Source organism: Nocardia sp. NPDC058640 (assembly GCF_042716995.1).
Classification (GTDB): domain Bacteria; phylum Actinomycetota; class Actinomycetes; order Mycobacteriales; family Mycobacteriaceae; genus Nocardia.
In genome coordinates, this window is record NZ_JBHXRG010000038.1 from 1 (window position 1) to 47,254 (window position 47,254).

General features: G+C 62.3%; 49 protein-coding genes and 1 tRNA gene. 42 read left to right on the plus strand and 8 right to left on the minus strand.

Translation table 11 applies throughout. The features are described from left to right. The first annotated feature begins 187 nt into the window (after window positions 1-187). The 38 genes from ACFWU5_RS26130 to ACFWU5_RS26315 all read left to right on the plus strand — a co-directional run bounded on the left by ACFWU5_RS26130 (window position 188) and on the right by ACFWU5_RS26315 (window position 36,424). Window positions 188-697 carry a DUF6301 family protein gene (locus ACFWU5_RS26130; RefSeq protein ID WP_379247490.1) on the plus strand — a complete coding sequence of 170 codons (510 nt, stop codon included), beginning with the start codon at window positions 188-190 and terminating at the stop codon, window positions 695-697. A 907-nt stretch (window positions 698-1,604) separates the two neighbouring features. Then, window positions 1,605-4,136, plus strand: a complete 2,532-nt coding sequence (locus ACFWU5_RS26135; protein WP_379247492.1) for a hypothetical protein — start codon at window positions 1,605-1,607, stop codon at window positions 4,134-4,136. 34 nt (window positions 4,137-4,170) lie between these two features. Further along, the gene (locus ACFWU5_RS26140; protein ID WP_379269426.1) at window positions 4,171-5,049 is read left to right on the plus strand and encodes a phage tail protein; all 879 of its coding nucleotides are present in this window, start codon (window positions 4,171-4,173) and stop codon (window positions 5,047-5,049) included. Continuing rightward, window positions 5,046-6,710: a phage tail protein gene (locus ACFWU5_RS26145; protein WP_379247496.1), complete on the plus strand. Its 1,665-nt coding sequence runs from the start codon at window positions 5,046-5,048 to the stop codon at window positions 6,708-6,710. The genes ACFWU5_RS26140 and ACFWU5_RS26145 overlap by 4 nt, the downstream gene beginning before the upstream one ends. Before the next feature lie 26 nt (window positions 6,711-6,736). Beyond that, the gene (locus ACFWU5_RS26150; protein WP_379247498.1) at window positions 6,737-7,162 is read left to right on the plus strand and encodes a DUF2744 domain-containing protein; all 426 of its coding nucleotides are present in this window, start codon (window positions 6,737-6,739) and stop codon (window positions 7,160-7,162) included. An 89-nt stretch (window positions 7,163-7,251) separates the two neighbouring features. After that, the gene (locus ACFWU5_RS26155) at window positions 7,252-8,724 is read left to right on the plus strand and encodes a hypothetical protein (RefSeq protein ID WP_379269428.1); all 1,473 of its coding nucleotides are present in this window, start codon (window positions 7,252-7,254) and stop codon (window positions 8,722-8,724) included. Continuing rightward, a complete protein-coding gene (locus ACFWU5_RS26160) occupies window positions 8,721-10,364 on the plus strand; it encodes a hypothetical protein (RefSeq protein ID WP_379269429.1) in 1,644 nt (547 codons plus the stop codon). The genes ACFWU5_RS26155 and ACFWU5_RS26160 overlap by 4 nt, the downstream gene beginning before the upstream one ends. Then, window positions 10,361-10,555 carry a hypothetical protein gene (locus ACFWU5_RS26165; RefSeq protein WP_379269431.1) on the plus strand — a complete coding sequence of 65 codons (195 nt, stop codon included), beginning with the start codon at window positions 10,361-10,363 and terminating at the stop codon, window positions 10,553-10,555. Before ACFWU5_RS26160 ends, ACFWU5_RS26165 begins: the two co-directional genes overlap by 4 nt. Window positions 10,556-10,565: 10 nt before the next feature. Continuing rightward, window positions 10,566-10,895 carry a hypothetical protein gene (locus ACFWU5_RS26170; protein ID WP_379247312.1) on the plus strand — a complete coding sequence of 110 codons (330 nt, stop codon included), beginning with the start codon at window positions 10,566-10,568 and terminating at the stop codon, window positions 10,893-10,895. Window positions 10,896-10,933: 38 nt separating this feature from the next. Continuing rightward, complete coding sequence (locus ACFWU5_RS26175) at window positions 10,934-11,296, plus strand: hypothetical protein (protein WP_379269433.1); 363 nt, start codon at window positions 10,934-10,936, stop codon at window positions 11,294-11,296. Window positions 11,297-11,417: 121 nt separating this feature from the next. Beyond that, window positions 11,418-12,506, plus strand: coding sequence for a hypothetical protein (locus ACFWU5_RS26180; protein WP_379269435.1), 1,089 nt, complete (start codon window positions 11,418-11,420; stop codon window positions 12,504-12,506). A 96-nt stretch (window positions 12,507-12,602) separates the two neighbouring features. After that, a complete protein-coding gene (locus ACFWU5_RS26185) occupies window positions 12,603-13,868 on the plus strand; it encodes a glycosyl hydrolase family 28-related protein (RefSeq protein ID WP_379269436.1) in 1,266 nt (421 codons plus the stop codon). Between the two features lie 88 nt (window positions 13,869-13,956). Then, entirely contained in the window at window positions 13,957-14,568 is a 612-nt protein-coding gene (locus tag ACFWU5_RS26190; RefSeq protein WP_379247320.1) for a hypothetical protein, read from the plus strand. Window positions 14,569-14,684: 116 nt separating this feature from the next. Further along, window positions 14,685-16,937: a hypothetical protein gene (locus ACFWU5_RS26195; RefSeq protein ID WP_379269438.1), complete on the plus strand. Its 2,253-nt coding sequence runs from the start codon at window positions 14,685-14,687 to the stop codon at window positions 16,935-16,937. A gap of 45 nt (window positions 16,938-16,982) precedes the next feature. Further along, window positions 16,983-17,234 (plus strand): hypothetical protein, encoded by a 252-nt coding sequence (locus tag ACFWU5_RS26200; protein WP_379269440.1) that lies wholly within the window; start codon window positions 16,983-16,985, stop codon window positions 17,232-17,234. A 320-nt stretch (window positions 17,235-17,554) separates the two neighbouring features. After that, window positions 17,555-17,953, plus strand: coding sequence for a hypothetical protein (locus tag ACFWU5_RS26205; RefSeq protein ID WP_379269441.1), 399 nt, complete (start codon window positions 17,555-17,557; stop codon window positions 17,951-17,953). A gap of 189 nt (window positions 17,954-18,142) precedes the next feature. Next, complete coding sequence (locus tag ACFWU5_RS26210; RefSeq protein WP_379247334.1) at window positions 18,143-18,580, plus strand: hypothetical protein; 438 nt, start codon at window positions 18,143-18,145, stop codon at window positions 18,578-18,580. 70 nt (window positions 18,581-18,650) lie between these two features. Continuing rightward, a complete protein-coding gene (locus ACFWU5_RS26215; RefSeq protein WP_379247336.1) occupies window positions 18,651-19,238 on the plus strand; it encodes a hypothetical protein in 588 nt (195 codons plus the stop codon). Between the two features lie 115 nt (window positions 19,239-19,353). Further along, on the plus strand, window positions 19,354-19,644 hold the full coding sequence (locus ACFWU5_RS26220; protein ID WP_379247338.1) for a hypothetical protein: 291 nt from the start codon (window positions 19,354-19,356) through the stop codon (window positions 19,642-19,644). Between the two features lie 74 nt (window positions 19,645-19,718). Next, complete coding sequence (locus tag ACFWU5_RS26225; protein WP_379269443.1) at window positions 19,719-20,021, plus strand: DUF5361 domain-containing protein; 303 nt, start codon at window positions 19,719-19,721, stop codon at window positions 20,019-20,021. A 95-nt stretch (window positions 20,022-20,116) separates the two neighbouring features. Continuing rightward, window positions 20,117-22,276, plus strand: coding sequence for a hypothetical protein (locus ACFWU5_RS26230; RefSeq protein WP_379269444.1), 2,160 nt, complete (start codon window positions 20,117-20,119; stop codon window positions 22,274-22,276). A gap of 8 nt (window positions 22,277-22,284) precedes the next feature. After that, window positions 22,285-23,169 carry a phage tail protein gene (locus ACFWU5_RS26235; RefSeq protein ID WP_379269446.1) on the plus strand — a complete coding sequence of 295 codons (885 nt, stop codon included), beginning with the start codon at window positions 22,285-22,287 and terminating at the stop codon, window positions 23,167-23,169. Between the two features lie 627 nt (window positions 23,170-23,796). Continuing rightward, on the plus strand, window positions 23,797-25,749 hold the full coding sequence (locus ACFWU5_RS26240; RefSeq protein WP_379269448.1) for a hypothetical protein: 1,953 nt from the start codon (window positions 23,797-23,799) through the stop codon (window positions 25,747-25,749). Window positions 25,750-25,768: 19 nt separating this feature from the next. Beyond that, window positions 25,769-26,269 (plus strand): hypothetical protein, encoded by a 501-nt coding sequence (locus ACFWU5_RS26245; RefSeq protein WP_379269450.1) that lies wholly within the window; start codon window positions 25,769-25,771, stop codon window positions 26,267-26,269. A gap of 165 nt (window positions 26,270-26,434) precedes the next feature. After that, the gene (locus tag ACFWU5_RS26250; protein ID WP_379269451.1) at window positions 26,435-26,746 is read left to right on the plus strand and encodes a DddA-like double-stranded DNA deaminase toxin; all 312 of its coding nucleotides are present in this window, start codon (window positions 26,435-26,437) and stop codon (window positions 26,744-26,746) included. 16 nt (window positions 26,747-26,762) lie between these two features. Next, window positions 26,763-27,248, plus strand: coding sequence for an Imm1 family immunity protein (locus ACFWU5_RS26255; protein ID WP_379269453.1), 486 nt, complete (start codon window positions 26,763-26,765; stop codon window positions 27,246-27,248). A gap of 84 nt (window positions 27,249-27,332) precedes the next feature. Then, window positions 27,333-27,746, plus strand: a complete 414-nt coding sequence (locus ACFWU5_RS26260; RefSeq protein WP_379269455.1) for a hypothetical protein — start codon at window positions 27,333-27,335, stop codon at window positions 27,744-27,746. Between the two features lie 57 nt (window positions 27,747-27,803). Next, window positions 27,804-28,133, plus strand: a complete 330-nt coding sequence (locus ACFWU5_RS26265) for a hypothetical protein (protein ID WP_379269457.1) — start codon at window positions 27,804-27,806, stop codon at window positions 28,131-28,133. A gap of 81 nt (window positions 28,134-28,214) precedes the next feature. Beyond that, entirely contained in the window at window positions 28,215-28,628 is a 414-nt protein-coding gene (locus tag ACFWU5_RS26270) for a hypothetical protein (RefSeq protein WP_379269458.1), read from the plus strand. 97 nt (window positions 28,629-28,725) lie between these two features. Further along, complete coding sequence (locus ACFWU5_RS26275) at window positions 28,726-30,279, plus strand: phage tail protein (protein ID WP_379269460.1); 1,554 nt, start codon at window positions 28,726-28,728, stop codon at window positions 30,277-30,279. 28 nt (window positions 30,280-30,307) lie between these two features. Then, a complete protein-coding gene (locus ACFWU5_RS26280) occupies window positions 30,308-31,363 on the plus strand; it encodes a hypothetical protein (protein ID WP_379247354.1) in 1,056 nt (351 codons plus the stop codon). 6 nt (window positions 31,364-31,369) lie between these two features. Then, on the plus strand, window positions 31,370-32,443 hold the full coding sequence (locus ACFWU5_RS26285; protein WP_379269461.1) for a hypothetical protein: 1,074 nt from the start codon (window positions 31,370-31,372) through the stop codon (window positions 32,441-32,443). After that, window positions 32,440-33,474, plus strand: coding sequence for a hypothetical protein (locus ACFWU5_RS26290; protein ID WP_379269463.1), 1,035 nt, complete (start codon window positions 32,440-32,442; stop codon window positions 33,472-33,474). The genes ACFWU5_RS26285 and ACFWU5_RS26290 overlap by 4 nt, the downstream gene beginning before the upstream one ends. Window positions 33,475-33,515: 41 nt before the next feature. Then, entirely contained in the window at window positions 33,516-34,799 is a 1,284-nt protein-coding gene (locus tag ACFWU5_RS26295; RefSeq protein WP_379247360.1) for a hypothetical protein, read from the plus strand. Between the two features lie 29 nt (window positions 34,800-34,828). Continuing rightward, entirely contained in the window at window positions 34,829-35,032 is a 204-nt protein-coding gene (locus ACFWU5_RS26300) for a hypothetical protein (protein WP_379269465.1), read from the plus strand. Next, window positions 35,032-35,472: a hypothetical protein gene (locus tag ACFWU5_RS26305; RefSeq protein WP_379247362.1), complete on the plus strand. Its 441-nt coding sequence runs from the start codon at window positions 35,032-35,034 to the stop codon at window positions 35,470-35,472. Before ACFWU5_RS26300 ends, ACFWU5_RS26305 begins: the two co-directional genes overlap by 1 nt. 146 nt (window positions 35,473-35,618) lie before the next feature. After that, the gene (locus tag ACFWU5_RS26310) at window positions 35,619-36,062 is read left to right on the plus strand and encodes a helix-turn-helix domain-containing protein (protein WP_379247364.1); all 444 of its coding nucleotides are present in this window, start codon (window positions 35,619-35,621) and stop codon (window positions 36,060-36,062) included. After that, the gene (locus ACFWU5_RS26315) at window positions 36,059-36,424 is read left to right on the plus strand and encodes a DUF86 domain-containing protein (protein ID WP_379247366.1); all 366 of its coding nucleotides are present in this window, start codon (window positions 36,059-36,061) and stop codon (window positions 36,422-36,424) included. Before ACFWU5_RS26310 ends, ACFWU5_RS26315 begins: the two co-directional genes overlap by 4 nt. Window positions 36,425-36,504: 80 nt before the next feature. Here ACFWU5_RS26315 and ACFWU5_RS26320 read toward each other — a convergent pair whose 3' ends face one another. Then, window positions 36,505-37,308 carry a hypothetical protein gene (locus tag ACFWU5_RS26320; protein ID WP_379247368.1) on the minus strand — a complete coding sequence of 268 codons (804 nt, stop codon included), beginning with the start codon at window positions 37,306-37,308 and terminating at the stop codon, window positions 36,505-36,507. Window positions 37,309-37,738: 430 nt separating this feature from the next. Between ACFWU5_RS26320 and ACFWU5_RS26325 the strand changes: the two genes are divergently transcribed. Then, window positions 37,739-38,164: a hypothetical protein gene (locus ACFWU5_RS26325; protein WP_379269467.1), complete on the plus strand. Its 426-nt coding sequence runs from the start codon at window positions 37,739-37,741 to the stop codon at window positions 38,162-38,164. Here the strand turns inward: ACFWU5_RS26325 and ACFWU5_RS26330 are convergent. Beyond that, entirely contained in the window at window positions 38,146-38,742 is a 597-nt protein-coding gene (locus ACFWU5_RS26330; protein WP_379269469.1) for a cysteine hydrolase family protein, read from the minus strand. The two genes, ACFWU5_RS26325 and ACFWU5_RS26330, sit on opposite strands and share 19 nt — an antisense overlap. Window positions 38,743-38,815: 73 nt before the next feature. Between ACFWU5_RS26330 and ACFWU5_RS26335 the strand changes: the two genes are divergently transcribed. Further along, complete coding sequence (locus ACFWU5_RS26335) at window positions 38,816-39,799, plus strand: GlxA family transcriptional regulator (protein ID WP_379269471.1); 984 nt, start codon at window positions 38,816-38,818, stop codon at window positions 39,797-39,799. Between the two features lie 7 nt (window positions 39,800-39,806). On the opposite strand, the gene ACFWU5_RS26340 is transcribed toward ACFWU5_RS26335, so the two are convergent. Both ACFWU5_RS26340 and ACFWU5_RS26345 read right to left on the minus strand, forming a co-directional pair. Beyond that, complete coding sequence (locus tag ACFWU5_RS26340) at window positions 39,807-40,520, minus strand: helix-turn-helix domain-containing protein (RefSeq protein ID WP_379269473.1); 714 nt, start codon at window positions 40,518-40,520, stop codon at window positions 39,807-39,809. A gap of 294 nt (window positions 40,521-40,814) precedes the next feature. Further along, on the minus strand, window positions 40,815-42,650 hold the full coding sequence (locus tag ACFWU5_RS26345; RefSeq protein ID WP_379269481.1) for an acyl-CoA dehydrogenase: 1,836 nt from the start codon (window positions 42,648-42,650) through the stop codon (window positions 40,815-40,817). Window positions 42,651-42,860: 210 nt separating this feature from the next. Here ACFWU5_RS26345 and ACFWU5_RS26350 point away from each other — a divergent pair, with 210 nt between their 5' ends. Then, a complete protein-coding gene (locus ACFWU5_RS26350; RefSeq protein ID WP_379269475.1) occupies window positions 42,861-43,463 on the plus strand; it encodes an alpha/beta family hydrolase in 603 nt (200 codons plus the stop codon). Window positions 43,464-43,519: 56 nt separating this feature from the next. Here ACFWU5_RS26350 and ACFWU5_RS26355 read toward each other — a convergent pair whose 3' ends face one another. The 3 genes from ACFWU5_RS26355 to ACFWU5_RS26365 form a co-directional block, all read right to left on the minus strand. Beyond that, the gene (locus ACFWU5_RS26355) at window positions 43,520-44,191 is read right to left on the minus strand and encodes a class I SAM-dependent methyltransferase (protein ID WP_379269477.1); all 672 of its coding nucleotides are present in this window, start codon (window positions 44,189-44,191) and stop codon (window positions 43,520-43,522) included. Window positions 44,192-44,352: 161 nt separating this feature from the next. Further along, window positions 44,353-45,459, minus strand: a complete 1,107-nt coding sequence (locus tag ACFWU5_RS26360; protein WP_379247384.1) for a DUF4185 domain-containing protein — start codon at window positions 45,457-45,459, stop codon at window positions 44,353-44,355. A gap of 166 nt (window positions 45,460-45,625) precedes the next feature. After that, the gene (locus ACFWU5_RS26365; RefSeq protein ID WP_379269479.1) at window positions 45,626-46,375 is read right to left on the minus strand and encodes a crotonase/enoyl-CoA hydratase family protein; all 750 of its coding nucleotides are present in this window, start codon (window positions 46,373-46,375) and stop codon (window positions 45,626-45,628) included. A gap of 113 nt (window positions 46,376-46,488) precedes the next feature. Here ACFWU5_RS26365 and ACFWU5_RS26370 point away from each other — a divergent pair, with 113 nt between their 5' ends. After that, the gene (locus tag ACFWU5_RS26370; RefSeq protein ID WP_379247388.1) at window positions 46,489-46,800 is read left to right on the plus strand and encodes a hypothetical protein; all 312 of its coding nucleotides are present in this window, start codon (window positions 46,489-46,491) and stop codon (window positions 46,798-46,800) included. Between the two features lie 195 nt (window positions 46,801-46,995). Here the strand turns inward: ACFWU5_RS26370 and ACFWU5_RS26375 are convergent. Further along, window positions 46,996-47,066, minus strand: a tRNA-Gly gene (locus ACFWU5_RS26375). Window positions 47,067-47,254: the final 188 nt, after the last annotated feature.

A 47,254-nucleotide genomic window follows, 5' to 3' on the forward strand; every position in this document is an offset into this window, starting at 1 on the left:
GCGTTGCGGTACTTCGCGTTGAACGGGACCGACCACCGCAGCCACGCTGAGCAGGACGCTGCGATCGGTGACTACATCCGCTGGCGTAACCAGCATGCCGGACCTATCCGGGACTTCGCGGTCGGCTCGAAGATCCGGCGCCCGGATTACCTACCCAACGTTGCTTGACGCGGCACTAGGAGATGTAATGATGTACGTCGATATTGCTGGTGCAGTTCGCGCGGCGAAGCTGTTTGCCGAATTTAATTGGACTTGGACCATGTCAGATATTCCGAAGCTGTGTTCACTGGCTGGATGGTTGATTTCTGACGCAGATGAGGGTGGGGCAATTATAGCCACCGATCTAGATGTCAGGCGCCCCGAAGCCATCGCCTTCGAAGCGCAGCAGTCTTTTGCATACTGGGGTCGTCCTGAGCAGGAAGTGCAAGGCATCTCCGTGCGCGTTGGCGATCGACCAGCTGCCGAGGCTCCAAATGACCTTCTTACGCGGCAACACTACACGAGTCTGCACACCGAACTGTCTACTGCGTTGGGGGGCCTAGACGAGGGCCGTGCTGGCACGAACCCTCCGTTCACAATATGGCATGGTCGGAACGTTATTATCGAGCTCGCGATGGCTCCAGGACTGATAAAACTAGATGCCACCAATCCAACTTATCGCTGGATGGTTGATCAGGAATCAGATTCCGCAGACTGACCGTACCATTCAGCAAGAGGTGCATTCGTACCCGACCCCTCCTTCCGTGACCTCCTTCGAAAACAAAACTTACAGCTCGGCTGAGAAATATATTGAAACTTGGCGGAGGAAGGAATTGTGCGCGTTGGTATTGAAAGGTGCGGTACGAGCGATCCTTGCTATTGCTGGCTTCGACTGGAGTCGGACATCGGCCGAGGCTGCGAAATTCTGCGCAAGTGCAGGGTGGATGATTCCCGGAAGTGACGAAATCGGAGCGGCAATCGCCACTGACCTAGAGATGCACCGTCGGTACGGATGGATAGTCGACCGCGAGTCTGGATTCAACGGATAATCGCCGTGGGTCAACGCCCATTGAGTCGAACGTTCATGACTAAACCTAATGCTCGCCATCTGTCGGGGAACCGTGGCCGACCTGTGGAATCTGCCAAAAAGCGCAGCGCGTAGGCAGGCCAGCGCAGGTTTCCTCGAAGCTCGCGACATCGTGTCTATCCATTAGGAACATCGCCGACAACGAACGGTCCCTGCTACCGGCCGGTCGCCTTGGCTATGGTGCTGCGCGGCGGCTGGCGCCAGCGCATCCATCGCTAAGCGGCATTTTATTGTAACGACCATTCGCAGGTCTACTGCCGTAAAGCTCGACCGCTCGATACAGATCCTCGTATTAGTCAGGGGCTCTGCTCGACTGTTATGTCGACTTCTCGCGTCGCTGCGCGACGGTGCTGAGGAGATCCTTGCCTAACCATAGGCTCAGATTTCATCTTTATGAAATACATGGCCGCCTGCGTTGGTGCCGGTCCATGCGCAGACTGACGGTCAATTTACCGTGTAGGAAATAGAGAAACCTTCCCGCGGCATTCGAGTGTGCGGAAAATTGTTCTATTTCGGATATCGAATCAGGAAGTGAAATGTGGCGAAAAAGATAGTTCAAGAGGTTCGTCAACCTGGACATTCGAGCGGTCTATATGTTATTTATGAAGATGGCACAGCTCAAGATTTCCACGGTAGATTTATTAGGAATCCTAATCGCCCGGTCGCTGACGACTCGGTTGTAGACCCTGTGCACATCACCCAGTGGGATGATAGCGACGTCGCCCTATCGGTGGCAGGGCTCAACGAGCTGAAAAGAACTCGGCGTATTCGGAATTTGGCCATCGAGGGGCCGGCGGGTAGCCGCGACATTATGAAGCGCCGGAACGAGCTGGCAAGGAGGCTTGGCGCAAACATTGATGAGCTAGGCCGCACGAAGGTTTCGGGTCCCGATGGACGTAGCACGACCAAGCTCGAAAGGGAGTTACTTCGACTCGAAACCGAACTGGATGCGTCTGCGGCCGATGTTCGCAGATTAAGGCAGTTGTCGTCTCAGGCTAGTGATTCTATTTCTCGCGTTAATCGCTGGTCGGAAGAGATGGGAATGGTTTCCGCCCGCGATATATCAGAGGGTCGCGGTGAATCACTTTTACTGGGCGGTCGTGATGAAAGATTCAACGATCAGCCGATGCGCGGAGTCCCGTGGAAACCGACGGGTAGTGATGCTCTTGACCTAGTATCGGTCTCAGGCGATGGTAAGCGGCTGATCGTTTACGAGGCCAAAGGTGGCAGTTCGGCGCTGGGAACGCGATCCATCCCGGATCCGAATGATCCGACTAGGAAGATTCGGGTTCAGCAAGGCTCTCGACTATACCTTGAATACCAACTGAAGAACGATGTTCGGTTGCAGGAGAGGCTGAAAGATCCCAAATATGCGGAACTGGCCGCGTCGCTCGCCAATGGTACCGCTGAGATTGAGTACCATGTCGTTCACGCTAAAGCCTCGGGCACGGTTAGGACGCATAGATTTGATATCGGAGGTCCTACCGGGCTGACCGTTCCAGCGGAATCTACGCCGATGCACAAGAAGTCACCAGGAAAGAAGTCGCGTCTTCCGCGGAGTGCTCTTGCGCGCGCTGGCATGTTCGTGCCGCCAGCTGTCGCAACTGGCATCGGTGCATCCTTATCAGGCGCGCTGGGCGGCACGGTTGCATCTGCGGCGCCGGTGGACGGAATTTTGTCCGGTGCTCTCCGTGCAAATTCCTCAGCAAATATTGAATTCGCTGATGGAATGAACAAGTTGGATGCTTCGGGCGAAGCCGCTGTCGGTTTGCAAGACTCCGAGCTGCTTGCGGGGGCTGGCTCGCCGATCGAGCGATTCGCATCGCTTCTCGAGCCCTACTCATCGATATTCGAGGCTGCTGCTGTCGCTATCCAGATCTGGGCCATCGGCCAGCTTGCGCTCAACTTGCTACTTTCGGGAAACCCGCTGGGTGCACTGGTTACAGCGATTGGGTTGGCCGTCACCGGCGTGATTCTGATCGTCGAGAACTGGGATCTGATAAAGAAGGCATTGAGCGACTTCTATCAACTCATACTGATTCCCGCGGGGAAATGGATTTCGGAGAAATTCGCGGACCTTATAGCGCCGATGTTCGAAATGTGCGCGAATGGTATCGGGGCATTCCTTGATGGAATATCAAAATCGCTGTCAGGTTTGATCGACAGTATTGAGGATATGATCAAGGGTTTCCTTCGGAGAGTCGCCGATTTTGTCGATAATTTCCCGTTCTTCGGAGATGGTGTCGCTGATCAAATTCGTCGATTCACCGACCCGGAGCGTCGGGCGGATGGCGGGTTGTTGCTGGGCCCTGGCGTGGGTCGTAGCGAACTCTCCCTGAGCAGTTCGGAACTGGCGGGCAGACATCCGGTGATCGGTGATAATCCCCCCACCGCCCCGCGGTTCGCCGATGGTGGTGCAGTCGGAGTGTCATCGTTGCGGCAGGCTGTCGAGCTAGCGGCTGGCGGACCAGTTTCTTGGGGCGGGACGTACGAGCCGACCCGACCGGGCTCGCAGTTCGGTGTCGAGTCCGGGACAGCGAACGCATCTGGCGGTCGAGGCTCACGCAGTCGTCGATCCGCCGGCACCAGGAACTCATTCGCCTATCCAGCTGTCACCGAGCCGTGGATGTCGGTAGGAAGTTCAGGCGGATCGACCGTAGCGACAAGGCTTGGTCGGTTCGCTGCGGGTGGTTTCGTTGGTCTCGATCGTACTGCCGCTGAGGGTCATTCGAGCGGCGTGTCCGGCAGTCATGTGCGGCCGATGTTCGTGACCGACAACTTGCTCGCTACCGGCGGATATGCGGGCAACGCCGGCGGGTCAGTTTCCGGATTCGCCGATACCAACCCATCGATGCTCGAGCTGATCAGTCAAGACGCGGGAGTTGTATCGAATCTTGTTGGGCAGCAATCAAATCCTACGTCCGCACTCGAGGGTTCCGGTCGGCGTCGGCGCCGGTCCACCGATCGCTCGCTGGCGATTCATATCTCTTCGCCGGATGTGGATGGCGAATTCCTCAAGGACCAAGCCGACTCCGCGCGCGGGGCATTGACCTACGCCGGTCGGTGGTAATGGCATCGAACGTTAGAACTGAGGTGAATCTGTAATGGCACAAGCCGCGACTATTGAAGTCGAGGGCGTCGATGGCTCGCTATGGACGCTGGCCGGCCCCGGTCAGGGACGCGAGGGCGTCGAGCTCGGCACCACCCCGACTGGGCTCTACGACGCACCTGTCACCACGATTTGGAACTCCACGGCGTTCCAGATCGGCGCGACCTACGGTGGCGCGAACTGGCAGAAGCGAGATGTCGTCTTCGGAGTGAACGTCTCCGCGACCGACTCGTCGAATTGGGAGTCGGTGGACTCGGCCTGGCGGAAAGCCTGGGCGTACGACCGTGATTCCAAGCTGATCATCACGACCGAGTACGGTGCGCGCACGCTGCACCTGCGGATGTCTCAGCAGCCGGAGTTCAAGCCGCTGCGCGACCCACATCTCAAGCACTGGGCGCAGGTCACCATGACTTGCACGGCGGGTATTCCGTGGTGGGTTGAAGAAGACACGACAGCGACCGCGGTCTCGACCGTCGACACCCGAGGTGAGGGTGCGTCGGAAACGTTGTGGTTGCCGATCTCCAATCCCACCGATCAGCCGATGTGGCTGCAGTGGGTCGGTAGCGCGCCAGCACAGTGGACACTGCCTGATTTCTCCTGGCGGGAGGACTCTTTCGCCGCGAGGGTTATTACCTTGCCGTCGCTTGTCGCGGGCCAGGACATCACGGTGGACACAGACCCGATCGAAGAGATGATCGTCGCCGCGGACAACAGTTCGGTCTGGGCGCGCATGAACGGTCGGATGTTCCTGCATTCGGTTCCACCGTGGACTCCTGAGACGTTGCTGCCGGTCACCGTGCGCGGTGCGGCACCGGGTGCACAGATTCAGGTCAGGTGCCCTCGTAACTGGTCGCGGCCTTGGGGGCTGCAGTGACCGACATCGAAGCTATCCACCGTGCGGGCCGGGCAGTTCGGGATACGCGCAGGACCCTGCGCCTGGAGCCGCCGTTGATCAGGCTGTGGGACGGCGACTGGAATCTGCGTGGCATCTGTCGATCGGAGGTGTCGGCCGACTTCAAGTGGCTACTCAACGAATCCGGCACCGGTCAACTGGTATTGCCGGCAGAGCACTACCTGGCCAAATGGGTCATGGATGCGCGCGGCCGGACCACGCAGAACGTGCACATCACCGTGGACAAGGACGGCGCGCGTTGGAGCGGGCGTATGAAGACGGCGACCCTGCAGAAGACCGCGGCCGGACTGAAGACCGTGGTCATTCAGTTCATGCACGACTACGAGGAACTGAAGTACATCCAGGTGTGGAGTAATCCGCTGCTGCCTGCGATTTTTCAGTTCCCGAAGGTCTTCATGCTGGCCGGACCATCGGCATGGTGTTTGAAGCTGTCGCTGTTCCTCAACATCCTCCGCAAAGAGGCAAGTCTGTGGGCGCTACCGGATGATCCACTCGATCCGTCGGAGTGGTTCAACCTCGATCAATCGACATGGTCGATGGTGGTGGCACCCAACGACTTCTTCTCCGATTCGTCTATCTGGACGATCATTTCGTCCAGGTGGAAGACCTGGCACGACATGGCGTCGACGACTCTCGACGACGCGCACCTGATGGTCACCTGCCGGCGCTACCTCGAAGGCGATCCGCCGCCGTGGCCGGGAGCAGTCCTGCGGCACGGGTGTCTGGTGTTCGACATCGTTGACAAGTCCGGGTACTACTCCGGCACCTCCGAGGGCGGCTCGGTGCTCGACGGCCTGGTGCACACGGTGCAGGAATTCGTCAACGACATGGCCGAGCAGCAACCCAATATCCTGCCTGATCCGAACGCGCCAGAGGAGTACAAGCGCCACGATTGGCTCGGTACGTTGCCGTCGAATCCGTGGGTTGTGTACCGGGAGAACGAGTACACCGGAATCGAGACATCGGAGTTCACGATCTCGCCGGCCACTGCTGTGCAGATCAACTGCGGCGGCAACAGCATGCCGGGTGTGAACGAGGCGATCTCGGCGATGGTGCAGATGGTCGGGAACCTGACATCGACTGTGACAGTGAGCATTCCGATCATCGGTGGCGCCGGCGTAAGTCTGCCTCCGATGGGCGGCCCTCTGGATACTTTCCTCAAGCCGCTTTACAGCGACACGATCCTTGCCTGGATGTCGTTCAAGTCGCCGTTGAGGCCGCCCCGAATGGGGTGGTCACACTACTTCGAGCACTTCGAGTCCGGCGCTGACAAGGCGTACACGCTGTCGTCATTGCTGGCGATTCGCGCCGGGCTTTGGGCAACCCGGTCATTCACCGCACACAAGATCACAGTGTCCGACGGCGCTCCCTATCTGATCGGGGAGAGCGGTCGTGGGCACTTCTTCCTCGGCGACCGCATCGGCGCGACCGTCGAGGGGATGCCGGTAGGCGAGATCTTCGTCGAGCAGGTGACCGCATTGGACCTGACTTGGTCCCGAGGGGTCACTCCGTCATGGCGCATCACCGTCGGCTCGGACAAGGCGCTGGAGGATCCGGCGGTCAAGGCCCTGCGCCACGTTCAAACCATCATGGGCGACTTGCAGATGCTCGGCGTCATGTAGTTCGTTATCGAGATCCGGAGAAAAACATGGCACTTCCCGCGCAGGAAGACTGCAATCAAGACGATCCCGAGGACGCTTTCGTATGGGCGTTCGTCGGTCTGCCCGGTCCCCGCAACGGTCCGATGCTGGTTCCGCAGCAGGTCCTGGGAAAGTGGTCAAAACACTTGTGGGACTTGGGATTCCGGCACCACCCAGCAGAGCAGCAGCTCGAGTACCATCCGGCGACGCCAGGTACTGAACATTGGATTTCCCAGGCGGGGAACTGGGTTCCGATCGGCACGCCGCGTCCGCCGGAGATCGCTGTGGGTTCGGTAGCCGATCTCAGTATCGACGAGCGACGCGAACTGGTTCGGCAGCTACAGCAGTCCGGTGAGTTGGCGCACCTGGTTGATGCGCGTTCGCTGGAACCCGATGTGGCTCGAGACGGCACGTTTGATGGGCCGATGCCGTGACGAGTCCTGATCGGGCGATCCCGCCGGGTGGATTGACCGGGCCAGGGGGTAAAACAGTTGGCACTATTTCCCAGGTCACCCAGGATTCGATGAAGTCAGTAGTGGCCGGCGACATCGTCAAATCCTTCAGTGGCGTCTCCGTCAATCTGGGTGCTGCTGTCGACGCCGGTGTAAAACGGTTCGCTGCTGACCTGTGTGATGCGGTGACCGGTGCGACCGGTGGGCTGATCAACCTCGGCGGTTGGGCGCGGGATCTGCGCGCGGAAGCCGATCAGGCACTGCGGGATTCGACCCAGGCGCAACAGACCGCCCAGGGCGCGCAGGTGACCGCAGACGGTCAGACCACGATCATCAAAGCGACGAACTCGCGTGTGCAGGTCGTGATCGATGGGCTTCCGGTCAAGCCCTACTGGGAAACGATGAACCTCACCGAAGAGACTTCGTTTCCGCGCAATTTCCTGCAGCGCGCGGCGTGGGAACTTTCGGCGAGCGGCGGTGGCGTGGGCGCCAACTACGTGCCCAGTTACACGCCGGCGGCGAACTCGTTGGAGGGAGCGTTCATTCGCTGCCTGTACAGCGGCGGGCGGAAGGTGGTCAGCTACATTCCGGACGCTGTTTCCTCCCCGTGCGAGCTGTATGTCGTCGTCGGTCGGATGCTGGACAACGGTGACATCAAGATCGAGTGGGTGTCGCCGAACCAGACGCCTCTCATCACCGGCGCTCGCGGAGAGCAGTCTGTCGAGATGCCGACCGACCTGATGTTCGAGCAGGGTGAGACGACATTCGTCGGAATTCATCAGCGCGGCGGCGGAAATCGCAGGCCGCTGCTCGGGATCGAGGCGGTCGACATCCCGCGGCCGGCCACGGTGTGGCCGCCCCAGGTGAACGCGCAGTTCGGCACCTCGTCGCTGCTGTCGGCGGGAGTTACCCTCGCCGCGGGAACGCTATCGTTCGCGTCTCGGCGGACGCCCTACATCTCGATCGGAAAGTCCTCTGTCACAGGCGATCCGATCAAGTTGTCGTTCTTCGAGGACTTCGAAAACGGGATGCCGACCGCGCTGGTTCGGATGTCGGCGCGGATTGCCACCACCGCCGACGGCATCTTTCAGGTCGATGGCCTGGACGACGGTCTGCGTCGGTATCTCTACGGGCAAAGACTCAACTATGACGACCAGATGGTGACCGGGCGAATTCGATACCCTTCGGATTTCAGTGGTCGACTATTCCTGCGTTCCGATGCTGCCAACAGCAGCTATATGTCCTTGTCGGTGACCAGTTCGGCGCTCGTGATCGGTCGGTGGACCAACGGCTCCAACAACACGACACTGGCGGCGCTGTCGCACTCGGTCGGCGACAACGCCGAACTTCGCTTCAAAGCGGTCGGCAATGTCTACACCGCCGAACGCAAGATCGGCGGGGTGTGGACCGCGGTGCTGGTACATACCGATACGGCGAACACGCTGCCGTCGGGACCCGCTTACCGCTATACCGGCCTCGGCACCGAGCGGCAGTCGTGGACAGACGGCGGTGGCTGGGGCGACTGGCAGGCGGAGGACTTGTGACCAGCCCCGACAACAGGTTCCCGGACGGCGCGTATTCCGGAGCCGCGGGTTCGCGCAGCATCGCCAGGCTCGGCGGGCAGACGCAGCAGTCGATGCAGACAGCGATGCGCGCACAGGTGATGCGCGCTTACGCCGATATTCCGTACAACTTCGCCAAGGCGGTACAGGCGGGGTTGCACGAGCTGGCAGCCGCACTCTGTGACGCGATCACCGGCTTCACCGGCGGGCTGATCAACCTCGGCGATTGGGCCCGCGCGTCCCGCGCGCGGGCTCAGGAGGCTAGGGAGCAGGCGACTACCGCGCGTGATTCGGCAGATGTTGCCGAGGAAGCTGTGGTTCAGACCGGCGAAGTAGTCCAGGCGACGAATTCGCAGGTTCAGGTGATCATCGACGGCCTGCCGGTGAAGCCGTATTGGGACTCGATGAACCTCACCGAGGAAGCGTCGTTTCCGCGTTGCATGCTGCACAGACGGGTGTGGGATCACGCCGATGTCGCCAAACCCGGATACGTCCCGTACAGCTACACATACGTCGCCTACTACGACGTCAATGGCTACCCGGTCTATGCCGATCACACGGTATGGGCCCGCTACGAGCCGTCCTACACGCCGCCGACCAACGCCCTCGACGGTGCGTTCATCCGGTGCCGGTACAGCGGCGGTCGCAAGGTCGTCACGTTCATCGTGGACGAGGTGAGCAATCCGTGTGAGCTGTATGTGGTGGTCGGCCGGATGGTGCCGAACGGGGACATCCGGATCGAATGGGTTTCGCCGAATCAGACGCCGAGCATTGCCAACTCACGGTTCGAGCGTTCTGTCGAACTGCCGAACGAGGTGGTTTTCGACGTGGGTGAGACCGCCTTCATCGGAATTCACCAACGGGGAGGCGGTAATCCGCGCCCCCTGCTCGGCACCAATTCCACTGACCTGCCGCGTGCACCCAGTGCCTGGCCGCCCCGGCCGAGTGCTCGGTTCGCGACGTCGGCAGCGCTGGTGGCCGGCTCGACGTTGGCGGCGGGGTCGATGAGCTTCAATTCGAACTCGGTGCCGTACGTAGCGCTGAGCAAGAGTCTGATAGCCGGACCGCCGTCGAAGCTGGTCTATTACGAGAACTTCGACTCGGGTTCGCTACCAGTGGCTTTGGGACGGGTATCGAGTCTGCCGGCGACCGTATCCGGCGGGGTATTCGTGGTGTCCGGTGGTTCCGACGGCATCCGCCGTTACCTCTACGGCCAGACACTCAATTACGACGACGTGATGGTGACCGGCCGGATTATCAGTCCTTCGGTACGTCATGCCTGGCTGATGCTGCGATCGACGCCGGACAACAAGCGCTTCGTATCGCTGAATGTCACCCAGTCCATCATCTCGATCTGCAAATACGACAACGGCGTCTGGACGGCACTGTCCAGCGTCGAGATCGCGATCGTGAGCGGTGACGTGGTGCGACTTCGTGCCACGAACAACCTGTTCACCGCGCAACGGAAAACCGCTTCGGGGTGGGACGACGTGCTCACCTACACCGACACCACGGGCACCCTCCCCACCGGCCCCGGCACTCGCTACACGGGCCTCGGCAACGAACGCGCCGACTGGGTGAACGGCGGCGGCTGGGACTACTGGAAAGCAGAGGATCTATGACATCCACCGTGACGGTCGACGGCCAGGAACTGGCTCTCACCGTGGAGAACAACATGCTCGTCGTGTCGATCGTCGCCGACGGCATCGCGAGCAGGCGCGGCAGCATCTTCATCGGCGCGCTGGAGCCCGAGGCCGGTCCGGTCTATATCGAACCGGATCCCGTTGCACCACAACCGGAACCATCGTCCTGAATGGAAACCCATGTCTGAACAGAAGCAATTCGGCTACGACCCGACGAACCTCACCCTCGTGCTCTCCAAGGGTGCGGACTTCGTGCACACCGTGGCGCTGGAACCAGGCGCGGTCTTCCCGGCCGATACCAAAGTCCGGATCGTGCTGGTGAATGCCTCGGAAACAATCCTCGACACCTGGCAGGCGGTGGTCAGTGCGAGTCAGGCGAAGTTCGTCGTCGGTTCCGAGCTGGCCGACGCCATCGCCGCGGGCGCGAAATACCGCCTGTACGTGTCGTATCCGACCACGCCTACCACTGAATATCTCTGGTTCTACGGAGCCGTTCGCCGCAAGCAGTAATCGACTCACCTTTCACCATCTCTCCAGGAGGAATCCCCATGGCTATCGCCGTTGCTACCACTCGCCAGGCTCTCGCGGACGCTTACAAGAACGTCGCGGGATCGAACACCGTCTTCATCAGCGTGCACTTCGCCGACCCCGGCACCACCGGCGCGAACGAGGCGTCCCTTGGTTCGCCCGCCTACGCCCGCAAGCAGTCGACCTGGACTTCCGGAACCGGTGGTGTGGTCACTGGTTCGCAGGTCACCATCGATCTGCCCGCGGGCTCCTACACCTACGTCGGCCTGTGGAAGACCCTCGCCGGCGGCGCCGCGGACTTCATCGACAAGGTCGCGATCAGCGCGACCACCCTGGGCGCCCAGGGCCAGCTGCTGATCACCCCCACTTTCACCCAGAGCTGACGGAGGGCGCCGCATGGCTACGCAACAATCGACGGTGCGGGCCACATTGCCGGCGCCGTCCACAGCTGCGGCGAAACCGCCGGACGCTTCGGTTACTACCTCGAGGTCGCCAGTGGTACCGGTGGTCGTTCTGCGCGCGGATGTGCCGATCATCAAGCCGTACACCGTCGCCGGAAACACCGGACACGGAGCCGTCACAGCGCGACTGGACAAGGTGCGAGCGCAGATTTCTGCGCAGCCGACCGCCAACGGCCAGGCCACCGCGGCAACCTCTCCGCGTGCCGGGGCGTTCACCGCCGCGGGCGCGTTGGGGCGGCTGGTCGCGAAGGTCGTGGTCAAGTCGGGGAAGGTGCTGCTCGACGCGGGCCTCACCGCGATCGGCGACTCGACTGCCGCGCTGAACACCCACCTGCCACGGGCCTTCGTTTCCGAAGGAACCGCGAGCGCCGACCTGGTTGCCATCAGCAGCGCTGAAGCGCTGTTCGGTGGCGAAGGGAGGTTCTCCGGCCTGAAACCGATGGATCTCTCCTTCGCCGGGAACGGAAGCCTCACGGCAGACGCTTCGGCGGTCGGCCCGGTTGTCGCCTTCGGCGGCGGGGCGGGCGAGGGCACGCTCTCGGTGCGAACCGGACAACCGGTCGCGCTCGGCGGTGGGGGCTTGCTCGCAGTGGCGCAGGGTGCGCCTGCGAACATTGCCGGCTCCGGCGGGCTCGTCGCGGTGAGTAGTGCCAAGGCTGGTGTCGACATGGCACAGGTCGGCATCGGGCAACTGTCGACGGTCACGGTTGCGAGCTTCGCTCCCTCCGGGATGATCAAGTCCCCGGCGTGGGCGCAGCTCACCGACGCGTGGTCCAACGTGACCGGTTGGACCGCCAATACCGGTACCTATCCCGGGTCGACGGTCAACACGGATGGAATCGTTGCTCAACAGTCGAAAGCCGCTGCGACACTCGCCGCGTCGATCGTCTTCACCGCTGCTGCCGCGGTCAACGTCAATGTCACGTTGCGGCTGACGGTCAACGGGGTAGTTGTCGCGACGGGGACGGCCACGCAAGTGCCTGCCAGTGCGTCGGCGACGGTGAACGTCTCGGTGGTCCGCGCTGTTGCGGCCAACGATGTCGTCCGGGTGCAGGCGATGAGCAGTCAGTTCTTGGCCATGTACAACCCGACAGCGCAGGCGAATCCGGCGTCGTACGTACGCATCACCTAACCGATCAACGGATCGCGGGCATGCGGGCTTTCGGCTGTAGTCATGCCGAAAGCCCGTATGTGCGAACCTGATTCGAACTCCGCAAAGGATTCAGCCATGCTCGACGATGACATCGTCAATGTAAAGAACTACGGCGCTGTCGGCGACGGCATCCACGACGACACCGCTGCGGTGAAGTCCGCGATGGCCGCAGTCCTCGCATCGGCCACCAACACCATCACCACCAACCGCGTCCTCACCAAGTCGCTGTACTTCCCGCCCGGCACGTATGTGCTGACTGAGCCCGACGCGCTGCTCGGCACGCCGGCGCTTGCCGCGGGCGCGCAATGGGGCAGCAACCTTGTCCACGGGTTGGAAATCTTCGGTGCGGGTGAGCGTTCGTCGCTCATCGTGTTCTCCTCCGACGCCACCGCTTCGACCGACCCACGGGCCAACAACTTGATCACGGCGGCAAACCGGCTGCGGTCGGCGAAGATTCACGATCTCGGGTTCCATTCGACCAACCCGAATCAGTCGCTGGCGTACCTGTGGTGCAGCGCCGCCAACGATGGCACCTACCCCGCCTATGGTTCGGGCGCGCAGAATCGCATCGAGTGGCGCAATTTGCGCATCACGGGGAACTGGTTGCGCGGGTGGGGTTTCGACGGCGATACCAATGCCAATCTGAACTCCGAGCAGCTGTTCGATTGGGTCTACGTCGAGGGTGTCAACTGGGGCGACGCCGGAGTCCGCTCCGGGTTTGCCCCCTACCCGGCGCAGCAGGCACAGTTCCTCAACTATGCCTTCCGTGACTGCGAGTTCGAGTGGAACTCCGGCACGATGCTCGACTTCGCCATGGGCGGCAGCATCAACATTCACGGCGGTTCGTGGATCCTGTGTGACACTACCCAGACCACGACCTCGACCATGATCAAGCTGGGCAAGAACAACATCGCCGACGGCTCATGGCGCTTCCTCGCACAGGGAGTGCGCTTCGAAGTCCGCTCCCAGCATCACCGAGTCATCGATTGCGGTTGGGTCACCGGCAACGTGACGTTCGAAAGCTGCAGCGACACGGCGCTGGCCTACCAGGTGGTCAGCAACAAAAACACGGCGAACTCCTTCCCCGCGTTCGGCAATGCCTCGCCGCGCACGCACTCCTACGACTGGACCACCTGGGGCACCGGCCCGATCGTCCGCTACCTCGACTGCCAGCTGATGGGATACCACCAGGTGACCACCAACGCGGCGATGGGCCCCGTCGGCAAGATCATCTACGACGGCTGCTCGCTGGCCACCGAGCCACAGGCCACCTTCCTCCGGTCCACGCAGGCCACCGCGCCGAGCCTGTTCCAGAACAACGGACTCGTCGCGGCTACGTGAGGCCGCAGTACTGAGTTCCACATCCATCCACAAGCCCGGCCACTCGGCCCGGGCTTTTTTCATGCCCAAGCTCGGGAGGCTTCACCACATGTCCGGCAAGGAAATCATCGGCTCGGTCGACTTCGGCACCAACGAAACGTCGCCTCCGGAATACGTCCAGACCGAGTCCGGACAGCTGGTCACTCCCGAGTTTCTGGCCTTCATCCAGCAGGCCATGTCCGGCAAGCTCGCCGAACCCGACCATGACGACGAACTAGACCCGCAGGTTCGCGCACTGGCAGAAGAACTTTCGGTCATCCACCTGCCCGAGTGGACCAGCCCGGTCGGTCGCAAGCTGGCCGAACCGACGATCACCTCGATCAAGCAGGCGACCCGCGTTGCCGACTACCTCATCAAGCGAGGTGTGCGTGTGCACCCCGAACTCGAGGAGATCCGGTGGGTCCCGACGCCCGCCGGCGCGCCGGGTGCTTTCGATACCGGTGCTCACATCACCCCTGACGCCGAAGGCAATTGGCCTACGCCTGATGCGGAGGAGTTCTACGACTTCGACGAGATCTCGGTGAAGCAGGTCGAGGGGAGTGCGTGGTATGCGACGCATCCTCGTGGGGTTGCTTGTGAGGGGAAGACGAAGTCGGAGGCGTATGCGGCGATGGTCGCTGAGCTGCGGCGTCGGATCGATGAGGCGGAGCCTTCCCGGTGAATGGGCCAGTGCCGGACCCGACGGGTGATGGTCGGTGGTTGCAAGGTCTGACTCCGCTATGGGACCAGTCGAGTGCGGCACCGGGCCGGGCTTCGCGGGAGTTCACCTTCACTGGGATGACGCCTGCATCGGCGGCACGCGCCTATGGCCGGGCGATGGCACAACGAGACCTTGTCTCGTCGGCCGACATCCCTGGTCTGGGAGCGCAATTCGTCAACGATCAAGGGCCGTCCAGCGAACTCCCGAGTCCGACGGTTCGGGTTGCGGATCCGATCGCCGATCCAGGAATCAACTATGGCGGCGAACACAACTATTCCGGTGGTATGCCGCCGCCGAAACCCCCCGCTCAGAACCGCCCGGCTCCTGCGGAAGAAACACCGAAGCCGGACACCCCGGCACTTCCGACAGTGCAGCCGCAGGACGTACCGAGTCCGTCGGTACCTCCGCGTCAAATTGACCCGGAGATGCTGGAAATGCTGCCTGGGCTCGCTTCGGGATTCAATTCTGACGGCACCGTAAAGACATCAGAAGAGGCTGCGGCCGATCAGCAAACGCGCGAGGTAATCAACCAGTTCCCGGGCGTTCAATCTCCGGTCGATACGAACTCGACGACGCCCAAATTAGAACACGTCCCGGTTCTACAGCAGGCGCCTAGCGGCACGGATCTGACGGTAGCTGACCTGGTTGACCGAGCGGCGCAGGGTGACCTAATAGACGGTAGTCAGTACAAATTTCCCAGTGGCGCAGGCTTCGTAGTACAAACGAGCTGGCCGCTCGATGGGAAGACAACTCAGCATAACGAACAGTGGGCCCTTTCAGACGGAACACGGTTCGACGTTCCGAGCTGGACGATAAGGAATGAGGGGCCGCATCCTGAGTTCGGAGGTACAGGTTGGAGTGCGGAAATCGGTCCAAATCGAAACCTGACGCGGATTTCTATCGTCGACGGACCGATAAGCACAATCGGGTATGACCTGAGTGGACTCAATCGAACAATCGTGCTCAGCGACGGTTCATCGTACATTGTCGATGCGAACGGCAATCGATTCGATCATGATGGCAACCGTTTGATCGAAATCAGTGGCCACCTAATCCCGTTCGATGCAAACGGCAATGTAGTGGTTCCAGACGAGGACGCGGGCCGTGTGAATCCGCCGGAGGCATCCCGGGGCAATGATGGCAATTGGTGGGTGCTACCACAGAGCAATGGTGGAAGATCAATGCGGCTGACCGAACTCGAGGTTCCCCTCGGTGCGCCAGGAAAGCGGTACTTCCGGACGGACGATAATCGCATAGTTATTGTTGACAACAGGGGCCAGCACTGGGCTTATGGCGGGCCGGCAAGTCGGAGCGTTCTCGATGCTATTTTGGATGCAGCATCGACGTTGCCAATTTCCATCACTGCCTTCGATGCACCCGTGGTAGTCCGAGGATTGCCGAAGTCGACTCCACGTATCGATTCAGTCGTCGATGCAGTACCGCCTGTACCTCCTGCACCGCGTGCTGTTCCCTCTGCCGCCACTTCGTTTCCGGAGCTGCCCCAAACGGCAACTGTATTTCGTGGCCGCAATATTGAGCTCCATGGTGTAGCTCTCCCTAGCGTCACTCGCCCCGTCCTGGCAGAGGCTGTTCCGCCCATTTCCGTGCCAACAGCAGTGCCGAAGATGGTGCAAACCCGGAGCGAGGCAGTGGCGGCGTATGCATCCGGTCCCATCTATCCGGGACGAGGCGGGGAAACACTACTCCCCGCTTCCCGAAGATTCACGCCAAGTTCCGTTCAGTCGTACTTCAGAGAGTTGGAAACAGCCGGCCCAGGTGCGCATGCCGCTCCTCGTCATTACGGCAAATCTGAGGCAGTCCTCCTGGATCGACTTGGTGTAGCAAAGCTTGTCGATGACCCGGTTGACCCAACACGAAAGATTCCGAAGATCAACAAAGCGGGCTTTGTAGTTACGGAGAGGAATATAGACCCAGCTCGCCCTCGGCCAATTGCCTTGAATGATAAGCGCATCTACGACGACATGTACCTTGTCGATGCGAAGGGTACACCTAAGAAACACAATTCGGGCAATTTTGCTACTACATTTAAAAGCAAAACGGCGTTCGTTATCGCAGCAGACTGGGCGGAAATGCTACGCCGCGGGGATCCTAGCGGAAGTAACAAGATCACCTTTGGTATATCAGATGCCTTAGGCGTCAACGGACACTTGCTCATGCGGGGCCTATACCTTGATCCGCTCAAGCCCACACGGGCTTTGCCTGTAGATTTCAAAGACGGTACGATTGTAGCCATATTCAGGGTCGATCTGAATGGAAAGCCATACCTGTATACCATGTATCCGAGCCCGGCGCCGGGCCGCCATCCGTAGGAGTGGAAATTGATCGGATCTGAACTTCGATACCTAATTTCATTATTGAGTGATGAAGTATACGGGGATTGGGCTGCCGTGGCTCGGGACCAGATGGATTATTCGGTATTTCGCGAACGCAACCCCGGTTTCGAGGACCGTGTCTATAGTCAATATCTGGAGGTTCTCAAGTCCAGAATGTTGACGTGTGACGACATGTTCGGCCTTGCTGGTGTCGACTTCGGAAGTGATGATGAGATGTATCTCTTCTTGGAAGAGGCATTCAGCGAAATGTTTGCAACCAAGCCGTCATCGTGACTTTTTGTTCTCGCAAGTCTATCCGTCTTGCGTGAGAGGATGAGTAGAGTGACATTGCCGGTAATGCCTGGGTTGAAATACTTGAAATTATCCGAGGTACGTTTGTTTCATTGGAATTCTCGATCATCGGATGCCGTTCCTCGAGCACGGAAGGGACGGCTGGCGAATGAAACAAGGTTTTGACTCTGATTTCAGGGTGTTTGTTACGGCGGCCGAGAGCGAACTGTCGTCAAGTGTAGATGCAGAGCCCGTCCTGTTCGAGGGGGTGCACATCATGCGGTTGAACGAGCTTGTTGAGGTCAGGTTCATTCCAGAACTTCATGGTGACCTACCAGTCGACGGGGGAGGGGGTCCCTGAGCCGTTTCGATTTCCAATTGCATCAGTAGACGATGCGCGGCTGTTCAGTCTGCGTTCTTGCGATATCTCTGTTACGACACATAAAGGTGCTTCGCCAGATATCTACCGAGTGCCGCTCTATTCTGAGATGCTGCTGGATTGCGACGCGCCTTCGTTCGGTTTGACATGGGTGGTCGCTCGTAAAGAGTGGCTAGAAATGATGTCCGAGGTCGAGAGTATTGAAAAGTCGACGTCTTATTTCGAACCAGTGCGGATCTCGGCTTTGGCCGAAACGCGCGTTGCCCAGTTCCTGATGGACACGATTCTTCCATCGCCACTGCTACCCGATCACGTGCGAGAAACTGTCGGGATGTCGAACTAAGTGTGCATGCGTCTGTGAGTGGAAGATGGAGTCGGTTTTGACTATGGCACATGATGGCCTTAACGGGCCTGGATGATTATTAAAGGCGCTGGCATGGCGCTATAAGGAGATGATCCCGATCGGCTGACCGGTCGGGATTTTTGATGCCCGTATCTTGGTATCGATCAATATATGCTTCAAGGACTTGACATGAATGAAAGAATCCTGTTTCCTGATATCGAACAAACTTTGGTCGATTATCTGACAACGCAACTCGCCGCGGTATCCGATACCGCGACTGTGGTCAGCCGGGTCCCCGACCCGCGCCCGACCCGAATGGTGCGAGTAACCAGAAACGACCGAAAAGCCCGAGTTGATGTCGAGGATCGAGAGGGGCGCAGAAGCGCTCAGCTGATTCTCGATCGTCCTCGTGTTGTTCTCGAATGCACCGATGACGCCGGCGCGGCGGCAGCCCTTGCCGCGATCGTGCGTTCGATCCTGAGTGCGGCCGCTCCCGGATACCTGGGCACCGTGTGGTGCGACCAGGTCGAGGACGCCGGCATCGAGAACGACACCGACCCGGTGACAGCCGCCCCGCGGTACACAATTGTCGCCGACCTGATTGTGCGAGGCACCGTCCTCGCCTGACTCCGACCGGAGTCGAACTGAAGTACCCATCCCGAGGGCCTGCGCAACAATCCCAAGGGAGAAAACAACAATGGCTCTGCCTTCCAGCAACTTTATCGGCGCCGGTACCCCCAACCTGGCCGTTTCCGGCGGTGTCCTGGTGGCCCCGCTCAACACCGTTCTGCCGACCACCGCGGCCGGCGTCATCGCCCCCGCGTTCAAGGCCCTGGGCTACGTCTCCGAAGACGGCATCGAGTCGCTCGGTGAGCGCAAGGTCGAGACGGTCAAGGACTGGAACGCCGACATCATCGCCCAGCTGCAGACCGAGCACTCGGTCCGCTTCGGCCTGACCCTGTACGCGGTGTGGGACCAGGACGTGCTCGCCGAGATCTTCGGTGAGAACAACGTGACCGCCACCGCGGCAACCTCCACCTCGGGCAAGCTGATCAACGTCCGGGAAACCGGCGTGGTTCTGCCGCGTCGCTCGTGGGTCTTCGACATGAAGACCGAGGACAAGAAGCTCCGCATCGTGCTGCCGAACGCCAAGATCTCCTCGATCACCGAGAAGAAGTTCGTGTCCAACGAACTGGCCGGCTTCACGATCAATGTCGAGGCATTCAAGGACGATTCCGGCATCAAGGCGTACCGCTACCTCGATGACGGTCTCAAGACTGCCTGATTAAAAGCCCCCAATGGCGGCGGGTAAATCACCTATGCGCAGGCCCGCCCGCCGCCGTTGGGCCCTTCCTATTTCGCAAGATTCACACCAGAAACAACGAAAGGGTCTGCTACCCATGACTTCTCCAGCTGCTCCCATCAAGATCGCCCAGCCTGCGGTCGTGAAGAACGACTTCACCTACACCGTCGACGGCGCCGACATCGTGCTGCCGTCGCTGTCCTACCTCAAGCCCGGTCTGGTTCGCCGGATCCGTCGCCTCGGCGATGTCGACGCGATGTACACCCTGCTCGAGTTGAGCCTGACCCCCGAGGCACTGGCCGCGCTCGACGAGATGGATCCCGACGCCTACCACCAGCTGCTCGAGGCGTGGCGCGCGCACTCGGGGCTGAGCCTGGGGGAATCCTAAGCCTCGATGCTCTTCTCGAAGAGTATTGCGAGGCAATCGAATACGACCTGATCGTCCTGGGGCTGCGGTTGCGGATGCTCGGCACCGACGCGCTCGATTGGGCCGACCTGCGAGCGATCGTGAAGCACCTGCCGCTCGAGTCGGCGTTGCTTCGGGTGATGCACCCGGAGGGCAGTCGATGGCAAACCGCCGAGCACCTGCTGGCGGATGCCGCCGACAGCCTGCGGTGGTTGGCGTGGGCGCGGACCGACGACGGCAGGCGCGGGCGCAATATGCCCGAGCCGATCGCTCGCCCCGGCCGCAAGTCCAATCGTGAACGAGTCGGCACGGCAACGGAACTCGGTCAGATGAACGACTTCCTCGGCTGGAACGACTAGGTGGCTGCAGTCCCGGAGCGGTCGAACGCAGAAAGTGGATACCAATTGTGAAGAAGAAACGCCCAACGGCGATGACATTGCCGGACGTTCTTGCGATGACCACCAGCGGCCAACCGGCTCCGGGAAAGCGGATCAGACTGCCCAGCGGGGCGGTTTGGGAAGGCGGCTCCGGCGGCGGGACCGCGACGATCACCCTGCCGGAGGAAGGACCGGTCACCCTCGGTGAGGATGGCCGGATTCCGCCGAACAGCCTGATCGGGGCAGGGTTGCTCGGTGTGCTGTCCGATGTGCTCGGCACCCAGCCCGGCGCGGTCGCCGAGAAGGTTGCCGGGCAGGCGATGGATCTGCTGCGCCCGGACTCGGATGCGGCCGACACCAAGACCCGACTGATCAAATTCTCCTCGAAGACGACGCTGCTCAATCCGGCGAAGTCTGAGACCGGATTCAACAATGTAATTGAAAATCCCAGTGCGCCAACCGGTTACGCAGACGGCGGCGCGGTCCGCGGACCTGGCACCGGTCGTAGCGATTCGATCTTGGCGCGACTGTCCAACGGCGAGTTCGTGGTCAACGCCGCAGCGACGGCCGGCGCGCTGCCGCTGCTGGAAGCGATCAACGGCGGTTGGGTTCCCTCGCCGGGCTATCTTGCGGGCATGCTGCCCGGTTTAGCCGGTGGCGGCCTCGTCGGCGACACCGGGATGGGCGATCCGCAGAAATGGCGCGACCTGCTCGGGACCGGGCTGATCGCGGACGTGATCGGCGGCATCGGCGGAGCGGCTATCAACGCCGCGGGTACCGCGGGTGCTGCGCTCGGTGGTGCGTTGGCACCGGTGCTGGGCGCGGGCGGGCTGTTCGGCCGTCGCACACCCGAACCCATGAAGGTCGACCTGGGCGCCAACTCGCCGTTCACCGGCGAAGGACCGCCGATCTCGGCTGCGCTCAACGTGGAGCCGCAGGGGCTGATGGGCGCGATGCCCGCGTTCGCCCAGGAGTCGACTTCGTCGGCGCGGGGTTCTACGGCACCGTTGTCGGCGCTGTCCGAGGCGTTGTCGGCGGGGATCGTTTCCTCGGCGACCGAGGCCGGTGGTCGGGTCGGTGCGGCGTTGGGTGCGGCTATCGCGCCTGCGCTCGGCCCGGCTGGGCAGCTGGCGCCGGAGATCGGTGAGCAGCTCGGGCAGACGATCGGGTCTCGGTTCGGTGGTGGGTTCGCGGCGTCTATGTCGTTGAAGTCCGCTATCGGTGCGATGCCGACAGAAGGATCGGGTCTGTCGTCGGATGGTGCTGGTGGTGTGGTTGCGCCGGGCGGTGCCGCGCCGATGACGACGATGACGCCGACGGGCTTCGGCGGTGGTGGCGACGGTGGTTCGAACAGCGTTGTCGTCACCGGTGGGTCCGGCGGCGGTAGCAGCAGCATCACGTATATGCCCAATGGCACTGGTGGATATTCCGCCATCGGGCCGTCTACGACGCCGCGAACGCCAAGTCTCAGTGAGGGCTACAACGGGACCAGTCTGGTTGACCCCACGCATTGGACGACGTACGGCGGGGCCGACTACATCGATCGGGGATGGCTCGTCGGCAGTGAGCTGGCGAAGAATTTCGGCGAATCACTCGGTCTGAGCGACACAACGGGCCTGCGCGATGTCGGCTCCACCCTCGGGGCCCTGGCTGGATCCCTTGGTATTCCAGCCATCTCGGACGCGCTTTCCGTCGATGGCGAGCTAGCCAAGCAGCTCGGGATCGGCTCAGAGACAAGCTTTTTCGCACCGTATGAGCAGCAGAAGGCCTTCGACAACAACGAAGCCTCGAACCTGCAGGCGGCTATCCAAGGCTTCACGTCCGGGACCGCGTCAGGTGGTCTGGTCAAGGGCATCACCGGGGCTGCGAAAGGCCTGGCGCAAGACGCGGCGGGCCAGGTCGGCAGCTTTCTCGGCGCCAGTTTGGGCACCGCGATCGCGGGCCCGGCCGGTGCCGCGATCGGCGGCATGCTCGGATCCGTCGCCGGTTCGACGGTGGCAGGCAAAGCGGTCGATCTGGTCGCCAAACCCGTCGAGTGGTTGGCAAGCACCGCAAAGGAACTCGTCGGCACCGGCTTCGGTCTCACCGACCTGGCCGACGGCCCCGGCGGACACACCGCCCGCGGCGACATCTTCAACTTCAACGGCATGGACCCCAAGAGCGTGCAGATGTCCATCGCCCGAGTTCAACGCCGCCAAACGTTTGTGGCACAACGAGGAGGAGGACTCGGTCGATGATCCACCACATGCTCAACACGCAGGACACCAAGATCGTGGTGTGGGACAACAACGGTCGGGTCTGGCACCTGGCAGGTCCGAACGCCGGCCGCGAAGGCGTGAGGCTTTCGGCGCAAACAGGTTTCATGTTCGCGCCGGTTCAGCTGCTCACCACCGAAGGTGCCCGCCAGGACGGGGCCACCTTCGCGCGGTCGGTCCGTTGGAAGAAGGAGTGGGACTTCCTCGCCATCATCTCCACCGCGAGCGGCGCCCAGGAGTCCAACCCGGTCCGCGAATTCCTCGCCGTGCACGACGCGTGGTTCCGCGGCTGGTCCACCGACAAGCCCGTGACTGTCGGGTATTTCACCCGGCACCAGGGGTGGCGGTTCCAGCAGTTCCAACTCGACACCGCCCCTGAACCTTCGGGCGATATCGATCCGGCGCGCAACGGTTTCGCGATGTACAAGATGTCGGCTACCGCGATGGATCCGCTCGAGCGTCATTTCGACGAAACCATGGTGTGGACCAACGCTTCCGGTGCGGGCGAAGGCATTCTGCGCCTGCGCAATGCCGCGGATCAGCCGGCCTGGCCGCGGTACACGATGAACGGCCCTGGTCGTTGGTCGATCCTCGATCCGGTCGAGGGGTTGGACCAGCCTCGATTGGTCCAAACGCCCCGCTTGATCGCGGGTCAGACCCTGCGTATCGACACACACCCACGCCACCGCACGGCCCGCGTCTACACCGAGGGCAGTGCGACCAGCGTGAACGTCTGGGGCCAGCTCGCCGGCCGCCGCTGGCTCGCCTCGCTCGACCCGTGGACCAGCACCGACATCGTCGTGAAGATCGAAGACGGGACCACCGATTCGAGCATCATCGGTGCCCTCACCCCGAGGTCGTCGCGACCGTTCTGATCCCGCGTACCAACTGAACATCGATCGAGAGAGAGCCCAATCCCCTTCTGGGGGTTGGGCTCTCTCGATTTCTAAGGAGGTATCGCGATGGTGGTACCAGAGCCTTTCGTGGCGTATGACCACACTCAGTTTTCTGAATGGTTGGCGTCTTTGACCCCGTTGGGGGCTGAGTCCAGGTCGCGTCCCGCGCGAGAACCGCAGGTGCACAACCTGAATGGGCTGACTGTTGCTTCGGCTGTGCGGGCTTATGAGCGGATGCTCGGGGTTCGTGCGATGGATAGCGCTGCTCAGGAACAGATTCCGTCGGCTCAAGAGATCTCGATCTCTGATCGGGTGCGGGAAGATCCTCCGCCGGCCTCACAGGCACCTACCCAGAAGCCGGGGGCGCCGACTCCAGAACCTGTGATCCTTCCGCAGGGGTCACCTCAACCGCAGGGCGCGCCTGGTGCGCCGAGTACCGCACCGTCGACTCCCCAACCGCAAACTGCGCCAGCACCAGTGCCCGTGGTCCCGACCGACAAACCGCCGACTATTCCGCTACAAGACTTCGGTCTGCTGCCCGGTGGGAAACCCCGCCCGGAAACGTCCTACCGGCCAACATCTGAGCAGGGCTCGAGCCTGTCGGTCGTGTCCGACCTCATCCTGCCGCAGGGATCCGATATGCGTCAGGTGTCCCAGGACACCAACGGCGTGACGATCACCGCTACCCAGATCGACATCCCTGGTCACCCGACCATTGTGGGGACCTCAGTCCAAGGCACGCCTATCGAACTCGAAGTAGCCGGCATTTGCGCACTTCCGGTACAGGTCCCCGAGACGTCCCCGCTCCCCGGCTCGATCACCACACCCGACACGATCTTCCGGACCGGCCGCGGTTACGGCAGCGAGCAGTTGCGAGCTGATCTGGACACGATCGCCGCCGCGGAATCGGGGCTGACCAGCGCCGAAGCCGGTCTCGCGGCTGCCGCCGCCAGGGCCCGCCTGAACTCGGCGATGTATACCCCGACCGAACAGTTCAACGATCTGCGATGGGCGAACCGGGAACCGCGCACCGAGTCGGAGGCACGTGACCGGTTCGACGCACGGACCCGCCTGAACGAAGCGGGAATTCCCTGGTCGGATCCGCGGATCCAGGAATGGATCGACAACGGACTCGACGTCGCTATGGCGACTGACCCGACGATGCCGGTCAGGTATCAGCCTCCGCCGTTGTTCAGTCCCTACGAGATCCGCCAGCAGCAGATCGAAGCGAGCCGGGTCGACATCACCGGCAACGACCTCAGACAAGGGGCCAACGAGTTCCTGGCCGCGATTACCTACGGGCCCGCTCTGGTGTTGTGGGAGGCGGCACACGACCGCGGCGATCACAGTGGAGCCGATATTGCTTGGGCCGCTGCCGAACTCGGACTGAATATCGTTGGCATCGTTCCAGGCGTTGGTGCTTTGACGGGCCTCGCAGCCAAAGCGACGGTTCGTCGACTTGCGCCCGAATTCTGGGGCGTGCTGAGCACGACAGACGATGTGGTCGACGCCGTCAGAGCTGGTCAAGCGCTCCAAGATGTCCGTGTTACGAACTCTGCGCTGGACTACCGACAGAAATTTATGCTCGACCGCGGGTCTACACCGACTCCAGGTGCCAACGCTATCGATAATGCTCCCCCACCACTGCCGAATCACGCGGCAGTTCCCGGACCCGTGAGTGTGCCCGGACTGCATACGACAGTTCACGGCATCCCCGCGGCTGCGGCGAGCCGGCCAGTTCATCTTGCTGATGAGTTCACGCCAACGCCTGCGGCGGTCAATGGTGCCGAGTTGCCGCTGAATCAGATCCTCGCCAATGAGGGCATGATCGCCCAGGCGGCGAAAGACCTCGTCGCCGACATCGAGCAGTTCGTCATGCTCGAAGCAAGAATGCCAGTGACGGCCATGGCGGGTGCCCCAGGGCGTGGTTCTGCTGCGGCCGGCGATCGAGCAATGGCGAGGCCGACCGGACCGCAGGCAACCCACCGTGATCCGCGTGGCAGTGCCCGTGGGCCTGACGTCGGAAGGCAGTCCGGAAGTGCCAACTCGGTTCCGCCTCAAGGCCCGAACAGCTCAACAGGGCCCACGACTCCCCCTGTCGGCGGTGGGAACAGGCAGTCTCCTCCGCCATGGGTTCGAAGGAACATGGAGGAGGGAAACGAATTCAATCGCCGCCGTGAACCGCACTATACGTCCCAGGGCGGCGCAAACGAGGTTCATGTAGGTGTTCGGACTCCAAAGGGGCAATATTTGAGATTGGATTCCTATATACATGGCCGGGAAATAGTGTCGCGGAAGTTCACCCAACTGTCAGAAATTCAACCGGATACTGCCATCAAGTATCTTCGTGAATTGACCACAAAGTATGGCCCGGGAACCAGGATTGCCAACACCCCATCGAACGCTAGCCAACTCCCTTCCTATGTGATTGGCAAGGGGCTATCGGGGAAAATGATCCTTGAGGTTCCAGTTCAGTCGGCGCCGGTCTCTCCGATAGTCAAGGCTGAGGCGTTGAGGCTGAGGATTGCGATTAGGGACGAGAATGGTAATGTCCTGTAATGATCACAGGAGGAGTGATATGACGTATGTAGATCCTAGATACGGTTGGATGTGGGATTTTCAATCGAATATGCCCATCGACGAATTGTCAGAGGTGGAGGCGCAAGCAAGAGATGGTCGAGGCCAACTATATTGTGTCGAATTGGGAGCCGAAGATTTGGTCGAATCGAGGCGCGTTCTCGAAGTGAATTGGGAGCAAGGTTATCTCGGAGTTTGGTTCTTCGATAGTGTTGGGCGTCAGTCTACCAAGTATGCCTTCGATAGGGTTTCGGTTACTAAGCTTTTTCTGTCTGAGGTTGTAGTCTATTCCTATTCGGATGATAAGTATGCGGAACCTCCCGAATCGGAGTCCTCTACGTCCATCTACTTCACGCAAGATGGGCGGTTGACTGAAGTAACGTCATCGAAGGAAGGGGCCTATAGCGAGGTCGTCGAGTTTGACAACATCAATGTCGAATCCAACTACGAAACTTTGCCGACTTTTGGCGACTGGCGCTCTGTGGTGCGCTACGACCGATAGGCAATCGGAAATCGATAGAGGTATATACCCCTGGATGTATAGGAAGTAGAGCTTTGAGTCGATTTGCGGAGGTTATCGTCATTGCCCGTGATGGGTGGTCGGCTATGGAGCCATTGACGCAACCAGATCCTGATCGGGAGTGGCATCAGTGTTTTACTGCGGCCGATGATTCTGTTTTCGAGGGGACGCTTTCGGGCACAGGCCCCATCAGACGCTGTCAATAGGGTTATTCGAGCTTCGCTGATCGGTCAAAGGCTCGGAAATGCGAATTTGGCTTGGAGGGCCGATGTAGAGATGAAGGTCGCCGCGATTATGAAGTCCGGCAACATTACGGACGGTACACTGGTTATCAACCATCCGGTCGGCCCCTGTCCTGGTTGTGCGATGTCACTTCCTTATCTGCTATCGCCCGGCAGTACATTGCGAGTTGTGTGGCCAAACGGGTCGGCGGTGTATCGTGGCATCGAATGGACATAGAAATGGAGGGCGCATCTTGAGCTTGATTACTGCATACTCATTGCCTGAACACCGCGATAATCCCGTTGTTGTTGGCTCGGCTGATGACTTGGTGGCTGCTGTCAGTGAGCTTGTCGATGCTGATAATGAATACTGTAGTTATATGTCGGTCTTTGTGACCAACCCAGCAGGAGCTCATACATCCTATCTCGGAATTGGGGTTGACGCCGCTCGCAACTGTGGAAGCATCCTGTTTCAGGGAGAAGGTGGGGAGTATTATACCCAAGGTGCTGATGAAGGCAGTTCCGAAGAGTTGGTGAGGTATCTAGATTTCGGAAATGAGCGCGTTTTTCCCCGCAATTCTCAGATTGATATCAATCAACTGAAGCAGGCATTGGTCGATTTCTATGACGGTAATTTCAGCAGGTCTTCTAGCCTGAAATGGCAGGTCTGGTCGGGCCCTGAGATAGACGTGGGCGACGTAAGTGATTTGCCTCCGAACTTGACGGACCCATGGAGCTAGTCCGATCTGAAAGGTTAGGCCCGTGAGTCGATTCGCGGAGGTTATAGAAACTAGCGCTCATCGTGCTGAGAGTCGAGGAAATAGATGTCTGACGACGGGCTGTTCGTTGTTGATGGGGATTGGGTCCGAGACGTTGGCCCGATCGGGCGCGGTCTAACCGCGATCGCCGCGTGGCTATATCAGGACATTCAGGGCGGGCTCGATAGCTTGATCCAAGTTACCGACGCAATCGCAAGGTCGTCGCGGCTCTCAGATGTAGACTTCGACCTTACTGGAAATGCATGGTTCTTTTCTGTTGATGTGAATGGCGTTTCAGTCGAGAATAACTATATTGAGGATCTAGAGTCTGGTCTTGTTTCACATGATGAAGCTTTAGATGTGGTTCGTCAATATTGGGAGGCGTTGATCAACGTTGGCATCGAGGCCGATCTTCGGGAGGCGCTGGTTAGGTATGAGCAGCAGCACGGGCGGAAGCCGGAGATCGCTTGGATTTTCTAATAGAAGTTGGGTTTGTCGACTCATGGCTGAGCCTCGATGGAGCCTACAAGTCTGTGAATGTTCTGTTCAGTCGATGATGATCCAGAATGGCGATTTTTGATGGGTGAAGTTCTCGCTAGTATGATCCGGGTCGCGGCGGCGTGTCGATCCAAAGGGATTTCCCTGGTCGATGCGGCAGAAGTAATGTTGGAACATTTCCCTGAAGGCGGCGCTAATTTGCTTGTTGCCTTGCGAACGGAATACGAGCCGCCAATCATCGACCTTTCGATAATTGGCGGATGGATCCACGGCAATTTGACCAAAGAAGAAGTGGTTACAGCCATAGAGCGAGCAAGCGTTTCGGGCTTACGGCCTTCTTCCTGGGAATTTGGCGGAGATTTGGGCTAGGCTTCCCCATGTAGCAGATGGAAGGACGAGAAATTGAGTCGGTTCGCTGAGGTTATTGTACTTGCTCGTGATGGATGGTCCGTGATGGAGCCATTGACTGTTCCGGACCCTGATCGGGAATGGCACCAGTGCTTTACACCGGTGAATGACTCCGTTTTTGAAGGTACGTTACAAGGCGTGGCCGACTGCTACATGTGGGTTGCACAATTCAGGCGGTTCAACTGGTGGGGACTGCTCGGCCATCTCGAGGGCCTCGACTGGCCGGATCCATTCTCGGTCCAGGTCCTGATCCGCGACGAGGAGGATGATTGTTTCGGGCTGTGGATGCTGTTAGGTGGTCGGATGACCGAGATACCTTTGGCCGGTACCGAAAGAATCCCGAGTGATCGGCTGATAACGGGGGGTGTGCTGATCAGGCCGCAGAAGCATACCGAGCCTTGGGTAGGCGAGTCGGGCGAGTTCTCCTCGGGCGATGCCGCTTCCCCTCCTGTCTGAGCGGCCCGTCAGGGGTTCGGTCGAGACCCACTCGAAACCTCAACTCGAACGAGTTGGGGTTTTTTTGTACCCAAAAACAAGTGAAAGGTGGTGGAGGATGGGTGTTTGGGACCCGCATGCGGAATCGCGGCGGATGGATGAGATGTTTCGGGTCGAGCAGGAAGATGCTCGAGATCAAGAGGTTCTGGTTCGGTACTGGGACAAGGACATGCAGGAGGTGGGGGAGGAGCGGAGTTACCTGTCGTTGCAGGTGAGTTTTCCGCGGAACTCGGCCGGCGGGTTGAAGATGATCTGTCCGCGCGACATGGTGCACTTCGACCACCTGTTCGGCAATCATGCGGACACGACACTGCCGATTACTGTGAACACCAAGGGTTTTCGGTGGGACGGGTACATCACGAAGGCCTCGATCATCCGGGACGACAACGGTGTCGAGACGGTGGATATCGAGGCGATTCACGCCTGGAACCATGTGTCGACGATCTGCTGCTGGGCGAGTCCGTTCGCGCCGGTGCTGGCACAGTTCCCGCGCCACCATATCCTGTTCGGTCCGGTTCGGACTCTCGTCACCACGTACCTGACGATGAATCTGATGCGGCTGCAGGGGAATACGACGTTCCCGATCGCGGTCGTGCCGGTCGATCCGCGCACCGACACCAGTCGGTGGAGTGCGGCTTCGGCGCGATTCGATATGGCGGACAAGCTGTTTCAACCCATGCTCGAGGACTCGGGCGTGATGTTGACCGCGCGGTTCTTCCTGCCAGGGGAGGACGAGCAACCGGCACCCGAATGGTTCTACCTCGACAGGCCGACCGTGGTGTTGGAGACGGTGGACAAGTCGGGCGTCACTGGGCCGACCGGGTCGCTGCTGGACGGGATTCTGTCGTGGTTCGAGGAATTCGCTGACGACGGCACCACGCCGGTCAGGTACCCGAACTTCGATTCGACCTCGGAATACGAGGCGGTCTACGGGACGCCGGGCAAGTTCGGCACCATGCGCAACCTGCCGTGGGTGTGGTACTTCGAGGGCGAGTACTCCGGTATCGGTGCCTCGGAGATCGCGCTGCACAAACCGACCGCGACCGACATCATCGTCGGCGGTCGTTCGCCGGGCTGGGTGAACGCCGGCATCGAGCTGGCGATCAAGGGGTTGCTGTCGCTGATCGGCATGGATTGGCTGTACCGCGGCCAGCTCGATGACGTGTTCCTCGCCTGGATGGTCTATCGGGACATGGGGCGCGTCGACAAGGCCGGCCCCTATGCGTTCCGCGAGGCATTCATCACCGGCAGCGACAAGGCATTCACGCTCGACGGGTTCGTCGCCGCTCGGCAGGGCCTGCACCTTTCCCGTGGTTACACCAGCCACAAGGTGACCATTCAGGACAACGCGCCCTATCTGATCGGCCGCGACTTCGGCCTGGGCGACCAGATCGGTTTCGCCATGGACCAGAAGGTGTTCACCGACTTCGTCACCGAGCTGACCTTCACCGACGACCGCGAAACCCCGGCGACGTGGCAGATCACCGTGGGCGACGGGTCCGACGAAGAGGACTCGGTCGTCAAGGCGTGGCAGCGGTTGGGCCGGGTGGCCTCGGCGATCAAGGACCTGTCCACCGACGTGGGTGCCGACTTGGACCTGCTCATTTTCTGAGCGGCCCGCCAATCGAAAGGAGAGATTTATGGCAGACATCAGTTTCGCCGCGCGGCTGCGCGCGGATCGTCAGACCGATATCGACGGATTGCCGTTGCTGACCGCGCGGGTCGAGCTGGCACCAGAGGTGGCGGAGTTGCCGCTGCCCGGTGGCCCGGCCGGAATCGCGGGTGCGCGTGGACGTCCGCGGACGTCGTTTCGCAAGATGGGCGTGCTGGCCGGCAGCGCCGCGCGACCGACAGGTCTCGGTCCGGAGGATCGGGGCAAGTGGTGGCACCGGCTCGACGACAACGGCATGGACGTGTGGACCGAAGCGGGGTGGGTGCACTCGGTCGACGCCGTGGGACCGGTAGGTCCGGCGGCCGAGGCCAACAGCATCACGGTCACCGCCACCGTCAATGAACCTGCGTTGATCGAACCGGCGCTGGAGATTATCGGACGTGCCGCTGACCAGCAGCTTCGGGCCACGGTGCCCGCGGGTCTGCGTGGCCAGGCAGGTCCGCCCGGTGACTCCGGGACCATCACCGAAGCCGCCGACTACGAGACCACCAACGGGCCGAGCCACGGCGGTGTTTTCGCCTACGACCGTGCCAGCCGTCGATTCCGTTCGACGCCTGCGCCGCTGGGCTCGGGGCCGTGGGGGTGGTACCACGAGGACTTCCTCGGCGAACACGTCGCCGCGGTCAGCCGGGTCGACGGTGGCACCTTCACCATCCCCGCGCAGCCGTTCCGGTGGCGACCGGTCGTGTACGGCCATATGGCCGCGTACTCGAAAACGGTCAGTCAGTCCGCCGAGCTGACGGTTCGGCTCGGAAGCGCGCAGGGTCCGATCGTCGCGACCGGCACCGCCTTCGGGATCAGCGCGCCGGGCGCCTGGATGTACGTGGCGCTGTTCCCGTGCCTGCGCGACGGCGCCACCGCCAAGGCTCTCTCGCCGAGCTCCGACTTCGCGACGGTTCCGGCTGGTCAGCCGGGACACCTCGTGGTGTCGGTCGAGCGGATCGGGACCGGCCCCGACTCCGACCAGATCGGGTTCTCCCCGGTAGGGGCTTCGCTCGTCGCCTTCGCCGAGCCCACGGAATGAGATGAAATGAACTCGGTAGGAAACTATTTCGACGCGACACTGATTCGCGGACTGGACGAGGGACTCGGCACGCCCGGACTCGTGCAGGCTCTGCACGGCACACCACGCGACGGCAGCCTGGAACTGACGACCGGCGCGACCGGGCTGCAGGGTCCCGAGGGTGAGCCCGCACGACCGTTTCGCTGGGAAGGCGATATCGCCGACCATGCCGCCCTGAGTGCACTGACCGCGAAATTGGGCATCGCTCACGCCGGTAAGGCCTGGCGTGTGGTGTCGTCCGGCGCGCTGGCGTACTGGAACGGCACCGGCATGGACACCTTCGCCGATGCCTTCGGCGCGCTGGGGCCCGACGGTGCGTCGTGCTCGTTCACGATCGGCAGCGTCACCACCGGTCCGGCGAATTCCGACCTCCAGGTGACAGTCAGCGGCACGGCGCCGAACCTTGTATTGGACATCGTCGTGCCCCGAGGCGTCAAAGGACTCGAGGGGCCGGTCGGCCGCCCAGGTCCCATTCGTCAGGCCGCGGATTACGCCGACGGTTCGCACCCCGACAGGGCAGTGCCCGTCTGGAACGCGACAACCAACAAATGGTCGGGACGACCCTATCCAGGCCTGCGGGGACCGTGGACCATTCGCGAGGATCGAGCGTGGGACGGCGGTCCGGGGTTCGCGCCGTCACAGTTCTCGGTCACGGCCACGACGATGGTGATCGCAACGCTGAAGGTGCCCGCGCAGGACACGGCGTGGCTTCCGATGATCACCGGTGGCGTGGTCGTGCGCCCGCACGGAACTGCCAGCGATTTCGGCACCCGCGTCGACGCCGTCGTTCATATCGGCTCGCCGACGGGGCAGACCGTCGCGCTGGGCACCGGGTACACCACCGGCCTGCAGACGCGAGCGCGGTTCCAGCCGTTCTTCGGCGCGCGCAACATCACACCGGCGAGCCAAGTGGGTGTCATCCCAGCAGGCCAGGCGACGACACTCGTCGTGTCCCTGAATCGGGCCGGTCCGTCGAATTTCGAGTATCAGATGGCCGGCGCGGAAATCGTGTGCACGGCCCGACCCGTGGGGGTGTTGTGAACGACGACGAAACCGTCTTCGACCAGGGTGTCACGATCACCATGCGTGGAGTGGCCGACTCGGTCGGTCTGCCCTACACCGTGAACCCGGTCGAGATCGTCGACCGGGAAGTCCTGATCGAACTGCGCGAAGGACCGGCCGGGGTCCAAGGGGTCGAAGGCGCCGCGGCGTGGCCGTGGGCATGGCAGGGCGACATCGCCGATGCCGCCGCCTTGTCAGCGCTGGGACTGACCACTTCCGATGCGCGCAAGGCTTGGCGCGTGGTGTCGGCGAACGCGATCTACTACTGGACCGGCACCGAATTCATCGCCTTCGACGATGCGTTCCGGCAGCCGGGACGCCGGGGCCCGGTGAACGTACTCACCGGTGTGGCACTGGCAGGCGCTGCCGGATCGGCCGCCTCGGCGCGAATCCTCGGGACAGCGCCGAATCAGCAGTTGGAGATCACCTTTCCGCGAGGTGAGCAGGGCGTGACGGGTGGGCGCGGCACCGCGGGACGGATCGCCGACGCGGCCGATGTGCTCGTCACCGAGGAGAATCCACTCGGCCAGGGGTACGTGCTCGGATTCGACAGTGCCACCGAGAACTTCCTGCCGATCCCCTCGCCGCGCCCGCGCGGACCGTGGACGATCGGCGAAAGCCAATTCCTCAACGCGCAAAATCTCAAAGAAGACCCGAAGGTATTGGCAGCCATCACGATTCCGGCACAGCCTGCACCATGGCGGCCCTGGATCGAAGGTGCGGTCGGAATCACCTCCAACGCGCCGACCCGGTGCGACGCGACGGTGCGCATCGGCGCGCCCGACGGCGAAGTGGTCGCCCGGGGCTGGGGCCACTGGGAATCCCGATCAGGGCACGTACTGATCTCGCCAGGATTCGAATTCCCGGTCGAGCCAGGCGCTGCGATCGGAATCGTGCCTGCCAATCAAACCGTCACCCTCTACGTTGTCGCCACCCGCGCGGCAGGCAGCGGCACGTACTCGGTCTACGGCGCCTTCTCCCACCTCCAGGTTCGTGCGCTGCCCCTCTGACGCAGCGCACCCTCGCACCCCATCTCGAAAGGTATTGAGCCATGGCTGATCTGCCTCCGCTCGAGTACGGCAAGGTCGTCGGGCGGTTTCTCGCCAACGTGATCGACGGCCCCGACCTCGGCGACTTGCCCGAATTCCCGCCGCTGAGCGGCACCATCACCTTCATCGCCGACGCGCCGAAAATCCTCGTTCGCAACGCGCAACCCGCGCCGGCGACCTACGTCCAGCTTCCGCACCACTATGAATGCCAGCTCGACGAGTTCGGCTATCTGAGCTGGCGGGGGAAGCGCGGTGTGCGCCTGGTCGCACCCGGACCCGCGACCAATCCGTCGGAATGGACGTGGCGGGTTTCGTTCGATCTGTCGTACGACGGCGAACGAATTCCGTTGGAACCGTTCAGTTTCCAGGTTCCTCGGTATGTTTCCGGCCCGAATCCGGAAAGCCCCGACACTGGCTCTACCGGCCTGGTCGACCTGACCCTCGCGGCTCCCGTGCCCGCTTCGCCGGGCAACGCTGTGGTCGTCGGTCCGGCCGGGCACGGCATTCAGATCGACGGGCAGGTCGAAACCTATCCGCAGCTGCCTGCCGCGCCACCGAACGGTAGCCAGTACATCGTCAAATCCGATGGGCTGCTGTACATCTACCGGAGCGGCAGCGGTTGGACGGCGAACGGTCAGGGCATCGTTGTGCGCGGTCCGGCGGGTACCACGCTGTGGAGCGGCATCTCGGGCAAGCCCGTCACCTTCCCGCCGGTCATCGGGGATACCGCAACCACCGCGGTCGCCGGCGACGACCCGCGCCTGACCAACCCTCGAACGCCGACGCCGCACACCCACCCGATCGGCCAGCTGACCGGGACAAGTCCGCTGGGGGGTGCGCTGCTCACCGCCGCGGACGGCGCGGCAGTGCGCACTGCGATCCAAGCACTGGCCGACTCGGACCCGCGGCTGTCGAATGCGCGAACCCCCACCGCGGCGGGACAGGCGTATGACATCGCTATCAAGTCACACGCGGGGATCCGGGCTGCAGGCGCGGGAAACACTGTGCCAGAAGGCATTCGGATCGAGCGTGCGCTGACTGTGTCGAAGGTGACCTACCGTGGCGAAACAGCGGGAACAGGCAATCTCGTCGTGGAACTGCGCAAGAACGGCGTCGCTGTCGCGGGGACAACTGCCACGATCGGTGCGGCCAACCATGCCATGGACACCAGTGTGACCGGGGCATGGACCTTCGCCGCCGGTGACCGGGTCACGGTGCAGATCACCACGGTCGACAGTGCGGCCGGACGTGGGCTGCAGGCGAGTCTGGCGGGGGTGACCGCGTAATGCCGACGATGTTCATCGGGGGACCCGTGATGATGTGGCAGCCCCTCGAAAGTCATCCCGAACCGGAAAGCCCCGACGGGGAGCCCTACTGGAAGAGCCCGGCATCCGGCTACCCCGGCGCACTCGCCGAAAAGCAGCCAGATCCAGGGTCGGAACCAGTCCCCGAGTTGCCCGTCGAGCCGGACGCCGTTCCGAACACGCCCGCACCCGACTCCGATGAACGGAGCAATTGATGCCGCACATCTTTGCTGGTGGCGGGGAGGTTTTCAGCCCGTCCGCGATGACGAAGAACGGCAACGTGGTGACCGGCGCCTCCGGCACGTGGAATGTCGTTCCCGGCTGGACCGCTGACAACGTGGGCTACCCGGGCTCCGTGGTTTCCGGCGACGGACTGCGGACACAGGGTGGCTCCGCCACTGCGGCATTGTCGGCCAACATCGCCTACTCAGGCGCTGGCATGCCGGGAACCTTCCAAGCCAGGTTGCTGGTGAACACAGTGGTGGTCGCTACAGGCACCGCCGTGACGGGAACGAGCGGCACGATGGTGGTGAACGCGACGGTGGCGATCGCGGCCGGTGATGTAGTGACCGTCGAAATCACGCACAACGTCACCACGTCATTGTGGTACGCGACGATCACCGGTGGGGCGGCCACTTTCGTCCGGATCGGGTGAGACGGGGTCGTGACGTGCCGCGGTGAGCGGACGGACTATCGGCACCGGCCGTCGAACTGAACATTGATCGAGAAGAAGCCCAACCCCTTTGCGGGGGTTGGGCCTTTTCTGCTTTTACGGTTGATATCTTCCGATATCATCGAGACATGGAAACTGTCCGCGAACTGCGTTTGGCCGCTGGGCTCACCCAGGCTGAGCTGGCACAGCGCTCCGGGGTCGCGCAGCCGAATATTGCCGCTTACGAGAGTGGCAGCCGTCGGCCCTCGACGGCGATGATGGCTCGACTGCGTGCGGTCGCCCAGCCCCGGCCATCGGGGGTGGTTGCTGCTCACCGTGAGCAGATTCTCGCGCTCGCGTTGCGGCACAAGGCAAATCGGGTTCAGGTGTTCGGGTCGGCGTCGCGGGGTGATGATGTCTCGGGCAGTGACATCGATCTGCTGGTGCGATTCGACGACGACGCCGACCTGCTCGATATGGCCGAGCTGATGCTCGATTTGGAGGAGCTCACCGGCCTGCATGTGGACTTGGTTTCCGAAGGCGGGTTGCCGCCCGGGCCCCACCCCATTCGGGACGAGGCCAAGCCACTGTGAGCGGCCGTAACACTGGTGATCGAACCGTCAAGAGTCTGCGCGACTTCCTCGCCTTCAGCGAGATGGCTGCGCGCATCGTCAGTGGCGGTAAAGCTGCGTACGACTCCGACGAGATCACCCGTCTGGCTGCCGAGGCCGTCCTGCACCGACTCGGCGAGTCAGTAGCCCGTCTGCCTGCGGAATTCATCGCCGCGCACCCCGAGGTCTCCTGGCGCGGAGTCAAGGCGACCCGCAATCTGGTCGCCCACAACTACGACGCCGTCGACCACACCATCCTCTGGAACCTTCTCGCGACCCGGTTGCCCAAGGAGGCTGCCGGCGTTCGCGAGATCCTCCTCGAGCTGGAGTCCGCCGAGAGCTAGGCGTTCAGGTCGTCGGGTGTTGACGACGATGCCGTAGAGGTCGGTGATGGTGGACACGGCGCTGTGGATGCGCAAGGTTGCTACACGTGCCAGTCTGGGGTTCTCAGCATGGCGGTCAATGGTGTGGGATCGGGATTTGTTCTGAAGTCTGGATTTTGCCACACATAGTCGATGGTTGACGCTAGAGAGTTTGCTCGCGTGCCCCAGTTGACGGGCAAAATGTCCCACGTTGATTCATGTGTTCGGGGGGAGCGGCGTCGTATATATCGCCATGTTGTTTGTACCGCTGCTTGCTCGGACACTATTCGGACTGCAACATTGCCGTGGGACTTCTCTGTGACGGAAATCGAGCGAATATCATCCCACCTGCAATGGCGTTCGTATAGGCGCGTGGTTATGCGTAGGGTATCGCTGTCCCAGCGCAATTCGGCCTTGCTCATTATTGCTAGCGCGATTATCAATGCGATCCAGAGGGTGCTGAGTACGATCCCGGCGACTAACGGTTCCGGGATGTTGTGTGTCCAGCCGTAGACGGCCGTAATTGGTGCGACCAGCGGAATGCCGAACAGGGCGCTGGCAAAGTTGGTGGGCCTATATCTCAGGGTTGGTTCGGCTGTCTCCGAGCAGACGGAAACGCGGGGACGGTGTGTGGTTTCTTCGGCGAGGATGTCTATCAGCCAGATTGCTGAGGGCACCAATATTATGGCCGCGATGCTCGACAAGAATCGGATATCGGCGATGCAGCCGATGGCGACGGATAAAGCCAGGATGCCAACTGTGATTGTCAGGGCGGTTCGGTGGGATCGAACGAGGGGATCTGGGGTGTGGATTTTCCAGACGTAGTTCTCTGGAGATCCTGCGTAGCCGGGACCTGAGTCGATCATTGATTCTCGCTTGCCGTCGGACCTGGTCGTGCTCGCATCGACAGTAGCTTCTGTCCGTGCTGATGGGGTGTGCCTGGGCGGATCCGAGCCGGGCGGCTCATAGCTGTTGCGCACCAACAGGTTTCGAGTTGCGTTGGTGGGGGTGGGGGTTACGATCTCCTGTTGCCCGTTCGCGTTCGAGTCGGGTTCTTGCGAGGTTTAGGAGTAGGTCGGTGATTTTGCTGCAGAATGTGGGGGCGGCGAAGCGGATCAAGGGGTGTTGAGCTCGGGGCGTATTTCGGGGCGGGGTGGGCCGTTGGTGTGGGCGGTACTGATGGTTGTGGTGACGGGGTTGGCGGTCGCGTGTTGTCTGTGGATCGTTTGGGCGGATGTGTCGGCGTTCGAGGATCTCAACACTCGGTTTTTCACAGGTATCAATCTCTCGATACCTGTGTTGGGGTGGGTGGTGCTGGCCGTCGTCGGGTACCGGCGGTATCCGAGGTGGTGGTGGCGGTGGGGGCTGGTGGTGCCGTTGTTCGTCGCGGTTACGGTGTCGATGACCTGGTTCGAGATCTCGGGGCGCATCGGGTGGGCTGTGTCGCGGGGGGATATGCACCGGGCGGGGGTGGCGTGCGGGGCGGGGGACAGTCCGCCGTCGGGTTCTTCGTACAACAGGGAGAAGGTCGGTGTCTACGAGTTCTATGACGTCGAACGATTGCCCGACGGCGGGTGTCATTTCCGCTTGTCCCGCGATTATCCGGTGGTCCGCAACGGGTTCGTCTATCTGCCGAATGAGGAACTTCGAGAAGGTGTGCGTGGGCACACCTATTATCTGCCGCTGGGCGACGACTGGTATTTCTACGAATTCACCGAGTAGCCGATCAGGTCGGCGGGGGTGTTGACGACGATGCCGTAGAGGTCGGTGATGGTGGCCAGGGCGCTTTCGTGGAGTTGGGCGGCGGGGACTTTGCCCAGGGGGCGGGTGGCGCAGGCATTGGCGATGATGGTGGGGGTGTTGCCTCGGAGGAATGCGCCTTCGGCGGTGAAGGTGACGCACATGTGGGTCATGAAGCCGACGAGGATGAGGTTGGGTTTGCCTGCGGCGTCGACGAGTTCGGCGAGGTTGGTGTTGATGAAGGCGTTGGGGGCGGTTTTGACCACGGTGGGTTCGTTTGCGAGAGGGGCTACTTCGGGGTGGATCTGGCCGATTTCGGCGGTGATGTCGTAGGGGGTGTTTCTGCCGCCGTCGTTGATGACGTGGATGACGGGGGTGCCGGAAAGTCTTGCGGCGGTGAGGAGTTGGGCTGCGGATTCGAGGGCGGGTGCCCAGTCGGTGAGTTCCATGACGCCCTGGGTGTAGGTGTTCTGGTAGTCGATCAGGACCAGGGTGGAGTTGGACAGGGTGGCGGGGGTTTCGTCGAAGCCGTTGAGTTCGCGCAGCGTTGTGGAGGTCATGAAATTCACGGTATTCGCGGGCGGTGGTGTCGGCAATGACGTGTAACCTGCAGATTCGGACATGGAGGTTGTGGTGGCTGAGCGGCTGATTGTGATCGTGTTGTTCGATCGGGTGGATCTGCTGGATGTCACGGGGCCGCCGGAAGTTTTCGCACTGTTGCAGCGGGAGGTCGAGGGGCCTACGGGGTATCGGGTGGTGTTGGCGGCGGCGTCGATGGCGCCGGTGACCACCTCGGCGGGGGTGCGGATTCTGCCCGATGTCACGTTCGCGGGAGTGGGACGGGTGGACACGCTGGTGGTGCCGGGCGCGGTCGAGATCGACGGTGCGCGGCGGGTGAGTGCGGTGGTCGATCCGGGGGTGGTCGCGGCGGTGGCGACGCTGGCGCGGAGGGCTCGGCGGGTGGCTTCGGTGTGCGTGGGGGCGCATATTCTCGCCGCGGCGGGGTTGCTCGAGGGCAAGCGCGCGACCACGCATTGGTCGACGGCGCAGCAGTTGGCCAGGGAGCATCCCGAGGTGATCGTCGATGCCGATCCGATCTACATTCGCGACGAAAACGTATGGACGGGTGCGGGACTCACGGCTTGCCTGGATTTGACGTTGGCGTTGGTGGCCGATGATTTCGGGGATGAAGTGGCGTTGCGGGTTGCTCGCCAGTTGGTGATGTATTTGAAAAGGCCCAGTGGGCAGAGTCAGTTCAGTGTGTCGCTCGAGCCGGTGTCGACCACGCGGCGGATCGAGGATTTGCGGCAGTACATCACGCGCAATATCGCCGGGTCGCTGACGGTGGGTGAGTTGGCGGCGCAGATACATGTCAGCGAACGGCAACTCACGCGGATCTTTCGCACGGAACTGGGGTGCACGCCCGCGGCCTATATCGAGTCGGCGCGGGTGGAGGTGGCGCGGCAACGGTTGGAGACCAGCGACGACACGCTCCAAAAGATCGCCGCCGCTTGCGGTTTCAACACCATTGATACGCTGGCGCGCGCTTTTCGCCGGAAGTTGGACACCACACCCCATGAGTATCGGCAACGGTTCCGGATCGGGGCGGTTCCGTGAAAGTCTCTCAGCGCGCCGGGATCAGGCGGTACAGCCACCACGGGCGGCTGGGGAACGCGGGGTCGTAGATGCGCAGCATCATGCGGCGCTCCAAGCCGGTGCCGCGGTCGCGGACGCGCAGGTGGCGGCGGGCAATGTCTTGCGCGCGGACTTCGCTGGTCCAGATCCGATCCCAGTCGGGGGACCCGCCGCACGAGTCGGTGATCGATGTCACGCGTTGAGTGGGGGCCAGCGGGGCGAGCATCCGGAAGGCGTGCACCAGCAGTTGGGCCTCGGTGGTCCAGTCGAGGTAGACCTTCTTCGCCGCGGGGTTGAGGAACATCCACTCGAGCATGTTCACGCCCGCGCCCAGACCCGGGAAAAGGCGCTGGTAGTCGGCGTTCGCGGCGAGCATGTCCATGGTGGGGAAGCGGATCAGCGACGCGGGATGGGTCAGGCTGGCCAGGTCGGCGAGGTCTTCGGCCGAGGGGGTCGAGGGCGCGGTGCCCGCCTCTACCGCGGGCAGACCGAGCACGAGAATGTGCTTTCGATACCACAGCGGCACGTCGAGACTGTCGAAAAGTCGTTGCAGCATAGCGGGATTGGGGACGAGGGCACCGGATTCGATCTGGCTGATCAGCAGCGGCGCGAGCTGGGTGCGCACCGCCAGCTCGGTGCGCGCGAGGCCGGCGGCCAGTCGTCGCTCGCGCAAATACACACTGAGAGCGGTACTTTCACCCATGCCGAACCCCCGAGCCTCACCCCAACCGACGGTACAGCCAGGGTACGCCGACAGGTGCGCACGCGGCTGGGAACCGGGCGGCGCGGGCAAGTTTGCTCGGCGTTCATCTTCGAGTGGGCAGGCTTATTTTTCCCGTGGTAGGAATGGCCGACTCACTTCGAAGGAGATTTTCATGGATGGCCTGATGTACTTCCTCACCACGCTCGCGGCTCTGTCCAGCGGCTCTGCGTAGGAACAACAAAACGGGCCGGAGCGTAATGCTCCGGCCCGTTTTTTGCGTGGATCAGGTGAGACTTAGAAGGCAGCCTCGTCCAGGTCCATGATGTCGTTGTCCAGGTTGGCCAGGATCGCGCGGGTGGCGGTCAGCTCGGGCAGGACGTTGCGGGCGAAGAACTGCGCCGAGGCGACCTTGCCGGTGTAGAAGGACTTGTCGGCACCGGCGGCACCGTTGTCCAGGGCGGCAAGCGCGATCTCGGCCTGGTTCAGCAGCATCCAGCCGATGAACAGGTCGCCCACGGCCATCAGGAAACGCACCGAACCCAGACCGACCTTGTACAGCTCGGTCGGCTGCTCCTGCGCGCCCATCAGGTGGCCGGTCAGGGTGGCGGCCATGGTCTGCACGTCCTCGAGTGCGGTGGCGAGCAGCTTGCGCTCACCCTTCAGACGCTCGTTGGCCGAGTCGGACTCCAGGAACTTCTGGATCTGGCCCGCCACGTGGGCCAGGGCCACACCGCGGTCACGCGCGATCTTGCGGAAGAAGAAGTCCTGCGCCTGGATGGCGGTGGTGCCCTCGTACAGCGAGTCGATCTTCGCGTCGCGGATGTACTGCTCGATCGGGTAGTCCTGCAGGAAGCCGGAGCCACCGAAGGTCTGCAGCGAATCGGTCAGGTACTGGTAGGCGCGCTCGGAGCCGACACCCTTGACGATCGGCAGCAGCAGGTCGTTCACGCGGAACGCGACGTCCTTGTCCGCACCCGAGACGACCTCGGCGATTTCCGGGTTCTGGTGCGCGGCGGTGTACAGGTAGACCGCGCGCAGGCCCTCGGCGTACGCCTTCTGCATGGCCAGCGAACGACGCACGTCGGGGTGGTGGGTGATGGTCACGCGGGGCGCGGCCTTGTCGGTCATCTGGGTCAGGTCGGCACCCTGCACGCGAGTCTTGGCGTACTCCAGCGCGTTCAGGTAACCGGTCGACAGGGTCGCGATGGCCTTGGTGCCGACCATCATGCGCGCGTTCTCGATCACGTCGAACATCTGCGCGATGCCGTTGTGGACCTCGCCGACGAGCCAGCCCTTGGCGGGAACGCCGTGGCCGCCGAAGGTGACCTCACAGGTGGCCGAGGCCTTGATGCCCATCTTGTGCTCGACGTTGGTGACGAACACGCCGTTGCGGTCACCGAAGGTCTGGGTCTCGAAGTCGAAGTGGGTCTTCGGGACGTAGAACAGCGACAGGCCCTTGGTGCCGGGGCCTGCGCCCTCGGGGCGAGCCAGCACCAGGTGCACGATGTTCTCGAACATGTCGTCGGAATCGGCCGAGGTGATGAAGCGCTTCACGCCCTCGATGTGCCAGGAGCCGTCTTCCTGCTTGATCGCCTTGGAGCGGCCCGCGCCGACGTCGGAACCGGCATCGGGCTCGGTCAGCACCATGGTGCAGCCCCAGTTGCGCTCGGACATCGTCTGAGCCCACTTCTTCTGCTCATCGGTGCCGTTGTCGTAGAGCACCTGGCTGAAGGGGGCGCCTGCGGCGTACATCTGGACGGGCGGGTTGGCGCCGAGCACCATCTCCGACAGGGCCCACGCGATCGCGGCCGGGGCGCCGAGGCCACCGAGCTCCTCGTTGATGCCGACCTTGGCCCACTCGCCGTCTTCGAAGGCCTTGTAGGACTTCTTGAACGAAGCCGGGATGGAGATGGTGTGGGTCTCCGGGTCGAACACCGGCGGGTTGCGGTCGGCGTCGGCGAACGACTCGGCGATCGGACCCTCGGCCAGGCGACGGATCTCGGAGAGCATTTCCTTGACGGTGTCGGTGTCCAGGTCACCGAAGGTGCCTGCGTCGAGCACCTTGTCGATGCCGAGAACCTCGAAGAGGTTGAACTCGAGGTCGCGAACGTTTGCCTTGTAGTGGCCCATGTGAGTACTCACTCTCCATTGAGTTCTGGTGCGGTCGGTGATTGCCGTTCCCGCCCGTCGCCGGTTTTCCGCATGCTACTCGCGGGTAACTTATGGATCATATTACCGGTGGGTAATGCCACTGGCAAAGGGGTACGGGGCAATGTGATGTGAAAAACACGCGCGAGTGCTCTGCGCTTGCTCGCCGCGACCTCGGGGCTACCGTGAGGTGTGCGCATCGACACGACCGCGGGACCGGCCGAGATCGCCCTCGACGAGGTGGCGGATCCGGCATTTCTGCTCGTGATCACCCATGGGGCCGGGGGTGGAGTGGATGCGAAAGACATTCTGGCCGTGCGTGATTCGGCAGTGGAAGCCGGTGGTGCGGTAGCTCGGGTGATGCAGCCGTATCGGGTTGCAGGGGGGCGGGCGCCGGGCAATGTGGTGAAGCAGGATCAGGCTTGGGTGGAGATCGTGGCGGCGTTGCGGGCTCGGTTTCCGGGGGTGCCCGTTGTTCAGGGGGGTCGCAGCAATGGGGCGCGGGTCGCGTGCCGGACGGCGGTGGAAGTGGGGGCCGTCGGGGTGATCGCGCTGTCGTTTCCGTTGCATCCGCCGGGGAAGCCGGAGAAGAGTCGGCGGGAGGAGTTGCTGGCGACCGGGGGGATCGAGGTGGTGGTGATCAACGGGGGTAGTGACCCGTTCGGGGTGCCCGATCCGGCTGATGCGGCCGAGGTGCGGGTGATTCCGAAGCAGGCGCACGCGTTTCGGACGGGGTTCGACGTGATCGCGGCGACGGTTACGCCCTGGTTCGCCCATTGGACGGTTGATCACTAGGCAGTGGCGCAAACATCGGCCGAGTAGAAAAATCCCTGAGAGCCTGGTGATCTTGATCAGTCGGTGGGCTCGGGGAGGGGGCGTTGGGCGATGAGCAGGGAATCTATGGCGTCGGCGCCCTCGGTGGGGCGGAAGACCTCGTGGGCGACGGTGATGGTGATGTCGTCGCGGGTCAGGTCGGCGCGCAGGTCGTCGGGGGAGAACAGGATCGGGGGTTCCTGGGGGCCGCCGTAACCGTCGGTGATGTTGCGGGTGGCGTGGCCCAGGATCAGCAGCATGCCGCCGGGGACGAGCATGTCCGCGAGTTGGTTCAGGAGGGGGCGGCGTTCGTCGGCGGGCAGGTGGACGAAGACCATCAGGATCAGTTCGAAGGGGCCGGTGATGTCGGCGGATTCGAGGTCGGTGATGTCGGCTGTTTGCCAGTTCACGCGGGAACGGACCGATCGGGATAGGCGGGCGGCGACTGTTCTGCCTTTGTCGATGCCTACCTGCGAGAAGTCGACGGCGGTGACCTGCCAGCCGTGCGTGGCCAGCCAGAGGGCGTGGCGGCCTTCGCCGCAGGCCAGGTCTAGAGCTCGCGGGAGTGGCGGAGTGTCGCCGGACTCGTCGGGGAGCAGGGGGATTCGACGGTCCAGTCCGTAGACGTGTTCGACGACGGTGCTGTTCGGCGGTGCGCCCCAAACCAATTCAGTGCGCGCATACCTAGAGTCCCAATCCGCCGCATCCATGACACGAGTGTAGGACTCCGTATCGCCACGTCGTACTGATCTAGCACGTACATGGGTAACTCGCCGGGAACGGGCCAACTCGCCCCGACCCGAGTCTTGCCGCCTGCCGAACTGAACACGCGCCTGAGTCTGGCTTGAATACGCGGAGAGGCGGAACCGGCTCAGAGTGTGGTGCGCATCAGGACGACGTTGTACTGGGTGTGGATGGTGGTCATGAAGTACAGGTCGCGGCCGGTTTGGTACGGGAAGATCGAGGGGGCGTAGGCGGTGGGGAGTTGGCGCGCGTCGATGAGGACCTCCGGGGCGCTCCACGGGCCCACCGGGGAGTCGGCGCGGCGCATCACGATGGAATTGAACGGGTCGGTGGTCAGGGAGATGAACTGGCCCAGATGCTCGTTGTACATCACCGACAATTCGCCCACGCCGCCCATGATCGGGGCCGCGGCGTTCACGTCGCCGAGCTTCCACTCGCCGCCGTCCCAGTACTCGTAGGCCGCGAGGTTCTCGATCTGCGCCTCGGGGACGCGGGCGACGAACGCCTCGTTGTTGCGGCCCGCGCGGGTGCCGTACTCGTAGACGAAACCGCCGTCTTTGAGGAAGGCGTTCATCTGGAAGTTGGCGTTGCCGCCCTCGTCGGGGCGGCGGGTGTGGCCCAGGTCGGCCCAGGTCTCGCCGTTGTCGGCCGAGGCGGCCAGGCCCGAATAGCTGGTGGTCCACTCGCCGGGGGCGTCCCAGGTCTTCACCGACATCAGCGACATGTACTGCACGCCGTTGGCGGAAATGCCGGCGGTGGGGATGCGGCTGATCTCCAGGAACGGGATCTTCGGGCTGGGGATCAGGTCGCGGGCCTGGCCGATCACATCGCGCACGACACCGTCGAACATGATGCCGTCGGCGGGGTTTCGATCGTGGGTGCGGACCAGGATGTTGGAGCGCCACGCCCAGGTGCTGCCCGCGAGCAGGTTCGGGAAACCGATGCCCGCGGTGTCGCCGAAGGCGGTGAGCATCTCGCCGCGGCCGTTGTCCCACATGATGCCCAGGTCGGTGCCCAGCACGTTGTAGTTCTGGGTGTTGTTGGGGCTGGCCAGGCCCGTCACCTGGAACACCGCCTGGGTGCGACCGTGCAACACCGGCAGGCCGTGGGTGCCGTTGAGAACGGGAATCGGGTTGATGGCGTTGGGATTCGACACCGCCGGTGGCGCGGCGCTCACCAGCAAGGCCGTGGTACCTGCGAGAGCGGACAGCAGGATGGATCCGGTCTTGTTCACAGGTGATGCGGCCTCCGGGTCGCGCCGAAAGCGGGGCACGACCGACTTCGGGAGCCACGTACCGCGTTTCGACTGGTCAGCGAATCGAAGCGATGCTAACAGTCGTTCACTGTGATGTGCGGTACATCCCTTAGGTATCCGGCATCAATTACCGGCCGATTGCCTGTCAGGGGTGACGGCCCAGCGCCTTACCCAGCAGCAAGGGCAACTGGGCCAAGCGCTCGGCGGCGAACGTCGCGCGCGAATCACGCTGCCAGGAACGGTCGAACAGGTGCTTGGCGGCGGCCACCGCCTTGCGATCGCGGACGGTGATGCGGTCGGCCAACGCTTCCGCGGCCTGCACCGGGTCGTCGGCGATGTCGGTGATCAGGCCGATCCGGCGGGCGTAATCGGCGTCGATCGAGTCGGCGGTCATCGACAGCAGCAGGGCCTGGTCGAGGCCGATGAGCTGCGACAACGTGGCGGGGCCGGTCATATCGGGGATCAGGCCGTGGGCGACCTCCATCACCGAGAACTCGGCCGAGGGGGTGGCGATGCGGAAATCGGCGGCTAAGGCGAGCTGGAGGCCGCCGCCGAAGCAGCGACCGTGAACCGCGGCGATCACCGGGACGTCCAGGCGCCGCCATGCCCAGCAGGCTTCCTGGAAGGTGTTGGTGCCGCGCAACGGGCGGGGCAGGAATTCCTTGACGATAGCCACCGGATTGCGCGTGGCGGCGGCGATATCGAGGCCGCTGCTGAAACTGGGGCCGTTGCCGGTGAGGATCACCGCGCGAGTGTCCTTGTGGGCGGCCACCTTTCGGGCCGCTGCGACCAGATCGCGCAACATCTCCAGCGTCAGGCCATTGTGTTTGGCCGGCCTGTTCAAGGCGACGTAGGCGCGGTCGTTGTCGAAACGGACGGTGATGTGCTCTCCCATGCCCCTATCTTACTCGCGAGTCAGTTCCGGTGGGTGGCCCCGAACGCGACCGTGCGGCATGATCGCCAACGGCCGCGCATCGGCTGATGCGCGGTGATCGAGAGGACTCCCACGTGCGGAACTATCTACTCGCCGCGACGCTGCTCACGCTGCCGGTGCTGTCTGCCTGCGTCGACGAACCGACCGAGGTCACCCAGATCGAACTGTCGAGGTCGTTGCAGGACAAGGGATTGAGCAACGTGGCACTGGCCGACTGCGCGGCCCAGGTATTCCTGGACTCGGGCATGTCCCAGGACGGCCTGCGCGTCATGGTGTCGAACGCGAAATCCGACGACCCGGCAAAACTCCTCGCCGAGGAAGACGCCGCCAAAGTCGCCGCGGCCCAATCGAAAATCGCCGCCGACTGCGTCCGCCTAGGCAAATGACCCACCCACCGCGTGAGGGCATCCCCCCTCGCGCGGCCCCAAGACACCACTGATCTCGCAAGGTGCCCACTGATCTCGCAAGCACATGGGTAACTCCCCACCCACAGCAAAGGCAACCACCCCCAAAACCCCCGGCCGCACAAAAAAGCCTCCCCGCGTCTAGGTCTGGCCTAAATACACGGGGAGGCGGTACAGAGCCGATGACGGGAATCGAACCCGCGCCATCTGCTTGGGAAGCAGAAGTTCTACCATTGAACTACATCGGCTTGCGGCGCTCGGAAGCGCTTTCGCGACTCTATCAGACCCCTCGGCGCGCAACGCAAGTCTTCGCAGCTTCGGCTTTCTGTCGGTGGGGCGTTCTAGCCTCAATTTTTCGCCAGGCGGTCGGCCCGGCCTGAGCGGTTTCGGATTGGTTGAAAGCTGCTGATCAGCAGCTTTCGGGCAACCAGTAGTG

What these genes read in the sequence shown, in the direction of transcription:
- ACFWU5_RS26300 (WP_379269465.1), top strand. Translation starts at nt 34,829, where the DNA reads ATGATGTGGCAGCCCCTCGAAAGTCATCCCGAACCGGAAAGCCCCGAC.
- ACFWU5_RS26210 (WP_379247334.1), top strand. Translation starts at nt 18,143, where the DNA reads ATGAATGAAAGAATCCTGTTTCCTGATATCGAACAAACTTTGGTCGAT.
- ACFWU5_RS26245 (WP_379269450.1), top strand. Translation starts at nt 25,769, where the DNA reads ATGACGTATGTAGATCCTAGATACGGTTGGATGTGGGATTTTCAATCG.
- ACFWU5_RS26130 (WP_379247490.1), top strand. Translation starts at nt 188, where the DNA reads ATGATGTACGTCGATATTGCTGGTGCAGTTCGCGCGGCGAAGCTGTTT.
- ACFWU5_RS26235 (WP_379269446.1), top strand. Translation starts at nt 22,285, where the DNA reads ATGCTCAACACGCAGGACACCAAGATCGTGGTGTGGGACAACAACGGT.
- ACFWU5_RS26265 (WP_379269457.1), top strand. Translation starts at nt 27,804, where the DNA reads ATGTTCTGTTCAGTCGATGATGATCCAGAATGGCGATTTTTGATGGGT.
- ACFWU5_RS26285 (WP_379269461.1), top strand. Translation starts at nt 31,370, where the DNA reads ATGAACTCGGTAGGAAACTATTTCGACGCGACACTGATTCGCGGACTG.
- ACFWU5_RS26345 (WP_379269481.1), bottom strand. Translation starts at nt 42,650, where the DNA reads ATGGGCCACTACAAGGCAAACGTTCGCGACCTCGAGTTCAACCTCTTC.
- ACFWU5_RS26310 (WP_379247364.1), top strand. Translation starts at nt 35,619, where the DNA reads ATGGAAACTGTCCGCGAACTGCGTTTGGCCGCTGGGCTCACCCAGGCT.
- ACFWU5_RS26225 (WP_379269443.1), top strand. Translation starts at nt 19,719, where the DNA reads ATGCTCGGCACCGACGCGCTCGATTGGGCCGACCTGCGAGCGATCGTG.
- ACFWU5_RS26215 (WP_379247336.1), top strand. Translation starts at nt 18,651, where the DNA reads ATGGCTCTGCCTTCCAGCAACTTTATCGGCGCCGGTACCCCCAACCTG.
- ACFWU5_RS26330 (WP_379269469.1), bottom strand. Translation starts at nt 38,742, where the DNA reads ATGACCTCCACAACGCTGCGCGAACTCAACGGCTTCGACGAAACCCCC.
- ACFWU5_RS26340 (WP_379269473.1), bottom strand. Translation starts at nt 40,520, where the DNA reads ATGGGTGAAAGTACCGCTCTCAGTGTGTATTTGCGCGAGCGACGACTG.
- ACFWU5_RS26220 (WP_379247338.1), top strand. Translation starts at nt 19,354, where the DNA reads ATGACTTCTCCAGCTGCTCCCATCAAGATCGCCCAGCCTGCGGTCGTG.
- ACFWU5_RS26305 (WP_379247362.1), top strand. Translation starts at nt 35,032, where the DNA reads ATGCCGCACATCTTTGCTGGTGGCGGGGAGGTTTTCAGCCCGTCCGCG.
- ACFWU5_RS26280 (WP_379247354.1), top strand. Translation starts at nt 30,308, where the DNA reads ATGGCAGACATCAGTTTCGCCGCGCGGCTGCGCGCGGATCGTCAGACC.
- ACFWU5_RS26365 (WP_379269479.1), bottom strand. Translation starts at nt 46,375, where the DNA reads ATGGGAGAGCACATCACCGTCCGTTTCGACAACGACCGCGCCTACGTC.
- ACFWU5_RS26155 (WP_379269428.1), top strand. Translation starts at nt 7,252, where the DNA reads ATGAAGTCAGTAGTGGCCGGCGACATCGTCAAATCCTTCAGTGGCGTC.
- ACFWU5_RS26205 (WP_379269441.1), top strand. Translation starts at nt 17,555, where the DNA reads ATGGTGACCTACCAGTCGACGGGGGAGGGGGTCCCTGAGCCGTTTCGA.
- ACFWU5_RS26185 (WP_379269436.1), top strand. Translation starts at nt 12,603, where the DNA reads ATGCTCGACGATGACATCGTCAATGTAAAGAACTACGGCGCTGTCGGC.
- ACFWU5_RS26260 (WP_379269455.1), top strand. Translation starts at nt 27,333, where the DNA reads ATGTCTGACGACGGGCTGTTCGTTGTTGATGGGGATTGGGTCCGAGAC.
- ACFWU5_RS26190 (WP_379247320.1), top strand. Translation starts at nt 13,957, where the DNA reads ATGTCCGGCAAGGAAATCATCGGCTCGGTCGACTTCGGCACCAACGAA.
- ACFWU5_RS26150 (WP_379247498.1), top strand. Translation starts at nt 6,737, where the DNA reads ATGGCACTTCCCGCGCAGGAAGACTGCAATCAAGACGATCCCGAGGAC.
- ACFWU5_RS26295 (WP_379247360.1), top strand. Translation starts at nt 33,516, where the DNA reads ATGGCTGATCTGCCTCCGCTCGAGTACGGCAAGGTCGTCGGGCGGTTT.
- ACFWU5_RS26230 (WP_379269444.1), top strand. Translation starts at nt 20,117, where the DNA reads ATGACCACCAGCGGCCAACCGGCTCCGGGAAAGCGGATCAGACTGCCC.
- ACFWU5_RS26140 (WP_379269426.1), top strand. Translation starts at nt 4,171, where the DNA reads ATGGCACAAGCCGCGACTATTGAAGTCGAGGGCGTCGATGGCTCGCTA.
- ACFWU5_RS26170 (WP_379247312.1), top strand. Translation starts at nt 10,566, where the DNA reads ATGTCTGAACAGAAGCAATTCGGCTACGACCCGACGAACCTCACCCTC.
- ACFWU5_RS26250 (WP_379269451.1), top strand. Translation starts at nt 26,435, where the DNA reads ATGATTCTGTTTTCGAGGGGACGCTTTCGGGCACAGGCCCCATCAGAC.
- ACFWU5_RS26175 (WP_379269433.1), top strand. Translation starts at nt 10,934, where the DNA reads ATGGCTATCGCCGTTGCTACCACTCGCCAGGCTCTCGCGGACGCTTAC.
- ACFWU5_RS26320 (WP_379247368.1), bottom strand. Translation starts at nt 37,308, where the DNA reads ATGATCGACTCAGGTCCCGGCTACGCAGGATCTCCAGAGAACTACGTC.
- ACFWU5_RS26275 (WP_379269460.1), top strand. Translation starts at nt 28,726, where the DNA reads ATGGGTGTTTGGGACCCGCATGCGGAATCGCGGCGGATGGATGAGATG.
- ACFWU5_RS26165 (WP_379269431.1), top strand. Translation starts at nt 10,361, where the DNA reads ATGACATCCACCGTGACGGTCGACGGCCAGGAACTGGCTCTCACCGTG.
- ACFWU5_RS26355 (WP_379269477.1), bottom strand. Translation starts at nt 44,191, where the DNA reads ATGGATGCGGCGGATTGGGACTCTAGGTATGCGCGCACTGAATTGGTT.
- ACFWU5_RS26195 (WP_379269438.1), top strand. Translation starts at nt 14,685, where the DNA reads ATGACGCCTGCATCGGCGGCACGCGCCTATGGCCGGGCGATGGCACAA.